We start from the raw sequence: 40,571 nt of genomic DNA on the forward strand, positions 1-40,571 counted from the left end.
GCCGTGCCGGGTACCCGGTTCGCCGCCGCCCTCGCCCACCTCGGGGTGCTGCGATGACCACGTTCGACGTCGGGCTCAGCGGCACGGAGTGCCGGCTGGAGCTGGCCGGCGGCGACCACGTGTCGCTGCCGGTCGAGCGGTGGCACGAGGATGCGAACGACGCCGACCACGTGCTGCTCGACGCGTGTCATGGGCCGACTATCGACCTTGGTTGCGGTCCCGGTCGGTTGGTGGCGGCGCTGGTGCGGCGTGGGGTTGTGGCGTTGGGCGTGGACAACTCGCCGCTGGCCGTTGCGCTCACCCGTACCCGTGGTGGTATGGCGCTGCACCGTGATGTGTTCGCGCGGCTCCCTGGGGTGGGTCGGTGGGCGCATGTGCTGCTCGCTGACGGCAACATCGGTATCGGCGGTGACCCCGTCGTGCTGCTTCGCCGTGCACGAGCGCTGCTGCATCGGCGCGGGAGTGTGCTGGTGGAGGTTGAGGCGCCCGGTTGCGGGCTGCGTCGGGAGCGGGCGCGGGTTGGTGATGGGGCGTGGTTCGACTGGGCGCGGGTGGACGCGCGGGCCATCGGACCCACTGCGGCGCGGGCCGGTCTCAAGCGGCTCTGGTTGGCTGAACTCGACGGCCGCTGGTTCACCGAGTTGGTGCGGTCGTGAAAGTCTTCCGGCTTCCGGTGGTGCGGCTTCCGGTGGTGAAGGTGAGCCGGGAGTCCAGCCCGCACACGGCCACCCGGATCGGCCTGTGGCTGGGCATCGCGTTCGGCCTGTGCTTCGTCACCGGGCTGCTCAGCCACTACATCCAGCACCCGCCGGGGTGGTTCGCCTGGCCGACCCGCCCGGTCGGCCTCTACCGGATCACGCAGGGCGTGCACGTCACCTCGGGTGTGGCCGCGATCCCGTTGCTGCTGGCGAAGCTGTGGACGGTCTACCCGAAGCTGTTCGAACGCCCGCTGGTCAAGTCCGTGCCGCACGCGCTGGAACGCGGCTCGATCCTGGTGCTGCTCGGCGCGTCGTTCTTCGAGCTGGTCACCGGCTTGTTCAACGCCACGCAGAACTACCCGTGGCAGTTCTTCTTCCCGCCCGCGCACTACGCGGTGGCGTGGATCGCGGTGGGCGCGCTGCTGGTGCACATCGCGGTCAAGCTGCCGCTCATGCGCACGCCCGCCGAGGAAGTGCGTCGGGGCACGCTCAGCCGACGCGGTTTCCTGCTCACCACGGGTGGTGCGGCGGCGGTCGCGGTGCTGGCCACGGCGGGCGGCACGGTGCCGTGGCTGCGCTCCGTCTCGGTGCTGGGCACGCGTTCGGCCGAACTCCCGGTCAACCGCACCGCCACCGCCGCCGGTGTGTCCACTGTGGACTCCGACTGGCGGCTGACAGTCGGTGCTCGGCAGTTCTCCCGGGCCGAACTCGAAGCGCTGCCGCAGACCACGGCCGAGTTGCCGATCGCGTGCGTCGAAGGGTGGAGCGCGTCGGCGAGGTGGACCGGGGTGCCGGTGCGGGACCTGCTGGCGTTGGCCGGCGTCGAGCCGGGGGACGTCCGGGTGGAGTCGCTGGAACGCGACGGCCTCTACCGCGCCGGCACGTTGCCCGCCGCGCACGCCCGCGACCCGTTGACCCTGCTGGCGCTGAAGGTCGACGGCGAGACCCTGCCCCTGGACCACGGCTACCCGTGCCGGTTGATCGCACCGAGCCGACCGGGCGTGACGCAGACCAAGTGGGTCACCCGCTTGGACGTCATCCGATGAGGTGGGTGATCGGTGCGCTCGGTATCGCCATCAGCGCTTGGGGCGCGTACCTCCTGCTGCCGCTGATCGACGTGAACCTGGCGTTGTGGTTCATCGGAGGCCCGGTCGTACACGATGTGTTGCTCGCGCCCCTCTTCGGCGGACTGGGCCTGCTCATCTCCCGGTGGGTGCCGGAGCCCTGGCGCGCACCCGTGCAGGTCGGCGGAGTCCTCACCGGAGTGCTCGTCCTACTGGCCGTCCCACTCCTGTGGCGGCCGTTCGCGGGCCCTGCCAACCCGGGCTTGAACGACCGGGACCACCTGGTCGGCCTGCTGGTGGCGGTAGTCGTGAGCTGGCTCGGCGTACTGACCGCGAACCTGATCGGTCGGGCCCTTCGCCGGAGACACCCGAGGGTCTAGCGGTTTACCGTGGCGCCATGGTGTCCGCGAAGGTCATTTCGGTCGTGGTTGTCGGGGTGCTGGTCACCGGCTGTGGGACATCGTTCGGCACGGCGCCGTCGTCCACCACGGCGCCGTCGTCCACCACGGTCAGGGTGGTGAACCTGAACGCCGCGATGGGGTTCCACCGGGAAGCAGGCGACCCGGCGGGCACGGACGCCAACCAGGACGACCTGAACCTGCTCGCCGACGACCTGCTCAAGCAGAGCGCGGACATCGCGAACCTCCAGGAGATGGCCGAACCCGCCGCCGAGTACCTGCGCGACCGCCTCATCTCGCAGACCGGTGGCACATGGGAGCTGAACTGGGCGCACGTCGTCAACGAGACGTACTACCCCGGCAAGGACGAGAACGAGGCGCCGACCTACGACACCGTGTCGTCGGGCAACGCGCAGCTCATCCGAATCGGTGACGGCGTCCTCGGCCAGCAGCCGATCACGCTCGACCAGGAGCACGACGACCAGGGCATCCTGCTGCCCTCGGACAAAGGCGACGGGAACCGCCGGTCCTTCCAGGGCACGCAGATCACCACCGCGCACGGCGTGATCGACGTCTACAACACCCACCTGTCGTTGGAACAGCACTTCCCCGACGAGGTGCGGGCCCGGGACGTGCGGCGCATCCAGGAGACCACCGAGTCCCGCGCCAACCCCGTGGTCGTGACCGGTGACTTCAACCAGGCGATCGACCACGTCACCACCAATCGCCACACGGTCGACGCGGTGACGGCGTTCATGACGGACTACGGCTACACCGACATCACACGCGACGAGGGACCGACGATCGACTGGCCGCCGGCGGACTCGGACGACGAGCCCCGCCGGATCGACTACATCTTCGCCCGCGCTGTCCGGACCCATGACACGGTGAAGTTCGAGAGCCACGAATCCGACCACTGGGGCCTGGCCACGACGGTCGAGATCGACGGCGGCGGCCCGTGAGAACCGACCGGGCACGACAAGAGGCCGCACGCCCGACAGGTGAGGGGAGCCTGTCGGGCGTGCGGCCTCTACAACCGGCTCGGGGCACGTGAGCCGGGGGTCTTCGGGGAGCTAGCGGGGCTCGACGGTCTGGCTGCCGAGCGTGACCTCGACCGTGCGGTCCGTACCGATGGTGAGCTGCACCTTCTCGCCCGGAGCCCGGGAGCGGACGGCGGCCACCAGGGTGTCCGAGCGTTCCACGACGCGGTCGCCGAACTTGGTGATCACGTCACCGGTCTTGATGCCGGCCGCCTCGGCGGCGCCACCGGCGGTCACGTCGCGGACCAGCGCGCCGCCGTCCGGCGCGTCGCCCACCTGGACGCCGAGCACGGTCTGGGTGGCCTTGCCGGTCTCGGACAGCTCCTTGGCCGTGCGGCGGGCCTGGTCGATCGGGATGGCGAAGCCGATGCCGACCGAGCCGCCCTGCGTGGACTGGCTGGAGTTCGGGCTGTAGATCGCGGAGTTGATGCCGACGACCTGGCCGCGCATGTTCACCAGCGGGCCGCCCGAGTTGCCGGGGTTGATCGCGGCGTCGGTCTGGACGGCGTTGAGCACGGTGTCCGGGGCGCCCTGCTCGCCACCGGCCCGCACCGGGCGGTTCAGCGAGCTCACGATGCCGGACGTGACCGTGCCGTTGAGGTCGAACGGGGAGCCGACGGCGACGACCTGCTGGCCGATCTTGAGGTCGGCGGAGTTGCCGAGTTCGGCGGTGGGCAGGCCGGAGACGTCCTCCATCTTGATCACGGCGAGGTCGGAGGACGGGTCGCGGCCGACGATCTTCGCGTCGAACGAGCGGCCGTCCTGGAGCTGCACCTTGATCGGGCCGCCGTCCGCGGCTGACTCGACCACGTGGTTGTTGGTCAGCACCAGGCCGTCGGAGCTGAGCGTGAACCCGGACCCGGCACCGCCGCTGACCTGCACCTGAACCACGGTCGGCAGCACCTTCTGGGCCACCTGCTCGATCGAGCCCTCCGGCGCGTCGGACGTCTGCTGGGCGGGTGGGGCCTGGTTGAGCGCGTTGGTCACCGGCCCGGCCTCGTCGGCCGCCTGGTAGCCGACGTAGCCGCCGACCCCGCCCGCGATGCCGCCGACGGCGAGCACGAGCGCGGCGACACCCGCGACGATCTTGCCCTTCCCGCGCTGTCGCCCGGGGACGGCGGCCGATCCCGGCTCGGCGTAGTAGAGGCCCGGCATACCCGGCCGCGCCGACCCCGAAGGGGGTGGGGTCGGCGAGCCGGGGTGGTCCTGCGCGGCGCTGGTCTGCGGTGCGCCGAACGGACCGGTGTGCTCCGGGCGCTGGAAGCCTCCCTGCCAGGCTTCCGGCCCGGTTCCCGACAGCCGGCCGCCGCCCTGCACGGCGCCGAACCCGCCGGTTCCGGTGTGGCCGGCGCCGCCCTGCACGGCGCCCGCCACACCTGTTCCGGCCTGACCGGCGCCGCCCTGCACAGCGCCGGTCGGACCGGTTCCCGACTGGCCGGCGGCACCCTGCGTGGCGGCCGGCGAGCCGAAGTCGGCCGGGCGGCCGGTGCTCCCCTGCGGAGCACCCGCCGACCCGGCGTCCGACCGACCGGCCCCTGCCGCCGATCCGTCGGTGTCCTCCGGTCGCGCCGGGCCTCCCTGCCAGGCACCCCGCGCTCCGGTGGACTCCGGCGCGTCGGTGCCGCCCTGCACAGCACCCGCCGCGTCGGCTTCCGGCTGTCCAGCACCCTGTTGCTGGAAACCGGCGTCACCATGACCGGGACCGGCGCCACGTGCCCACGGGCTCTGCTGCTGAGGCTGCGGAGACTGCTGTGGCCGCTTCGGCTGCTCGTTCTCGGTCATGTCCACAACTGTGCGGTGCCCGCCTGAGAGGAGCCTTAAACGAAACTGGGCATCTGTTGTGAGAGTGTCTGCGTCGTAGGCGATCTGTTAAGCACCCTGTTCGACACCAACCCGTGGCTCACTACCGCCGTCGCGGCCATCGGCCTCTTCGGGTCGGTGGTGTTCGCCTGGCTCGGCCGCCTGAGCGAACATGTGGGCGAACGTCTGGGCAGACGTCTCGTGCGGCGCCGTCCGCACGTGCCGGACCCGGCCGTGTCACCGCTGGCCGACCGCATCGAGCTGCTCCGCGAGAACCTCCGCGCCTCCGACGAGATCATGCGGGAGATCCACGCCGAGCTGAACCTCCAGACCGCCGCGCTGGACCGCATTCGCGCGGAAGCCGAGCGCAACCGGGCGCTGGCGGCTCTGCACAAGGACGAGGCCGAGGCGGTGAAACAGCTCGTGGAGGCCACCATCCACAGCGCTCAGGGCACCACTGTGAAGCAGAGCAGGCGTCAGCAGTGGCTGTTCTTCCTGTCCGGCCTGTTCCTCGGGGTGCCGCTGAGCATCGGCGCCAACTTCCTCTACGACCTGATGAAGTGACCGCTCAGCCGGGGACCGAAGCGCGCAACCTCTCCGCGATCTGCTCGGGCGTCGCGTCGTTCACCCACACGCCCATGCCGGACTCGGAGCCGGCCAGGTACTTGAGCTTGTCGGGGGCGCGCAGCACGGAGAACACCTCCAGGTGCAGCCAGGCCAGGTCACGGCCGGTGCGCACGGGGGCCTGGTGCCAGGCCGCGATGTAGGGCAGCGGGCGGTCGTAGAGGGCGTCCAGGCGCTTCAGCACGGTCAGGTAGAGGACCGCGAAGTCGTCCCGTTCGGCGTCCGTCAGCGCGGGCAGGTCCGGCACCTGGCGGTGCGGGACGACGTGCACCTCGACCGGCCAGCGGGCCGCAGCGGGCACGAACGCCGTCCAGTGCTCGCTCTCCGCGATGACTCGGGTGCCGACCGCCCGCTCGGCGGCCAGGATGTCACCCATCAGCGGACGACCGTGTGACGCCTGGTAGTCCGCCGCGACGGCCAGCATCCGCTCGGTCTTCGGGGTCACGAAGGGGTACCCGTAGATCTGCCCGTGCGGGTGGGACAGCGTCACGCCGATCTCTTCGCCCCGGTTCTCGAACGGGAAGACCTGCTCGACGCCCGGCGTCGCGTTCAACGCCGCGGTGCGGTCCGCCCACGCGTCCACGACCGTGCGCACCCGCGACGCGGGCAGCGAGCCGAACGACGTGTCGTGGTCGGACGTGAAGCACATGACCTCGCACCGACCGCGCCCGGCCGCCCGCGCCACCATCGGCATACCGTCCACAGTGGACGGCAGTTCCGGCACGCCCTGGGCGAACGACGGGAACCGGTTCTCGAACACCACGACGTCGTACGACGACTCGGGCACCTCGGTCGGCATGTCCGGCGTTGACGGGCACAGCGGGCACAGGTTGGCCGGCGGCTTGTAGGTGCGGGTCTGCCGGTGCGCGGCCATCGCCACCCACTCGCCGGTCAACGGGTCCCGCCGCACCTCGGACAACGGCTGCGTGCGCGGCAGGTCGCGGGTGTCCACCGCGTCCCGCGGCGGCGGGTCCGGGGTGTCGTCGAAGTAGATGATCTCCCGACCATCGGCAAGTTTCCCCGCCGTACGCCTCACGCCAGTTCCTCTCCGCGTCCCGGCACGTGCGCCAGGACCAGTTCCCCTACTTGCTCGCCGAGCACCGTCCGTGCGGGCTCGGTCAACCCCTCGTCGGTCACCAGCACGTGCGCCTCGTTCAGCGCGGCGATGGTGGAGATGCCGACGGTGCCCCATTTGGTGTGGTCCGCGACCACGACGACCCGACCGGCCGCGTCGACCAGCGCGCGATCGGTCTCGCTCTCGTTCAGGTTCGGCGTGGTGAAGCCGGAGCGCTCGGCCATGCCGTGCACGCCCAGGAACACCACGTCCAGGTGCAGCGACCGCAGCGCCTGCACTGCCACCGGCCCGACCAGCGCGTCCGACGGGGTCCGCACGCCGCCGGTGAGCACCACGGTGCGGTCGGTGCGCCCGCTCTGCTGGAGCACGTCGGCGACCCGGATCGAGTTGGTCACCACGGTCAGGTCCGGGATGTCGTCGAGGAACCGGGCCAGCGTCCACGTGGTGGTGCCCGCGGACAGGCCGATGGCGGTGCCGGGGCGCACCAGACCCGCGGCGAACGCGGCGATGGCCTCCTTCTCCGGCAGCTGGCGCACCGACTTGGCCTCGAAGCCCGGCTCGTCGGTGCTGCGGCCGACCACGGACGTGGCCCCGCCGTACACCTTCTCCACCAGGCCGCGGGCGGCCAGCACGTCCAGGTCACGGCGCACGGTCATGTCCGACACGCCCAGCCGGACGACCAGGTCGCTCACCCGCACCGCGCCGGTGCGGCGGACCTCTTCCAGGATCACCGCTTGTCGTTGACGCGCCAGCACGTCACACCTCTTCTTCCCTGACCACAACCACGCCGCCGGCGGGCACGACCACGCTGCCGGACGCACGCGCGCCGGACAGCAGTTCGACACCCACCGCGGACAGCTCCGCGTCGCCGCCCCCGTGGTTGACCGCGACCAGCCACGATACGGCGGAGCCGGCCACCTCACCGCGACGACGCACCACCTCGACGTCCCCTGATCCGGTGGGCGCGTGGTCGACACCCGAGTCGTGCAACGCGGTCCGCACCAACCGGTCCAGCCCGTCTCCGGTCAAACCGCAGGCCAGGTACCAGGCGACGCCGTCGCCGTGGTCGTTGCGGGTGACGGCGGGGACGCCGGGCAGCGGGCCGTCGGCGTAGGAGGAGACCACCTTCGCGCCGGCGGTGTGCAGGTGCTCGGTCCAGATCGCGGCCGACGAGCCGTCGTCCAGCGTCACCGCCTCCCCCGCCTTGAGCGGGTAGAACTCCTCTGTCCGCACGCCGAGCAGGTCGCGGAACGCGCCGGGGTAGCCGCCGAGGTGCACGTGGCCGCGCGTGTCCGTGATGCCGGACAGGTAGGTGACCAGCAGGTGGCCGCCGCCCGCGACGTACTCCTCGTACGGCGTCGCGTCGTCCACCGTGTACAGCGCCGGCACCACGACCAGCCGGTACCCGGACAGGTCCGCGGCCGGCGGCACGAAGTCCACCGTCACCCCGGCCCGCCACAACGCGCGGTAGAGCGCGAAAACCTGCTCCTGGTAACGGAAATCAGAGGTCGGGTGCGCGGGCTGGTCCAGCGCCCACCACGACTGCCAGTCGTAGACGACCGCCACCGACGCGTCCACGGTCGAGCCGACGATCTCCGCGATCCGCTGGTACTCCGCACCGACCTGCTCGACCTCGCGGAACACCTTCGTGTCCGGTCCGGCGTGCGGCACCATCGCCGAGTGGTAGCGCTCCGCGCCCGCCCGCGACTGCCGCCACTGGAAGAACAGCGTGCCGTCCGCGCCGTGGGCGACGTGCGCGTACGAGTTGCGCCGCAGCTCACCGGGCAGCTTGGCGATGTTGCGCGGCTGCCAGTTCACCGCCGAGGTGGAGTGCTCCATCAGCAGCCACGGCTTGCCGCCGGCCAGGCCGCGCATGACGTCGGCGGAGAACGACAGGTCGATGTGCCGCTCGTCGTGCTCGGCGCGGGTGTAGTGGTCGTTGGAGAGGAAGTCGACCTCGGCGGCCCACTTCCAGTAGTCCAACCCGGAGAAGTTCCAGGTGACCATGAAGTTCGTGGTCACCGGCACGCCGGGGGTCACCTCGCGCAGCACGTCCCGCTCGGCCTTGTACAGCTCCAGCAGGGCGTCGGAGGAGAACCGGTCGAAGTCCAGCAGCTGACCGGGGTTGTTCTGCGCCGGCGTCACGCGCGGCGGCAGGATCTGCTCCCACGCGGTGTAGTGCTGGCTCCAGAACGCCGTGCCCCAGGCCTCGTTCAGCTCCTCCAGGCCACCGTGGCGGGCCTGCAACCAGGTCCGGAACGCTGCCGCGCACCGGTCGCAGTAGCAGCGCGGGACGTGGCAGCCGTACTCGTTGCCGACGTGCCACGCCGACAGCGCCGGGTGGTCGCGGTACCGCTCGGCCAACGCGCGGGCGAGCGCGACGGCCTTGGTCCGGTAGATCGGCGAGCTGGGGCAGTAGGACTGGCGCGAGCCGTGCGCGAGCCGGACGCCTTCGGCGGTCTCCGGCAGCACCTCGGGGTGGGCGGTGGTCAGCCACGGCGGCGGCGCGGCGGTCGCGGTGGCCAGGTCCACCCGGATACCGCCGGCGTGGAGCCGGTCGAGCACCCGGTCGAGCCAGCCGAACTCGTAGCGGCCCTCCTCGACCTCCAACAACGCCCACGAGAAGATCCCCACGCTGACCAGGTTCACCCCGGCCCGGCGCATCAGCTCCACGTCGTCGGACCAGACCTGCTCCGGCCACTGCTCAGGGTTGTAGTCGGCGCCCCAGGCAAGCCCGCGCACGTCGGTGGGCCAAGTCGTCATGGCGCAAGGGTGACCCACGGTGAACCCTAACGTCAACACAGTCCAACAAAATCGATCGTCTACCGCTGTTCGGCGGTACAAGATCGAAACTTGCCGCACTCCCGCTGTTCACGTCGATCCAGCCGAAGTCACCTGGGTTAACGGCTCAATAACGGCCCTTGACAGGGGGTGTGCCGCAGACCACATTGTGCGCAATCTTGTTTGACTCCGTGTTCGGTGTTCGGTTGATTCCGGTTGAGTGTCACCCGTAGGAGCGACGATGACGAGCTTCTCCGCCAGCCCCCACCACCCGCTCATGGGCCGCCGCGCCCTGTTGAAGGCGATCATCGCGGGAGCGGGCATCGCGGCCGTCCCCGGTCTGGCCGCCTGCGGCTCCGACAGCGGTGGCGCCGCCACCGACACCGTGACGTTCGGCAACAACCTGTCCGACCAGGTGCCCAAGGACGCGATCACGGCGGTGATGAAGGCCTTCGAGACCGAGTCGGGTCTCAAGGTCACGATCAACACCAAGCAGCACGAGCAGTACCAGGAGCAGATCAACAACTACCTCCAGGGCAAGCCGGACGACGTGCTGGCCTGGTTCGCCGGCTACCGGATGCGGTTCTTCGCCGAGAAGGGCCTGACCGGCGACCTGAGCGAGGTGTGGTCGAAGGTCTCCGGCGGCTACGAGCCCGCGTTGAAGGAGGCGTCCACCGCCTCGGACGGCAAGCAGTACCTGATCCCGTTCACCCAGTACCCGTGGGGCATGTTCTACCGCAAGAGCATCTGGCAGCAGCGCGGCTACACGGTGCCGAAGACGCTGGACGAGCTCGTCGCGCTGTCCACGAAGATGCAGGCCGACGGCCTGGCGCCGATCGCGTTCGCGCAGAAGCAGGGCTGGCCCGGCATGGGCACGTTCGACCAGCTCAACTTCCGCATCAACGGCTACCAGTTCCACGTCGACCTGATGGCCGGCAAGGAGGACTGGCAGAGCGCGAAGGTGAAGGAGGTGTTCGACACCTGGAAGCGGCTGCTGCCGTTCCACCAGGAGAACGCGCTGGGCCGGGACTGGCAGGAGGCCGCGCAGTCCCTCCAGCAGGGCAAGGCGGGCATGTACCTGCTCGGCTCGTTCGTCGCCCAGCAGTTCAAGGAGGACGAGCGGGAGGACCTGGACTTCTTCCCGTACCCGGAGATCAACCCGGAGCACGGCCAGGACACCGTGGAAGCCCCGATCGACGGCTACATGCTGTCCAAGAAGCCCTCCAACGCCGAGGGCGCGGCCAAGCTGATGGAGTTCCTGTCCACGCCCGCCGCGCAGGCCACGTACCTCAAGTCGGACCCGACCGCGGTGGCGACGTCGAACAAGGCCGACACCTCCGGCTACAACTCGCTGCAGAAGAAGGCCGCGCAGGTCATCAAGGAAGCCGCGCACATCACCCAGTTCCTGGACCGCGACACCGACCCGCGCTTCGCCAGCGACGCGGCGACCAACGGGCTCAACGCGTTCGTCCAGAACCCCGACGACATCGATTCGATCCTCAAGGGGATGGCCGACCAGGCGAAGACGATCTTCACGGAGTGACGGCGTGACCGCGTTGCAGTCTCCCCCCGAACCCGCCGGGACGACGGGCCCCACCTCACCGTCGCCCCGGCGGGGCAGGCGCCGCGCCACCGCGCTCGCGCCCCGCGACAAGCTCATCCTCGGCCTGATGCTCGGCATCCCGGCACTGGTGCACATCGCGCTGGTGTGGGTGCCGGCGTTCGGCTCCGTCGTCCTGTCCTTCAGCTCGTGGGACGGCATCGGCGGGTTCGAGGACATCGAGTGGGTCGGCATCCAGAACTACGTCGACATCTTCACCCGGTACCCGCGGTTCTGGCCCGCGTTCCAGCACAACGTGATCTGGCTGCTGTTCCTGCTCGTGATCCCGACCATCGCCGGGCTGCTGCTGGCCGTGCTGCTGGACCGGCAACTGCGGTTCGGGCGGCTCTACCAGAGCGCGCTGTACCTGCCGATGGTGCTGTCGCTGGCACTGGTCGGGTTCATCTGGCAGCTGATCTACCAGCCCGAACAGGGTCTGCTGAACAGCGTGCTCGGCACCGCTTCGACCGATCCGGTGAACTGGCTGGGCGATCCGGACATCAACCTGTACGCGGTGCTGGTGGCCGCCGGGTGGCGGCACACCGGCTACATCATGCTGCTGTACTTGGCCGGCCTGAAATCGGTGGACCCGGCGTTGAAGGAAGCCGCCGCGCTGGACGGCGCGAACGCGTGGCAAACGTTCTTCCGGGTCACGTTCCCGGTGCTCAAGCCGGTGAACGTGGTGGTGCTCGTGGTCACCGTGATCGAGGGCCTGCGGGCGTTCGACATCGTCTACGTGATCAACAAGGGCCGCAACGGACTGGAGCTGCTGTCCGTGCTGGTGACCGACAACATCATCGGTGAGTCGAGCCGGATCGGGTGGGGTTCCGCGCTGGCGGTGATCCTGCTGCTGATCGCGCTCGGGGTCATCATCCCCCGCCTGGTCCAGGTGTTCCGCGAGGAGGAACGGTCATGACGTTCCGGCCTGGTCGCATCTTCCTGCACGTGTTCCTGGTCCTGACGTGCCTGGCGACTTTGGCGCCGTTGCTGTGGGCGCTGTACGCGTCGCTGCGCACGTACGACGACACCTCGCGCAACGGCTACTTCTCGCTCGCCGAGAGCCTGACGTTCGACAACTTCAGCACCGCGTGGACGCAGGCGGACCTGCCGCACTACTACATGAACACGCTGATCGTGACGCTGCCCGCGTTGGTGCTCGTGCTGCTGCTCAGCTCGATGGTGGCGTTCGGGGTGTCGCGGTTCAGCTTCAAGTTCAACTTGGCGCTGTTGATGCTGTTCACCGCGGGCAACTTGCTGCCGCAGCAGGTGATCGTGACGCCGCTGTACCGGCTGTTCCTGCTCACGCCGGTGCCCGCGTGGTTGAGCGACAGCGAGGTGCTGCTGGACTCGCAGCTCGGCCTGGTGCTGATCCACGTGGCGTTCCAGTCCGGGTTCTGCGTGTTCGTGCTGAGCAACTACATGAAGACCATCCCGCACGAGCTCAGCGAGGCGGCCCGGGTGGACGGCGCGGGTGTGTTCCGGCAGTACTGGCAGGTCATCCTGCCGCTGTGCCGGCCCGCGCTGGCGGCGTTGGCGACGCTGGAGTTCACCTGGATCTACAACGACTTCCTGTGGGCGCTGGTGCTGATCCAGACCGGCGACAAGATGCCGATCACGTCGGCGTTGCAGAACCTCAGGGGCACGTTCTTCGTGGACAACAACTTGGTCGCGGCCGGGTCGCTGCTCGTGGCACTGCCCACCCTCGTGGTGTTCTTCGTGCTGCAACGCCAGTTCATCGGCGGCCTCACGTTGGGTTCGACGAAGGGCTAGCGCGTTCGGTGGGTAGGCGGCCCGACCGGCCGCCTACTCACCGGGACGATCGGTCGTCGCGGGGGATCAACGCGCTGAGTGCGGCGGCACCGTCGAGGAGGGCTCTCGACCGCACGTCGATGCTCGCGCGTCGGGCGGCCAGGGTGGTCATCACTTCTTCCCACCGGCGGGTGCGCCGCAGTTCCGGCATCAAGGCCCGGAGTGGGGCGATGCGGTAGCCGGCCAGGCGCAGTTGGTGGACGATCCGGGCGTCCCGGACGTCGTCGGGGAAGTACCGCCGCGGTCCTCGCGGGGCGGCTCGACGGGGCACGACCAGGCCTTCCGCGTCCCAGTGCCGCAACGTCGAGGTGCGCACACCGAGCGCGACCGCCAGCTCGGAGATGCTCATGGCGTCCGATGGGCGCACGTCGTCGATCGGTTCCCCGGAGATCGTCGCGGCGGCTTCCTGGGCCAGTTCGAGCTCTCGCCGCTCTGTGGCGAGTCGGGCGTGTGCCGCGTCGAGCAGGGCGAACAGGCCCGAACCGGGATGTGCGTGCGCCGCGTTCATGATCCTCTTGGCCTCGACCGGCCCGGTGCCCTCCGCAAGAGCCCGATAGGCCAGCGCGGACAGCACGTGCGCCTCGCCGTAGATCCGATACCCCGTGCCGGTGCGCGTCGCCGGAGGCAACACGCCGTCGCGTTCGAGGTTGCGCACCTGTTGGACGGAGTACCCGGCACGTCGTGCGACATCGCTCGTCCGCGTGGTGGCCGACTTGCGACTTGTCACCGGCCCACCTCGACATATGCGGGCCGAAGTCTCCACAACCACATGAATGAAACGCTAGAACACATGGGCATCGACGAAATCACCGAGTTCCTCGACGGCCTCGGCGGGGTGCTGATCCTCAGGCCGGCGCCCGGCGACGGTTCACCGGAGATCAGTTGGGGCGACACGTTCTTCTACTACGCGCCCGATGGCGAGGTCCCGAAGACGGGCCAGCCCTTCGCGACGATCGTGACGAAGGACTACCCGGGCGACGAGCTGTCACGGCTGAACCGCCCCGACACCTTCCGGCTGAACCTCTTCGCCGGGAAGGAGGCCTTCACCAGCTGGACCGGTCGACGGCCGCGCGACGCGGCCACGGGCGACGTCCACTCCAACGAGGTCCACTCCAACGAGATCGAACACAGCGTGATCGACTCCGTGATGGCGCACCCCGTCTACGGCACTCTTGGCTGGCTGGCCGTGGTGAACCCGGGGCCGCGCACGGAGTCGGCGGTGCGGGAGCTGCTCCGCGCCGCCCACGAGCTGGCCCGCTCGCGCTACCAGCGGCGGGCCGGATCGCCGGACTAGTTCGAGGCGTGGTCGGGGATGGACGAGTGGTTCGGCACCGGGGTGGGGCGGCCGGGCAGGCGGAGGGTGAACTGGGCGCCGCCCTCCGGGGCGCGGCCGACGTAGGCCATGCCGCCGTGGCGTTCCGCGACCTGCTTGACGATCGCCAGGCCCAGGCCCGAGCCGGGCAGGGTGCGGGCCTCCGAGGAGCGGTAGAAGCGTTCGAAGACGTGCGGCAGGTCGGCGTCGGCGATGCCCGGACCGGAGTCGGCCACCTCGACCACCGCGCTGCCGTCACCCAGCTGCTTGAGGGTCAGCCGGACCACGCCGCCCGTCGGGCTGAACTTCACGGCGTTGTCCAGCAGGTTGAGCACCGCGCGTTCCAGCGCGCTCGAATCACCCAGAAGAGACCACTGCTCGACCTCGACCACGAACTGCACGTCGGTCGCCCGCCGCTTCGCCCGGTCCAGGGCCCGTTCCACCACCTCGACCAGGTCGACCGGCTCGTGCACGACCTGCGGCGCGTCCTCGCGGGCCAGCTCCACCAGGTCGCCGATCAACGTGGTCAGCTCGTCCAGCTGGGCCCGCACGTCGGCGTTGATCTCCGCCTTGTCCTCGTCGGACAGCGTCGGCGAACCCGGCCGCTCGGAGGCCAGCAGCAGCTCCAGGTTGGTGCGCATGGACGTCAGCGGCGTGCGCAGCTCGTGGCCCGCGTCGGCGACCAGCCGGCGTTGCCGCTCCTGCGACTCCGCCACCGCGCCCAGCATCGCGTTGAACCGCTGCGACAACAGGGCCAGCTCGTCGTCACCGGACACCGGGATGGGCCGCAGGTCACCGGTCATCGCGACCCGTTCGGTGGCCTCGGTCAACCGCTGCACGGGCCGCAGCCCGGTGCGCGCGACCGCCGTGCCCGCCACCGCCGCGACCAGCACACCCAGCCCGCTGATCACGAACAACACCACGGACAGCTTGCCCAGGGTGATGTTGAGCGGCTTGGTGGACTGGGCGATCACCATCGCCTGGCCGTCACCGTAGGGGACCGCGATCACCCGGAAGTCGGTGCGCACGTCGGTCCAGATGTTCTCCAGCCGGTTCCCGCGCGCCACGTCCAGGTCGGCGGGCTGGGTCGGCGGCGCGACCGTGCCCTTCGGGTACTGGATCAGCCCGCTCACGTCGAGCACGCCGATCCGGATGTCACCGGCGGCCAGGAAGGCGCCGGGGATCTCGTTGACGTTGTTGTTGACCTTCGGCGCGTTGACCGCGGCGTCCGCGCGCTGCCGCAGGTTCTCGTCCATCTGGTCGTGCAGGTTCTGGCTCACCGTCATGTACGCGCCGAGCGACACGACGGCGACGGCCCCGGCGACGCAGAACGCGGCGAGCAGCGTCACCCGGGCCCGCAGCGACACCCGTTGGAGTCGCCCGTTGGCGGCACCGATCACGGAGGGGTCTCCCGCAGCACGTAGCCGACGCCGCGCACCGTGTGCAGCAGCCGGGGCTCGCCGTCGAGTTCGGTCTTGCGGCGCAGGTAGCCGACGTAGACCTCCAGCGCGTTGCCCGAGGTCGGGAAGTCGTAGCCCCAGACGTCCTCCAGGATGCGACCGCGGGTCAGCACCTGCTTGGGGTGCGCCAGGAACAGCTCCAACAGGGCGAACTCGGTCCGGGTGAGGCTGATCGGCCGGTCACCCCGCCGCACGTCCCGGGTGCTCGGGTCGAGCTCCAGATCGGCGAACCGCAGCACCGCGCCGGCAGGCTCCTCGGCATCCGACACAGCCCGCCGCAGCAGCGCGCGGAGCCGGGCCAGCAGCTCCTCCAGCGCGAACGGCTTGGGCAGGTAGTCGTCCGCGCCGGCGTCCAGCCCGGACACCCGGTCGGACACCGCGTCACGGGCGGTGAGCACGAGGATCGGCAGGTCGTCACCGGTGCTGCGCAACCGGCGGCACACCTCCAACCCGTCGAGGCGAGGCATCATCACGTCCAACACCATGGCGTCGGGACGCTGGGAGACGACGGACTCTAGAGCCTGCTGGCCGTCACCGGCCAGGTCGACCTGGTAGCCGTTGAATTGCAGTGAGCGACGAAGCGACTCACGCACGGCCCTGTCGTCGTCGACAACGAGGATGCGCATGGGAGTCAGTCTTGCTCGTGGTCCTGAGAGTCGCCTGAGAAGCTCGTGTGAGCTACCCGTCAAATTTTGAGGTGTTGAATTGCGCCGCCTCCGGCGTCGCGGGCTCGGTCGCCTGGAAGTCGATCGTTCGCGTCCTCGCGTGGTGGTCCTGCAGGCGGCGAAGCAGTGAGGGCGGTTGGGTTAAAAGAAATCAGCCAGACGGGGGATGCCAGGGGCACCGACCAGGTGATCGAGCAGTGCCGCGTCGCCGTCGAGCAGGCCGGCGCGGCGTAGGGCGTGGGTGTCCTGCATGCCGCTGAACCACGGTCCGAGGGCACGGGCGTGCAGTCGCACGGCACCGGTGCCGCCGGGCTCTACGTGCACCTGGCCGTCCTCGACCACCAGCCGTTGCCGGCCCGCGTGCCACGGCGCGTGCTCGTCGATGATGTCCAGGTCGACGGACGCGGGCTTCAGCCACTCCGCCGCAGGCCAGCCCCGTGCCGTGACCGCCGCAGGCAGGTCCACCACGCGCAGCAGCCACGCGGACGTGGTGATGGTGTACTCGATCGCCTGGTTGGTCAGCAGGCCCGTGACGGCGGGATCGGTGACCCGGAGCAACGCCCGGTCCAGCACACCGGCCCAGCTGCCGAGTTCGCGCAGCAGCCCGAGTTGCGTCACGACATCCCGTCCGACCAGGTCGAACACCCGCAGCTCGTCGGGACGGCGTTGGGCCGTGAGGTAGCCGCGCACCTCCCCGTCGTGACCGGGCACCACGGACACGACGTCGAGGTCGAGCGCCCGGGTCAGGTCGATGGCGGGCGCACTGCGGTCGATCAGCCCGTTCACCGTGGACGCGACGTCGGTGTAGCAGGCGTGCAGGGCCTGGAGGTCGCCCTCCTCGGCTGGTCGGGTGACGACCCGCTCGCCCACGGGCATCCGGTCCAGCGGGAAGTCCAGCCACTCGAACACCCCCGCCCGCTCCCACCCGCGCGACCGGTAGAGCGCGGGCACGGTCGCGTAGAGCACGGACAGCGGCCGGCCGTGCTCCCTCATGTCCCGCAACGCGGCGTCGAGCAGCGCGCTCGCCACCCCACGCCCCCGCGCGGACGGGTCGACGGCCACGCCCCCGATGCCGCCCATGGGCACGGTGGAGCCGCCGTAGAACTGGTGTAACTCGTTGATCGTGAGCACCGCCGCCAGCCGCCCGTCCAGCTCGACGCCGAGTCCCCGGATACCGGGGCGCAACGGCGCCGGCTCGCCCCGGCCGAAGGCCACCCGGCGCAGCCTGGCGGCGTTCTCGACATCGTCGTCGGTCAATTCGCGAATCCGCACGCCACCCTGCTTACCAGGTGAAGAAGCCCTGACCGGTCTTCCGGCCGAGATGACCAGCCGCGACCTTGTCCCGCAGCAGCCCCGGCGGTTCGAAGCGCGGGCCCAGCTCGGCCGCCAGGTGCTCGGCGATGGCCAGCCGGACGTCCAGCCCGACCAGGTCGGTCAGCCGCAACGGGCCCATCGGCCACCCGTAGCCGAGCCGCATCCCGGTGTCGATGTCCTCCGCACTCGCGACGCCCTCTTCGAGCATCCGGATCGCCTCCATGCCGACCGCGACCCCGAGCCGTGACGTGGCGAAGCCGGGCACGTCCCGCACCTCGATGACGGTCTTGCCCAGCTCCTCGGCCCAACCGCGGACCCGGGCGACGACGTCGGCGGACACCCCGGCGTGGTGGACCAGCTCGACCAGCTGCTGGACCGGCACGGGGTTGAAGAAGTGCATGCCCAGCACCCGCTCGCCGGGCAGGCCCTCGGCGAGCGCCGAGATCGACAACGACGACGTGTTGGACGCCAGCACGGCGTCCGGGCAAGCGTTTGCGGCGGCCTTGAGCACCTGCCGCTTCAGCTCGACGTCCTCCGGCACCGCCTCCACCACCAGCGAGGCGCCCGCGGCCACATCGTCCAGGCGTTCGACCACGGTGAGGTGCTTCAGCAGCTCGTGCGGCACCGCGTCGAGCTTGCCCCGGTCGGCGGCCTTGGCCAGCGACGCCTCGACGGCCCGCCGTGCGGCCGACGCCCGCTCGGCGCCCGCCTCGACCAGCACCACCTCGTGCCCGCCGGCCAGGAACAGGTGGGCGACACCGGCGCCCATCGTGCCGCCGCCGATCACCACGGAGATCATCAGGCGCCGACCCCGGTGGCCTCGGTGACGTCATCGGCGACGACCTCCGCGGCGAACATGGCGACCAGCTCCACGCCGCCGATCTCGGTCAGGTTCGCGCCCGCGGCCTGCCACTCGGGCGACCCGAAGGCGGCCTTCATCGCCTCGGCGGACTCGAAGTACATCTCGGCCACGATGTGCGGCTCGTGCTCGCCGAGGAATCCGGGCACGAAGACCCGGGAGACCTTCGCCACCTCGGCCCGCAGCAGTCCCGGCGTCCGTTCGACCAACGGCAGGTGGGACGCGAAGTAGGCCTCGTCGAACGCCTCGACGTCGGTCGGTTTCCGGTACAGGGCGACGTACTTGATCATGTGACACCTTCCGTCCGGTTTCGCCTGCGAATGTAACACCGGCACCATGGACCGGTGCGGATCATCCTGCTGCGTCACGGACAGAGCCTGGGCAACGTCGACGAACTGGCGTACTGCCGCGTCCCCGACCACGCCCTCCCGTTGACCGAACAGGGCGAGCAGGAGGCCAAGGCCGCCGGCCCGCGGATCAAGGAACTGCTCAACGGCGACCCGGCGGCCGTCTACGTCAGCCCGTACGTGCGGACCAGGGCCACCCTGCGCAACCTCGACCTCGGTGACCAGGTGGAACGCACGGTGGCCGAGCCGCGGCTGCGGGAACAGGACTGGGGCAACCTCCAGGACCCGGTCCGGCAGGAGGTGCTCAAGCACCAGCGCCACGCGTTCGGCCACTTCTTCTTCCGGCTGCCCAACGGCGAGTCCGGCGCGGACGTGGACGACCGGCTGGCCGCGTTCCTGACCGACCTGGAGACCCGGATGCGCGACCCGGCCCACCCGACCACCGCGCTGGTGGTGTCGCACGGCCTCACCATCCGCCTGCTGTGCCGGCGGCTGTTCGGCTGGAGCATCGAGCTGTTCGAGTCGCTGTCGAACCTGGAGACGTGCGAGGACCGGGTCCTCACCCACGACGGCAAGGCGTGGCACCTGGACCGGCCGTTCGACCAGTGGCGACCGTCCCCGGACGGCGAGACCCAGGGACCGCTCGCACCGGCGTCCGGGAGCTAGGCCGGGATCACGTCCGCGACCACGCACACCACGTTGTCCGGGCCGCCACTGGCGTTGGCCAGCTCGATCAGCCGCCGCGTCGCCTCGTCCGGGTCCGCCGCGGACTCCAGCACCTCCAGCAGGTCCGCCTGCGGCACCACGGTGTGCAGGCCGTCCGAGCACAGCAGGTACCGGTCGCCCGGCCGGGCGTCGTGCAGGGCCAGGTCCGGCTGCACCGCCTTGCCGTGCAGGGCCCGCACGAGCATCGACCGCTGCGGGTGGCTGACCGCCTCCTCCTCGGTCAGCCGGCCCTCGTCGATCAGCGACCGCACCACCGTGTGGTCGTGGGTGATGCGGAACAGCTCGCCGCCGCGCAGCAGGTACACCCGCGCGTCGCCGACGTGGACCAGGCCCAGCCGCGACCCGGACAGCACCAGCGCGGTCAACGTGGTCCCGCTGCACTCCTCGGCGGGATGGGCCGACAGGTAGTCGCCGACCGCCGCACCGGCCCGGTGAACCGCGTCCGCCAGGGTGTTGAGCAGTTCCCCGGCCGGGATGGCGGTGTCCAGCGGGGCGAGCGCGTCGATGGCCATCGAGCTGACCGACTCGCCGCGGGCGCCGAACCCGTCGGCCACCGCGAGCAGCCGTTCGCCCGCGTAGCCGGAGTCCTGGTTCGAGTCCCTGACGAGCCCGCGGTCGGTGCGCAGGGCGTACCGGAGTGCGACGGTCATGGTGGTGTCCTTCCCGGACAGTTGCTCCACGAGGAAGGTGGCCAGGCTGCGCCGGGCCGCGGTGTCCGCCTCGACCTGCGCCCAGTAGGCGCGCACCTCGTCGGCGGCGTCCGCCGGGTCGAGCGCGCACACCCGTCGGATGCGGGCCAACGGCATGCCGAGCCTGCGCAGCCACGCCACCAGTCGGGCCCGGTCGAGCTGCTCCGGCGCGTAGAGCCGGTAACCCGACAGCGGATCGACCCGGGCGGGCGTGAGCAGACCCAGCTCGTCGTAGAGCCGCAGCGCCTTCGGCGACAGCCTGCAGGCCCGCGCGAACGCCCCGATGGTCAGCAGCTCCACGACCCACCCCTTCCCCGTCCGGGCACCTCGCCCGGCTGAGTCAACCGTGCTGCCTCACCCAGGGTGAAGGTCAAACACAGCACCCAGGGTGAAGGCCGACCACGGGGTGTCAGGGCAACAGGCCACGCCGGTAAGCGGCCACCACCCGTCGGGGCACCATCAGCCGTCGCCCGTCCAACGTCACCACCGGCACCGGATCCGGCACGGTCGCCTTCCACTGCGCCCGCCGCGACCGCGTGTTGCTCCGCGACATCTTCCGCTTCGGGACGGCCATCAGCCCGACCTCCGCCCGTAGCGGCGGTTGAACTTCTCGACCCGCCCGGCGGTGTCCGTGACCCGCTGCGCGCCGGTCCAGAACGGGTGCGAGTCCGAGGTCACGTCCACCGCGATCAGCGGGTACACCTGCCCTTCCCACTCGATCGTCCGCGAGGACGTGGCGGTCGACCGGGTCGGGAACGTCCGCGCCGACGCTCAACCCGCCGCCGGCCGACTCCAGCCACATGACGCGGGGACGGCTGGCTGATCGCCCACACCCGTCCGCGCGCCCGCACCACGCCGTCCAGCAGCACGTCCAGCGCGTCGTGCAGCCGCATCGGGTGGAACGGGCGCCGTGCGGCGAACCGCACCACCGACACACCGGCGGCGGGCTCCAACGGCACACCGCGCAGCAACGGCCCGAACGCCGGGGTGAACCGCCGTCCGACCGGCACCGCCAACAACCGTGGGACGTCCAAAGTAGACAGTTCGAACCGGGGCGTGCCACAAGCGACCCGGTCCAGCACCGCGGTCAGCACGTCGTCGCCGGCGGGTCCGGTCAGCACGAGCGCGTCGGCGAACTCCACCTGACCGACCACGACCTGCGCCACGGTTCATCTCCGACCGGGCAAGATCCGCTCCCGCCGGGTCACCGGCCTGACGCCGCAGCAGCAGCGCCAGGTCGCCACCGCGATCAAGAACGCGCGGGAGAAGGCGCTGCTGCCCTATCCCTCACAAGGCCGCTGAGCGACGCGGTGCTGGCCACGGCCAGCACCGCCAACGCGGGCCAGTCCGGCACCAGGTGCCCCTCGTCGCCGACGACGAAGCTCGCGTACAGGCCCCAGCACTGCACCGCGGTCAGCACCGCGCCGAGCACGGTCGTCCACCACGAGACGACCACCACGACCACCACCAGCAGGAGCAGGGCGAACACCGGCCAGCTCGCGGCGAGGGCGGTCACCCCGACGCCGCCCGCGAAGCCGAGCGCGGACCCGTGCACTGTTCCGACCATGACCGGCCATTCAACGTCCCAGTTGAGACGCACGCCACCGTCCCCCAGGCCGGTTCACTGGATCGTGTGAGGCACGATCGTCCGAATGAGCTTCTACGACGTCCTGCACCGCCGGAGGGACACCAGGGGTGAGTTCACCGGCGCCCCGATCCCGCCCGAGGTGCTGCGCCGGGTGCTCACCGCCGCGCACGCCGCGCCCAGTGTGGGCCTGTCCCAGCCGTGGGACTTCATCGTCGTGCGCGACGAGCACACCCGCCGCGCGTTCCGCGACCACGTCCAGGCCGAGCGCAGTGTCTTCGCCGCCGAATTGGACCCGCAGCAGGCCGAGCTGTTCGCCAAGATCAAGGTCGAGGGCATTCTGGAGTCGACGGTCGGCGTCGTCGTCACCTACGACCCCGACCGCGGCTCGCCGGCCGTGCTGGGCAGGCACGCGATCGCCGACGCCGGCCTGTACTCGGTGTGCCTGGCCATCCAGAACCTGTGGCTGGCCGCGACCGCCGAAGGTCTGGGCGTCGGTTGGGTGAGCTTCTACCGCGAGGATGCGCTGCGCAGGATGCTGGACATCCCGCAGCCGCTGCGGCCGGTGGCGTGGCTGTGCGTCGGACCCGTGGACCGCCTTCCGGACACACCGGACCTGGAACGGCACGGCTGGCGCAACCGAATGCCTCTCGACGACGTAGTTCACCAGGAGCGGTACACACGGCGTTCGGGCCGGTAGCCTGTGGTAGCCGTGCCGTCGGCGAGCGGGTCCGCGTACCCGGCTCGCCGAGTCGGAATGGAGTGTCAGCACGAGTGGAGCAGCAAGATCCGCTGGTAGCGGGGCAGGTGCCGCAACTCGACCCTGAGGTCAAGGCGTTGCTGAACGCTGGCCGCCTACCGGAGGCCAACACCCTGTTCGACCAGGTGGTGAGCCGGGTGCCGCCGGGCGCGGACCGCTGGCAGCGTTCCGCCGTGCTGGTCAACCGGGCCAAGCTGGCGTGGCGGCTGGGCCGCATCCCGCTGGCGTTGGAGCTGGCCGCGGAGGGCTGGACCGATCTGGACGGCGAGCACCACGACAACCTCGCCGCCGCCCAGGCGATGCACGCGCTGGCCTACCTGCTGGAGGGCATCGGCAACCGCCGTGCGGCCATCGACATGGTGCGGTTATCCGCACAGGTCGCCCGCCGCGCGATGGCGAGGTCCGAAGCCGCGGCCGAAGTGTTGGGCCACAGTCTCCAGGGCCTCGGCGGACTGTTGAACTTCCGCGCCATCTCGGCGCCGCCGGACGAGGCGCGGGAGATCTTCGAAGAGGCGCGTGTGTGCCTCAAGGAGGGCTTGGAACTGGCCGAGGAAGAGCAGATGCGGCGGGCACTGATGGCCGCGTACAGCCGTGCGCTGGCCGGTGTCGGCGAGTTGGAGCAGGCCGAGGAGACCGCCGCGGAGACGTTGCGGCAGGCGCGCGACGCCGACGACAAGTGGTCGTTGGCGGGGGCCAATTGGGTGTTGGCCGGGGTCCGGCGCATGCAGGGCAGGCTGGTGGAGGCGCGCACGTTGGCCAGCCGGGCGGTCGCCGCGGCGGAGGCCATCAACGACGCGTCGCTGCTGCTGCGGTACTCGCTGGATCTCGCGGACATCTGCGCGGAGATGGACGACCACGTCGGCGAGGCGGCGGCGTTGCGCTGTTCGGTCGCGGCGAACAAGACCGCGACGGTGACCCTCCAAGAAGGACTGGGGCAGGCGTTGGAGCAGCGCCGGGTGGCCGTGCAGGCGCAGCGGTTGGCCGTGGCGGCGCAGGAGGCGGCGGCCCGCGACCCGTTGACAGGGCTGGCGAACCGGCTCGGGCTGGAACGCGCGGCGGCCGGTCTGCTGGAGGGCACGTCGGCGCGCGGCCGGGTGCCGTGGCTGGTGCTGGTGGACGTGGATCAGTTCAAGGGTGTGAACGACGACGCCGGCCACGCGGCGGGTGACGCGACGTTGCGCGAGATCGCGCAGTTGCTGCGGCGCGAGTGCCGTGCCGCCGACTTGGTCGCGAGGTGGGCCGGTGACGAGTTCGTGGTGCTGCTCGGCGACTCGGGCGGCAACTCGTTCGACGTCGGCCCGACGGTCGCCGAACGCATCCGTGCCGCCGTGGACGGCCATGACTGGACCATGGTCCTGGGCACCGCCCAGCGCCCCACGGTGAGCATCGGCGTAGCCGCCGGACCCGCCAAACTGGACCAACTGTTCGCCGCCGCCGACATGGCCCTCTACCGCGCCAAACGCCACGGCCGCAACCGCGTAGAGGTAGAACCCCACGTAGCAGTCCCCGAAATCGTCTCCGGCAACTAGCTCTCCGCTCCCACCCCGACCACCACGCGAGGTCGCGTCTTCCAGGCGACCGAGCCGCTGTCTCCGGAGGAGCGGCAATCAAACACTCCTAGGCGATCAGGCCGCCGCGGAAGGCGACCAGGGCGGCTTGGACGCGGTTGACGGCGCCGATCTTGCCCAGGACCGAAGAGACGTAGCCCTTCACGGTGGCCTCGGACAGGTGCAGTGTGCCGCCGATCTCGGCGTTGGACATGCCCTGTCCGATCAGGACCAGGACCTCGCGCTCGCGTTCGGACAGCGAGGCCAGCAGTCGGCGCGCGGGCTCGGCGGCACGCTCGCCGTCGGCGACCGCGGCCAGCACGCGGGCCGCCACGCCGGGGTCGAGCACGGCGCCGCCCAGCGCGAGGTCGCGCACCGCCCGGACCAACTGCTCGGGCTCGGTGTCCTTGAGCAGGAAGCCGGACGCGCCCAGCCGCAGCGCCTCCGACACGTACTCGTCCACGTCGAACGTGGTGAGCATGGCGATCTTCGGCGGGTCGGGAATGGCGCGCAGCCTGCGCAGCGCCATCAGCCCGTCGGACGACCGCATCCGGATGTCCAGCAGCACGACGTGCGGGCGGTGCCGGCGGGCCAGGTCGGCCACCAGGTGCCCGTCGTCACATTCGGCCACGACTTCGATGTCGCCGGCGCTGCTGAGGATCATGCGAAGGCCGGACCGGACGAGGTCTTCGTCATCGGCCAGCATCACCTTGATCACGACGCCTCCCCGCGTTGGCGTTTCGTGTTCGTACTCGCCCAGCATCGCGCACGAACACGCAAGCTGCCGTTAATTCACCGTTATCTCACCACGGAAAGACGCCGTCGCCGCCTGTTCACAGTTGCCAGGAAATACCCGAGCCCAACTCACGACCCACGCGACTTCCTGACGCGGACGCGGCAACCGGCCGCAGGGCTTGTGACCCGGACAGGGGAGCTCGCAGTGGTGCCGATGGCCCTGGATCGCGGACGGCGGCCGCGTCACGCCAGGAGGCCCGTGCCGCTGGTGGGGCCAGGTGGCCGAATCAAACATGAAGGTCTTTCGCGATCCTTTACCAGCCAGTAACGTGCGTCACACGATCCCTGCCTGGAAGGAGCTTCGCGTCATGCGGAGAGCCACCCGATCGTTCGCCGTGGTCGCCCTCCTGGTGGCGACCGCACTGACCGTCCCGACGACTTCCCAAGCCGAGGTCAGGACCACCGCGTTCACCCCGGACGACTACTGCCTGGGCCAGTGCAACGACGTGCTGCCACCCGGCCAGAACGGCAACGCCACGCTCGCCGAGATCCTCGGCCACCAAGCGTTCGGCACCCGTCCGGCGCACTCCGCCGACCAACTCGGCCGCTACGACTCCCTCGTCTCCGGCTACGGCGGTCTGACCAACGAGCAGCTGGGCGCGTTCTTCAACGACGCCTCGTTCGGCGTCCCGGCCGACCAGGTCGAGAGCACCATCAAACCGCGCGCGGACGTCACCATCGTGCGCGACAAGACCATTGGGATGCCGCACATCTACGGCACCACCCGGTCGGGCACGGAGTTCGGCGCGGGCTACGCCGCCGCGCAGGACCGGCTGTGGCTGATGGACCTGTTCCGCCACCTCGGCCGCGGCCAGCTGTCCGGGTTCGCGGGCGGCGCCGAGGGCAACCGGGTGCTGGAGCAGAGCTTCTACAACCAGATCCCGTACACCGAGGCCGACCTCCAGGCGCAGATCGACCAGGTGGCGTCACAGGGGCCGCGCGGCGCGCAGGCGTTCCAGGACGTGAAGGACTACATCGCGGGTATCAACGCCTACATCACCGCGTCGGTGAACGGCCGGTACTTCCCCGGCGAGTACGTGCTGACCGGGCACGCCGACTCGGTCACCAACTGGAACGACATCCAGCCGTTCCAGCCGACCGACCTGGTCGCGATCGCGGCCGTGGTGGGCGGGCTGTTCGGCGCGGGCGGCGGCGGCGAGGTGCAGAACGCGCTGGTGAAGCTGGCCGCCCAGAACAAGTACGGCGCAACGGTCGGCGACCAGGTGTGGCGGTCGTTCCGCGAGCAGAACGACCCGGAGTCGGTGCTCACCCTGCACAACGGCCAGCGCTTCCCGTACGGGACGACGCCCGCCAACCCGCAGGGCGTGGCGCTGCCCGACGGCGGCGTGGTGACGCCCGAGCCGATGGTCTACGACCAGACCTCCGCCGCCGCGTCCACTGTGGACCTCCCGGCGAACCTCAAGGCGGCGGAAGGGATTTTCGCCGACGGCGTGCTGCCCCGCGACCTGCTGAACAAGAAGCAGGGCATGTCCAACGCGCTGGCCGTGTCCGGCGCGCACACCGACACCGGCAACCCGATCGCCGTGTGGGGGCCGCAGACCGGCTACTTCGCGCCGCAGCTGCTGATGCTGCAGGAGCTGAACGGTCCGGGTCTGCGGTCGCGCGGCGTGTCGTTCGCGGGTGTGTCGATGTACGTGCAGCTCGGGCGTGGCGTCGACTACTCGTGGAGCGCGACGTCCGCCGGGCAGGACATCACCGACACGTACGCCGTGGAGCTGTGCGAGCCCGGTGGCACGCCGACCGCGTCGTCACTGCACTACCGGTTCCACGGGCAGTGCCTGCCGATGGAGCGGCTGGAGCGCAAGAACGCCTGGAAGTCGACAGTGGCCGACCCGACGCCCGCCGGCTCGTACACGCTGGTCATGTACCGCACGAAGTACGGGCTGGTGCAGAGCCGGGCGCGGGTGGACGGGAAGTTCGTCGCCTACACGTCGTTGCGCTCGACCTACCTGCACGAGGTGGACTCGATCATCGGGTTCCAGGAGTTCAACGACCCGGGCGTGATCAAGTCCGCAGCGGACTTCCAGCGGGCGGCCGAGGACGTCGGCTACGCGTTCAACTGGTTCTACGTGGACTCAAAGGACACCGCGTACTTCAACTCCGGCGCGAACCCGGTGCGCAAGGCGTCGGTGGACCCGAACCTGCCGGTGAAGGCCGAGGCCGCGTACGAGTGGGAGGGCTGGAACGCCGACCGCAACACGGCGACGTACACGCCGTTCGCGCAGCACCCGAACTCGATCAACCAGGACTACTACATCAGCTGGAACAACAAGCAGGCGCTGGACTACTCGGCGTCGGGCTACGGCAACGGCTCCGTGCACCGCGGTGACCTGCTGGACGACCGGGTGCGGGCGTTGATCGCACGCGGTCCTGTCACGCGGGCGTCGCTGACGAAGGCGATGGCCGAGGCGGGTGTGGCCGATCTGCGTGCCGAACAGGTGCTGCCGGACATGCTGCGGGTGATCGACACGGCCGCGGTCACCGATCCGACGTTGTCGGCGGCGGTCACGAAGCTGCGCGACTGGCTGCGGTCCGGGTCGCTGCGCAAGGAGACGTCACGCGGCAGCAAGGCGTACGGGCACGCCGAGGCGATCCGGCTGCTCGACGCGTGGTGGCCGCTGCTGGTGGAGGCGCAGTTCAAGCCGGGGCTCGGTGACGGGCTGTACGGGCAGCTGACGCGTGCCCTCCAGGTCGACGAAGCGCCGTCGGACACGCACGGCGCCGCGCCGCACAAGGGCTCGTCGTTCCAGTACGGCTGGTGGAGCTACGTCGACAAGGATCTGCGGGCCGTGCTCGGCGACCGCGTGGACGGCGCTCTGGGCGCCCGTTACTGCGGTGGTGGCGCGGTGGTGGCGTGCCGGCAGGTGCTGCTGGACAGCCTGCGTGCGGCGGCGGCGAAGCCCGCGACGGCGGTGTACCCCGGCGACGACTCGTGCGCGGCGGGCGACCAGTGGTGCGCCGACACCATCATCCACCGGGCCATGGGCGGTATCACGCAGGACAAGGTGAACTGGCAGAACCGGCCCACCTACCAGCAGGTCGTGCAGTTCCCGTCCCGCCGCGGTGCGAACGTGGCCAACCTGGCGGCCGGCACCACGGCCACCTCCAGCAGCCACGAAACCGGCTGGTACAACTCGCCGCCCTCCAACGCCGTCGACGGCAAGCCCGACACCCGGTGGGCCAGCGACTGGTCCGACCAGCAGTGGGTGCAGGTGGACCTGGGTGCGACGCGCACCGTCGGCCGGGTCGTGCTGTCGTGGGAAGCGTCCTATGCCAAGGGATATCGCATAGAGCTGTCGACCGATGGCGCCGCGTGGCGCACGGTGTACACGACATCTTTGGGCGATGGCGGCCAGGATGTTGCGTCGTTCCCACCCGGTGCGGCACGATTCGTACGAATGACGGGTACCCAACGGGCCACGACTTACGGATACTCGATTTACGAACTTGAGGTCTACGCAACGTAGACCGGCCCACAGGAAGACCCCGGTCCACCCCCAGGGACCGGGGTCTTCCGCTGTTCGGGGCCCTGATCAGGGTTTGAACAAGGGTTTGAACAGGTAGTTCCGCACCCGGTCGTCGATCCGGTCGACCTGCCGCCAGGCGTTGCGGTGCCAGGCGTGCATGCGGTAGCCGCGTTCGGCGAGCCAGTCCTGGACGTCACGGGCCCGGTAGCCGAAGCGCAGCACGTGCCGTTCCTCGATCTCCAGGAGAAGTTTCGGTCGAAACTTCTCGATGGTCTCCGAACCGCCTTGCAGCACGCGCAGTTCCGCGCCCTCGACGTCGGCCTTGACGAAGTCCAGCCGGTCGATGGCGTTGGCGGCGCAGAACCGGTCCAGGGTGTCCGTGCGGACGAGGATTTCGAGGTGGTCGGTGAACTCGGCGTTGGAGCCGAGCCCGTCCGCGCCGGCGGTGAGGAACGAGCGGCCGGTGACCGGTGTGCCGTGGCGCACTGGGACGCTCATCACATCACGGCCCTCGCTGACGCCCAGCGCTACGGAGTGCCGCACGACGTTGCGGCCCTCCCGGGGGCGGAGGATGTAGGACAGCGCGGGGTGCGCGAACACCAGCGGCTCGATGCTGTGCACTGTCCCTTGTGGACCGACCAGGCGGGACAGCGAGACGGTGTAGAGGCCGAGCGCGGCACCGATGTCGACGCACACGTCACCGGGCCGCACCACGTCGCGCAGGCCGACCAGTTCGGGTTCGACGAACGGCGTCAGCCGGGCGAGGACGCGCAACGCGCCCGCCACGGCCGCACCGCGCACCTCGGTCAGGTTCTGGGTCACAGTCACCAGATTAGAGACTTTGTCGGATTATTTGGCTACGTCAGGGGCTTGGCGCCGTTCTGGTGGTAGGGCAGGCCGACCTGCTCGGCGAACTCCGCGGCGACGCCCGAGCCGCCGTAGATGCCGAGGGCTTTGGCCAGGTGGAGGCGGACGTCGGCGCGGTGCCCGTCTTCCAGGCGCGGGAGAGCGCTTTCGAAGGAGGTGACCAGCGTGTCGGCCCAGTGCTGGTCACGGCGCTGGGAGGCGATGCCGACGAGTTCGGCCAGGTGCCGGCTGAGGGCGACGGCCTGCTCGACCTCGTAGCCGTTGCGGACCAGCCACCAGATCGTGGCGGTGGACAGGTCGGTCAGGACCTCGTCGCGGAGGTACTTGATCTCGGCACGTTCGGCGTCCCGTTCGGCCTGGCGCATGGTGGTGGTCTGGAGCAGTTCGATGTGCTTGCGCGCCATCTCCAGCTCCTGCTCGTCAACGGTCAACTCGATCCCGTCTGCCCGTGCCCACACGTGCGTGCCCTCCACCTGCCGTTCGGCGGCGAGCTCCGCCCCCAGCTGGTGCTGGAGCGGCGCGTGGTGGACCAGCATGGCCCGTTCGGTCAACGCCTTGGCCCGGTGGATGATGTCGTTGACGGCGGCGCTGCGCGGCGCGTTGTGCCGTACGCCGGTGGTCAGGTCGACGCGCCAGTGGATCGTCATCCGGGCGTGGAAGTCCAGCCCGTAGACGGCGCTGGGGAGCGGCGACTCGAACGGGTGCTGGTGCGAGGTCGACGCCGGGACGAACGTGTACTGCTCGGCGTTCGGGCGGGCACGAAGCCGACGCCACCAGGCGCCGACCGAACCGAGGGGGCCGGGACGGAAGTCAGGCCAGGGTCTACTGCTCATGGGATGGCTTTCGTCGGAGGGCGATATGCCCCCTCTGTACCTCACTGGACCGATGCGGAACAGATGAGGTGGCCCACTTCCCCCAGACAGCCGATGGCCCGGACCCCGTCCCCTAACCCAAGGTGCACACTCCTAGGCCCACCGAGTGACAACCCCACCCCCCGAACGCTCCCCCACCACCCGGTAGGCTGCCCCACGCGCCCTCGTAGCTCAGGGGATAGAGCATCGGTTTCCTAAACCGTGTGTCGCAGGTTCGAATCCTGCCGGGGGCACTCACCTTTCGCCGGGTGAATCAGGCCCTGAGCAGCGGAAACGCGCTCGGGGCCTGATCTTTGTCGTCAGTCGCCGTCGGCTGGGATCTACCCCCGTCTGCCGGGGTTCACGGACTCACCACGGACTGGTTCTGCCCGATGCGTGCCCAAGCGGAAGGCCCCTCGGACAGCTGGCCGAGGGGCCTTCGCAGGCTTGGTACGGGCGCGAACGGCGGGAAGTCCCGGTGGCCGTCGCCCGATCGCCCGTCTTTGCAGCACCGGGATTGCAGCCGAAGCCAGGGTAACCCGGCAGAGGAAGGCCCCTCACTCGTCGAACAGACCATCGAATCCGGGGCCGCTCAGCCCGTCGTCACGGCGCTCGGCGGCCCCGGCATGGCCGACACCTGACCGAGGTCAGGACCTCCACTGCTGGTTGGCCTGGCCCGTGCAGGACCACAGGATCAGCCGGGTGCCGTTGGCGGTGCCGAAGCCGGAGGCGTCCAGGCACAGGTTGGACAGCGCGTTGGTGATCGTGCCGTCGGCGTTGACGTTCCACTGCTGGTTGCCGCCGCCGTGGCAGTCCCAAATCGCCACTTGGGTGCCGTTGGCGGAACCCCAGCCGGAGGCTTCCAGGCACTTCGTGCCGTAGACGACCAGTTGCCTGTCGGAGGTGTAGGTCCAGCTCTGGTTGGTGCCGCCGTGGCAGTCCCACAGCTGGACCTGCGTGCCGTTGGTGGTGGTCGCCCCCGGAACGTCCGTGCAACGGCCCGAGGGCACGCCGACGATCCGCCTCGTGGGATCGCCGATGCTGCCGGGCACGGCGCGCAGCGCGTTGTACCAGGTCGTGGCCATCTTGTCGTAGCCGGTGGCGGTCGGGTGGACCCCGTCGATCAGGTCGGCGGCGGTGAGTGCGGCGTGCATGTCGACCAGGCGCACGCGCTTGCCCGCGTTGGCCTTGCTCTGCACCATGCCGGGGATCGTGGCGTTGTACGCGCGCACGGCGGACTCCCGCGCCTCGCCGGCCAACGGGATGATCGTCGCGACGAACACGTCGGCGTTGGGCACGGTCGCGGTGATGCGGTCGACCAGGGCCGACAGGCGCGCGGGCGCGTTGGCCAGGTCGAAGTCCTGGAGCACGTCGTTGGTGCCGATGTGCAGCAGCACGGTACGTGGGTTGGTGTTGCGGAGCCAGGTGACGACGTTCGCGTCGATCTGGTCGATGCGCCAGCCCGGATGACCCTCGTGGTCGTGGTCGCCCAACGACGCCGGGCCGTTGAACTCCGCGCCGACGAAGTCCACGCGGTAGTTCCCACCCCCGAACCGCTGCCACAGCCCGATGCGGTATCCGCCCGGCACCTGCGTCCCTTCGGTGATCGAGTCGCCCAGCGGCATGACCCGTGTTCCACCGTTGGATTCCGCGACCGCCGGTGCGGCGGGCTGCAGCGTGGCGGCGATCAAAGCGGCGGCGCAGGCGATGAGCCACCGTGATCTTGCCTGCATTTATGTCTCCCTGGCTGCGTGATGATGTGCGTCAGCGCCACATTGGACGGTGGGCGGCGACGTCATGTCAAGCAACCAATCCACTTGAGACGATCACTGCCGTACCAGTGGCTTGTCACGCCGCCCAGGTCACGCCGGATCCGAGCGTCGCGGCCCGATAATCGCCAATGTTTGCGTTAACATTCCGCACCGCCCCTGACGCTCGCATCTGATACGTTTCAGCAGGTTTAGCAAGTTTAAAAGCCTTGCGGTCACGCTCCCACGCTGTTAGCGTTCACATCCACTGCCGCGAGTCACGAAGCCGAAGTGGCGCTCGACCGCACGAGGTTGAAGGTTCCATGGCTGTGTCCTGTTCGAGCGGACAGGCGCATGCCGTCAACGGTGACGGAGACCCATGTCAGCCACGTGCGCAGCGGAATTCTTAGCCGGCTCAGCGGTTTGAGCGCGTCCGTCACGCGCGCGGCGTGACGGAGGACCATCCCCTCGCCTGCGACGGGGATGCGTCGCGCTGACCGGGCTCGCCCGTACAGGGCGCCCGGCAGGCGGCACGCATCGTGCAGTGGAGTCATCCCGGACTACCGCAACCAGCGGTTCCGACTCGGGCGCGTCCAGCGCCGGGCCCACTCAGCCGGTGAAAGAGAAGATGGTGAACATGGGCAGTCGAACAACGGTGATCGGCACGGTCACCGCCCTGCTGGCCGGTTTCCTGGCCGCGACCGGTGCGCCGGCCGCATAGGCGGCCACTGTGGACACAAACGCGTGGTACGTCGTGGCACGGCATCGACGTTCGATGCCGTGCCGCGCCGTCCCGGCCTACACCGGTATCCGGGGTTCGAGCCGGACCGAAGGCCGTCGTTCGCCTGCTGGGCAAGGGCGTTCGGTCGCTGTTGGACACGTCGGGCTTCCTCGAATCGAATCCCCCGCGTGTCCGCACGCCCGAGGTCGCACGGCAGGGAGCGAGGTCCGAAAAAACTTTGGACCGGGCGGCAACCTTTTCGGGAGCAGCGGCAACTTGCGGGCAGATCCGAAGAGGATCGAACGCTGGGTTGCCCGGTCCTGACTGCTGCGAGTCGCGCAGCGTGCTCGGGAGGCGTGGCACCGCCCTGAGCCGTGTGTGAGACACGGCAGACTCAAGGAGTGCTGCTATGAGTGAGACCGAGTCCGCAGGCGGCCGGCGCGTGCGCCGGAGCGGCGGCGCAGTGCCGCGGAGACGCAGGCGCCACCGCGGGCGTTGGACGGTGATCGCCCTGGCAGTGGGCGTGGCGACGTTTGTCAGTCCCTATCTGCTGTTCATGCAGGACGACCCGGAGGCGGTGACGGTGGACGCCGCCGCCTACTACCAGTTCGTCTCCGTGCACAACGGCAACGCGCTGGACGTGGCCGGGGCGGACAACGCGGACGGCGTCCGGATCCAGCAGGAGAAGCTCGCCGCCAGTGCCGCGAGCCAGCAGTGGCGGTTGAAGCCCGTGGACGGCGGCTACTACCAGCTGGTCAACCACAACAGCGGGAAGGTGCTGGGGGTACCGAGCGCCTCCACGGCGCCGGCCAACGTCGAACAGCAGTCGGACACCGGCGCCGACACCCAGCAGTGGAAGCTCACCGATGTCGGCGGTGGTGCGGTGAAGATCGTCTCGCGCAGCAGTGGCATGGTCCTGCGCGCGAACGACGGCTCCGGCTCCGACGGCCAGGCGGTCGTCCAATCCACCGACCAGGGCGGCGCCGACCAGCAGTGGAAGCTGGCAAGGGCGGACAAGGTCGCCACTCCCTCGGCCCCCGCGGTGGCGGCCGTCGCGCCGAGGCCTTCCCACAGTGCGTCCGCCACGCCGTCCGCACCGTCCACGCCGTCCAAGCCGGGGACCGGTTCGGGCGGTTACACCTGGCGCAACGTCCAGATCGCGGGTGGCGGCTTCGTCACCGGCTTCGTCTTCAACCCCAACCGCAAGGGCCTGCTGTACGCGCGTACCGACATGGGCGGCGCGTACCGCTGGGACGGCAAGGCCGGCCAGTGGGTGCCGCTGACCGACTGGGTCGCGGACTGGAACATGCTGGGCATCGAGAGCGTGGCGACCGACCCGGTCGACCCCGAGCGCCTGTACCTCGCGACCGGCACCTACACCAACCACTGGGCGGGCAACGGCGCGATCCTGCGCTCCACCGACCAGGGCAAGACGTTCCAGCGCACCGACCTGCCGTTCAAACTGGGCGGCAACGAGGACGGCCGATCCATGGGTGAGCGGCTCGCGATCGACCCCGCCGACAACCGCACCCTCTACCTGGGCACCCGCAAGAACGGGCTGTGGCGCAGCACCGACCACGGCGCGACGTGGAGCCAGGTCGCCGGTTTCCCCGTCAAGGACGGCGGCAGCAGCGGAGTCGGCCTGTCCTTCGTGACCTTCGGACCCGCCGGCAGCAAGACGATCTACGTGGGTGCCGCCGACAAGACCACCTCGCTGTACCGCTCCACCGACGGCGGCAGCACCTGGCAGGCCGTGCCCGGCCAGCCCACCGGGCAGTTGCCGCACCACGGTGTCCTGTCCGGTGACGGTTCGCTGTACGTGACGTACACCGACGCCCCCGGCCCGAACGGGGTGAAGGCCGGTTCGGTGTGGAAGCACACGCCGTCCAGCGGAGTCTGGAAGGACATCTCGCCGATCCCCGGCACCGGTTTCGGCTACGCCGGGCTGGCGGTGGACCCGCAGCGCCCGTCCACGGTGATGGTCACCACCCTCGACCGCTGGTGGCCTTCGGACGAGCTGTACCGCTCCACCGACGGCGGCGCCACCTGGAAGGCACTCGGGGACACGTCCGTCCGGGACGCCTCCGCGGCGCCCTACGTCGGCACCGGCATCGGCCACTGGATGGGCGCGCTGGCCATCGACCCCTTCGACTCCGGGCACGTCCTGTACGGCACCGGAGCGGGTCTGTGGGCCAGCCAGGACGTGACCGCGGCGGACAGCGGTGGCGCCACGCACTGGACGGTCCCCGTCAAGGGACTTGAGGAGACCGCGGTCCTCGGCCTGGTCGCGCCGCCCAGCGGCAAGCTGGTCAGCGCACTCGGCGACATCGGCGGATTCCGCCACGACGACCTGGACAAGGTGCCGGCCGCGGCCTCGTCCGGGCCACGCTTCAGCAACACCACCGGCATCGACTTCGCGCAGGCCAAGCCGAACACCGTGGTGCGCGTCGGTTACAGCCACGAAGAGCGCGGCGCCTACTCCACCGACGGCGGCGCCACCTGGACGCCGTTCGCCGGGGCTCCGGTGAGCGCCGCGGGCGGCGGCACCGTGGCGATCTCGGCCGACGGCGGCACCGTGGTGTGGACCGCATCGGGGCAGGTGCCTTACGTCTCCACCGACCGGGGCAAGACCTGGACGGCGTCCTCCGGCCTGCCCACGGGCACAGCCGTGGTGGCCGACCGCTCCACGGCGGGCACCTTCTACGCGCTCAGCGGCGGCACCTTGTTCGCCAGCACCGACGGCGGCAGGAACTTCACCGCCCGCGCCGGTGGTCTCACCGGGGGACGCCTCAAGGCGGCTCCCGACAACGCCGGCGACCTGTGGATCGCGGACGGCAGCGGGCTCTCGCACTCCACCGACGGCGGAGTGAGCTTCAAGAAGCTGGGCAGCGTGCAGGGAGCCGACGCCGTCGGGTTCGGCAAGGCCGCCCCCGGTGCCGGCTACCACGCCCTCTACCTCATCGGCACGGTGAACGGCGTCACCGGGATCTTCCGCTCCACCGACGGCGGCGCCGCCTGGGTGAGGATCAACGACGACCGGAACCAGTTCGGCGGAACCGTCGGCGGTGTCATCACCGGAGACCCCGAGGTGTACGGCCGGGTCTACGTGGGCACCAACGGCCGCGGCGTGTTGTACGGCGACCCGTCCTGACCACCGGGCGCGTCGTGTTCGTCGGGCCGGCGCTTGCGCCGGCCCGACCGGCGGTCACGGCCGGGCCGTCGGGGCACCCGGCATCCGGGTCCGGTGACCGGCCATTGGTACGTTGCCGCCCTGGACCTGGAGGGGCGCATGGGTAGGGAGAGGGCAGCCGAGAGACATGCTCCCTGATGACACGTCGGCGGAGTTCCACGCCTTCTTCCAACGGCACTACGCCGAGCTGTCACGTCTCTCCTATCTGCTGACCGGCGAGACGGATGCCGCCGACGACCTGGCCGCGGACGCCCTGGTCGCCCTGTGGCAGCGCTGGGACCGGCTGCGCCAGGCCGAGCACCCGCTGGCGTACGCCCGCGGCGTGGTCGCGAACCTGGCGCGGGAACGAATCCGCGGCGCGACGCGCGAGCGCCGCCGGGTCGCGCTGTTCTGGTCACATCGTCCACAGCAGGTGCAGGACCCGGATGTGGCCGCCGTGGTGGACGTGCGGGCGGCCTTGGACCGGTTGCCGTTCCGCAAGCGGGCCTGCGTCGTCCTCCGCCACGCCTTCGACCTGTCCGAGAAGGACACCGCGCTGGCGCTGGGAATATCGGTCGGTGCGGTGAAGAGCCAGACCTCGAAAGGGCTGGCCGAGTTGGAACGCATGCTCGGCGTGCAAGCGGCCGGGGACGTGGTGTCGGGGAGGAGGAGTCGTTGAACGAGGAGATCAGCAGGCAACTGCGGGAGGCCGCAGAGGCGCACCAGCCCGACCACTGCCGGATGCTGGCACGCGTGGAACGCGGCATGGCCGGCGCCACCGTCCGCCCCCGGACCCCGGGCATCGCGAGTTCCTGGCCCAAGGTGGCACTCGCCGGCTTCGCCGCGGCCGGAGTCCTGGCGATCGCCGGCCTCACCATCGCCGGCATCGTCCAGACCCCGCCGGCGCACCCGGACAGCGCGACCAGTGCCACCGTCACGTCCCCGAGCGGAACTCCCAGCTCCACGCACTCCGCTCGTACCACCGACAGCTCGGCCCCGCCGCCCGGACAGGGTCAACCGGACCGGACGACCGCCGGCCGGCCGACGGCAGGCGATCCGAACTCGGCTTCGCCCGCCGACAACCAGCTCTCGGACGGGCCGCTGTCGTCGGAAGGCTCGATCGATCCGAACAGCCACGTCTACTGGACCCAGAGCAGACTCACCCTCACCACCACCCAGCCGCTCACCGCGCTCACCGTGGAACTGCGCATCACGCAGACCGGCAGCGTGCAGACCACCGGCCAGTGGCAGACCGGGCCCGGCGACGACTTCACCATCACCGTGCAGGAGATCGACGGCACACTGGTCCACCGCTGGGACCTCAAGCCCGGCCGCACCGTGCCGGCCGGACAGCACGCCTTCGCCGCCCAGTACAACCACCCCAACGGCACGCGCGACGCCCACGCCGACAGCTACGGCGCGCAAGCCACGGCCCCCGACGGCCCCCACGCGGTTTGGGGCGGCTTCACCCCCGCGGGATGAGGACACACCCCGGCATATTCCGAAGCGAGCCTTGCCCCCGGAGGTCGGACGGGTCGTGCGGCGTGCTGCGTGTTCACTGCCCACAGCCAGGCGCCTTGCAGGGGTCAAGACGCTCGACTCGCGGACGGTCGTCACTCGCGTGCGGACAGCTCGAAACCGCGCTCAACCACGACCCCGTGATCCACGGCCCGCACGTGCGCGGCTACCAGGTGATGACCGACGGGACCCTGCTCGACGTGACGCGCTGGAACCAGTCGTTCGGCTGGGCGGCCAGTGCGATCGTCTCCACCACGCGGGACCTCGACGTCTTCACCGCGGCACTGCTCGGTGGACGGCTACGGCCGCCCGCCGAGCAGCGTGAACTGTTCGCCGCGCCGCCGGTCGAGGACACCAACGGCAAGGCGGCGAGCTACGGCGTCGGCCTCCAGCGGTTCACGCTGCCGGGTGTCGGTGCGGTCTGGGGCACGAGCGGCGGCGGCCGGTACGGCTACTTGGCGGGCCTCGGCGGGACCGCGGACGGGCAGCGCCGGCTCGTCTACGGCGTGACCGCCAACGACGCCAAGAACGGCGACCACCCCACGCCGATCACCCAGCGGATCGTCGTCGCCGGGATGCCCCTGTCGGCGCGTGACTGATCCGCTATCGACAGGTCTTGGTCTCGACGGCGCAGAACTTGAGTTCCGGGTAGCGCGGCGACGGTGCGTCCAGCAGGGGTTGGGGCTGGTTGCGCAGGTGCAGGTCGAAGAACGCTCTGGTGTACCTGCGGGTGATCTCTGCGGTTCTGGCGGCGGGGAGGACGGCGCCGATGTCGAGGCCCAGTTGCTCCGCCAGCAGGCCGACGTCGGTGAAGGACGCGTGCTCGGCGCCGGACACCACGAGCCAGCGCTTCCAGCCGGTCAGGTGCTGCCAGTCGCGTTCCCAGGAGCGGGCGTTCCCGATCCCCGGGCTGTACGCGGACTCCCGGCCCAGGAACAGCAACGGCCGCGACAGCCCGGTGTCGGGGATCGGCGTGTTCGTGACGCCGTCGATGTCGATCCCGGCGCGCAACCGGGAGTCGGCCAGCATGGCGAGGATGGTGCTCGCGCCGCCGACGGAGTGGCCCGCCATCGCGATCCGGGACGGGTCGATCAGACGGGAACCCGACCACGCCTGGTGCGCGCCGGTCAGTTCGTCGAGGACGAACGAGACGTCGGCCGCACGGCCCGCACCCAGCTTGTCCCAGAACACCGGGTCGTGCGGGACGTCGCAGGAGGCGCAGGTGGAGACCCGCCCATCGGGGAAGGTCGTGGCGACGTTCTCGTAGGTGTGGTCGATCGCGGCCACCACGTAGCCGTGGCTCGCCAGGTCCTCGGCCAGGGTGCTGAGCGTGGCACGGGGCCTGGTGTAGCCGGGCGACAGCACGACGAGAGGGAGGCGGCGGCCGATCGGTGTGGCGTCCTTGACCGCATTGGTCCGCGTCGTGCTGAGCACGTCGTACGGCAGCCCGGTGATGCCCCCGTCCCTCAGCAGGAGTTCCGACTCCGTCGGCGTCATGTATTGCGCCCGCGGGCCGCTCCGCGGGCCGCTCCGCGGGATCGCCGGGTACCAGAGGGACACCATGAGCTCTCTCGCGCCCACCGAAGGAACCCACGGGTCGGGGCGGGAGGTGTCCGTCAGGTGCAGGGACGTGGTTCCGATCGAGTGCGGACCGGTCGGTTTGGACAGAGCCAACGGGGGCGGGGAGGCGGCGGCGGACGCCGGCACGCAGAAGGCGGACGCCGCCAAGGCGAGGAGCACGGCCGTCAGGCGGCGGGCGGCGCGCGGTGTGGTGGTCATGGCTCTCCCTTGATCGATCGCAACCGGCAAGGAAGACGCTAGAAGCGCTCACGGTCCGGGCGCGTCGGTCGACGGAGGCATTTCCGGTACCGCACAAGGATGACGCCGGCCGGTGTCATCCTTGTTATGTAGGCGACAGGTGTACCCGAAGGGGCGGTCAACGGTCGCCGCGGTGCTCGACGACCCACGCGGCGATCTGGGCGCGTGAGCTGAAGCCGAACTTCGTCAGCACGTTCTCGACGTGGGTCTCCGCCGTCCGCTGGGCGATCACCAGCCGGGCCGCGATCTCCTTGTTGCTCAGGCCCTCGGCCACCAGGTCGGCGATCTCCACCTCCCGGCGGGTCAGGCCGGGGCCCGTGTCACGTGGTCCGGCGGCCGGCTTCGCGGTCTTCTCCTCCAGCGCGAACGTGATCGCGCCGTGCAGGTCGAGCGCCTTGCCCGCCTCGAACGCCGTGCTGAACGCCGCCGCGCCGATCTCGCCAACGGCCTGTGTCGCGACCTGCTCGTCGACGGCCTGGTAGGGCGGTGCCTCGTAGGTCTTCGCCCCGCTCAGCCGCCACACCGCGTTGGCGGCGCCGAGCAACCGCGCCGACCGCTCCGGCCGGCCCTCTCCCGCCGTGCACCAGGCCAGTGCCTCCAGCAGGTAGGCCAGCCCGGTCCAGTCCCGGGCCACCCGCTGCAACCGGATGCCTTCCCGGCTCAGCCGCTCGCTCTCACGGTGCTCACCGGCACGCCACTTGTGCACCGCGACGGCCCATAACGCGTAGGCCTTCGACCGCATGGCGTTGTGGGCCTCGCACAGCTCCAAGGACTCCGCCGCAGCAGCAGCACCACGGGGATCGTCGCTGAACAGCGTCGCCGCGGCCAGCAGGATCAACGAGTCCGTGAGGCCCGCCAGATCCCCGGCTGCCCGGTGTCCGGCGACCGCGTCCGCCAACAGCGCGACCCCGTCAGCCACCTCGCCGCGGTGCAGTGCGGCCAGACCGGCGGCCTCGGCGTGGTAGGCACGCAGCGAGTCGTCGTCCAGCCGCTCGACGAGGGCCTCGCACTCGGCGAGCAGCTGTCGGGCCGCGTCCGCCTCGCCGAGGTGGACGCCGAGGAAGGCGCCCGTCCACAGCGCCTCGGCCCGTGACCGGGTCGGCTCGGGGTCGGCCGCCAAGGCCCTGGTCAGCCAGCGGTGGCCTTCCCGCAGGAACCCGCCGCCGAACCAGAAGTTCCACAGGTTCGAGGCGATGTCCATGGCGGCGCGGACGTGCCCGGCTCCGGTGAGGGCGAACTCCACCGCGATCCGCAGGTTCGGGTGCTCGCGGATCAGCCGCTGGATCCAGTCGACCTGCCGCGGACCGAAGCACTCCGCCCGGTACCGCTGCGAGAGGCGCACGTAATGCTCCAGGTGACGGGTCCGCACGGCGTCCTCCGCGCCCGAGCCCGACGACGTGAGCCGCGCGCGGCCGTACTGGCGGATGGTCTCCAGCATCCGGT

At 70.3% G+C, this 40,571-nt stretch carries 38 protein-coding genes, 1 tRNA gene and 2 pseudogenes (1 of these 41 running past the window's edge); 20 read left to right on the plus strand and 21 right to left on the minus strand.

Features of this window, described 5'->3' with window-relative positions:
* The 5 genes in view from ALI22I_RS26625 to ALI22I_RS26645 are tightly spaced (at most 20 nt apart) and all read left to right on the plus strand, a layout consistent with a single transcriptional unit that may run on beyond the window.
* Positions 1-57, plus strand: partial view of a TIGR04282 family arsenosugar biosynthesis glycosyltransferase gene (locus ALI22I_RS26625; protein WP_077008249.1) — the end only. The gene continues 633 nt to the left of window position 1, outside the view; 57 of the gene's 690 nt are visible here — the last part of the coding sequence; its start codon lies beyond the left edge, outside the window; its stop codon occupies positions 55-57.
* Complete coding sequence (locus tag ALI22I_RS26630) at positions 54-656, plus strand: class I SAM-dependent methyltransferase (protein ID WP_077008250.1); 603 nt, start codon at positions 54-56, stop codon at positions 654-656. Before ALI22I_RS26625 ends, ALI22I_RS26630 begins: the two co-directional genes overlap by 4 nt.
* Before the next feature lie 20 nt (positions 657-676).
* A complete protein-coding gene (locus ALI22I_RS26635; protein ID WP_083752030.1) occupies positions 677-1,744 on the plus strand; it encodes a molybdopterin-dependent oxidoreductase in 1,068 nt (355 codons plus the stop codon).
* Positions 1,741-2,142, plus strand: coding sequence for a hypothetical protein (locus ALI22I_RS26640; protein ID WP_077008251.1), 402 nt, complete (start codon positions 1,741-1,743; stop codon positions 2,140-2,142). The genes ALI22I_RS26635 and ALI22I_RS26640 overlap by 4 nt, the downstream gene beginning before the upstream one ends.
* Before the next feature lie 17 nt (positions 2,143-2,159).
* Positions 2,160-3,122 (plus strand): endonuclease/exonuclease/phosphatase family protein, encoded by a 963-nt coding sequence (locus ALI22I_RS26645; RefSeq protein WP_077008252.1) that lies wholly within the window; start codon positions 2,160-2,162, stop codon positions 3,120-3,122.
* 111 nt (positions 3,123-3,233) lie between these two features.
* Here ALI22I_RS26645 and ALI22I_RS51205 read toward each other — a convergent pair whose 3' ends face one another.
* Positions 3,234-4,982, minus strand: a complete 1,749-nt coding sequence (locus ALI22I_RS51205) for a trypsin-like peptidase domain-containing protein (protein WP_179118370.1) — start codon at positions 4,980-4,982, stop codon at positions 3,234-3,236.
* Positions 4,983-5,201: 219 nt separating this feature from the next.
* On the opposite strand from ALI22I_RS51205, the gene ALI22I_RS26660 reads away from it, so the two are divergent.
* The gene (locus ALI22I_RS26660; RefSeq protein ID WP_179118371.1) at positions 5,202-5,564 is read left to right on the plus strand and encodes a hypothetical protein; all 363 of its coding nucleotides are present in this window, start codon (positions 5,202-5,204) and stop codon (positions 5,562-5,564) included.
* 4 nt (positions 5,565-5,568) lie between these two features.
* Here ALI22I_RS26660 and galT read toward each other — a convergent pair whose 3' ends face one another.
* Genes galT through ALI22I_RS26675 form a run of 3 tightly spaced genes read right to left on the minus strand, consistent with a single transcriptional unit; the run spans position 5,569 to position 9,462 of the window.
* Entirely contained in the window at positions 5,569-6,660 is a 1,092-nt protein-coding gene (gene galT / locus ALI22I_RS26665) for a galactose-1-phosphate uridylyltransferase (RefSeq protein WP_077008255.1), read from the minus strand.
* Entirely contained in the window at positions 6,657-7,454 is a 798-nt protein-coding gene (locus ALI22I_RS26670) for a DeoR/GlpR family DNA-binding transcription regulator (RefSeq protein WP_077008256.1), read from the minus strand. The genes galT and ALI22I_RS26670 overlap by 4 nt, the downstream gene beginning before the upstream one ends.
* A gap of 1 nt (position 7,455) precedes the next feature.
* Entirely contained in the window at positions 7,456-9,462 is a 2,007-nt protein-coding gene (locus tag ALI22I_RS26675; RefSeq protein WP_077008257.1) for a beta-galactosidase, read from the minus strand.
* 259 nt (positions 9,463-9,721) lie between these two features.
* Between ALI22I_RS26675 and ALI22I_RS26680 the strand changes: the two genes are divergently transcribed.
* The 3 genes from ALI22I_RS26680 to ALI22I_RS26690 are packed head-to-tail and all read left to right on the plus strand — an operon-like array spanning position 9,722 to position 12,850.
* A complete protein-coding gene (locus ALI22I_RS26680) occupies positions 9,722-11,023 on the plus strand; it encodes an ABC transporter substrate-binding protein (RefSeq protein ID WP_077008258.1) in 1,302 nt (433 codons plus the stop codon).
* Positions 11,024-11,027: 4 nt separating this feature from the next.
* Positions 11,028-11,996, plus strand: coding sequence for a carbohydrate ABC transporter permease (locus ALI22I_RS26685; protein WP_077008259.1), 969 nt, complete (start codon positions 11,028-11,030; stop codon positions 11,994-11,996).
* Positions 11,993-12,850 carry a carbohydrate ABC transporter permease gene (locus ALI22I_RS26690; RefSeq protein WP_077008260.1) on the plus strand — a complete coding sequence of 286 codons (858 nt, stop codon included), beginning with the start codon at positions 11,993-11,995 and terminating at the stop codon, positions 12,848-12,850. The genes ALI22I_RS26685 and ALI22I_RS26690 overlap by 4 nt, the downstream gene beginning before the upstream one ends.
* A 37-nt stretch (positions 12,851-12,887) precedes the next feature.
* On the opposite strand, the gene ALI22I_RS26695 is transcribed toward ALI22I_RS26690, so the two are convergent.
* Positions 12,888-13,616, minus strand: a complete 729-nt coding sequence (locus ALI22I_RS26695) for a MerR family transcriptional regulator (RefSeq protein WP_077008261.1) — start codon at positions 13,614-13,616, stop codon at positions 12,888-12,890.
* A 63-nt stretch (positions 13,617-13,679) separates the two neighbouring features.
* Here ALI22I_RS26695 and ALI22I_RS26700 point away from each other — a divergent pair, with 63 nt between their 5' ends.
* Positions 13,680-14,183, plus strand: coding sequence for a DUF6194 family protein (locus ALI22I_RS26700; RefSeq protein ID WP_077008262.1), 504 nt, complete (start codon positions 13,680-13,682; stop codon positions 14,181-14,183).
* Here the strand turns inward: ALI22I_RS26700 and ALI22I_RS26705 are convergent.
* From ALI22I_RS26705 to ALI22I_RS26725, 5 genes are all read right to left on the minus strand, one after another.
* A complete protein-coding gene (locus ALI22I_RS26705; protein ID WP_077008263.1) occupies positions 14,180-15,601 on the minus strand; it encodes a sensor histidine kinase in 1,422 nt (473 codons plus the stop codon). The genes ALI22I_RS26700 and ALI22I_RS26705 overlap by 4 nt on opposite strands.
* On the minus strand, positions 15,598-16,287 hold the full coding sequence (locus tag ALI22I_RS26710; protein ID WP_077008264.1) for a response regulator transcription factor: 690 nt from the start codon (positions 16,285-16,287) through the stop codon (positions 15,598-15,600). The genes ALI22I_RS26705 and ALI22I_RS26710 overlap by 4 nt, the downstream gene beginning before the upstream one ends.
* 180 nt (positions 16,288-16,467) lie before the next feature.
* Positions 16,468-17,598 carry a GNAT family N-acetyltransferase gene (locus tag ALI22I_RS26715; protein WP_077008265.1) on the minus strand — a complete coding sequence of 377 codons (1,131 nt, stop codon included), beginning with the start codon at positions 17,596-17,598 and terminating at the stop codon, positions 16,468-16,470.
* Positions 17,599-17,608: 10 nt separating this feature from the next.
* Positions 17,609-18,439, minus strand: coding sequence for a 3-hydroxyacyl-CoA dehydrogenase family protein (locus tag ALI22I_RS26720; protein ID WP_077008266.1), 831 nt, complete (start codon positions 18,437-18,439; stop codon positions 17,609-17,611).
* Positions 18,439-18,789, minus strand: coding sequence for an EthD family reductase (locus tag ALI22I_RS26725; RefSeq protein WP_077008267.1), 351 nt, complete (start codon positions 18,787-18,789; stop codon positions 18,439-18,441). Before ALI22I_RS26725 ends, ALI22I_RS26720 begins: the two co-directional genes overlap by 1 nt.
* A gap of 54 nt (positions 18,790-18,843) precedes the next feature.
* Here ALI22I_RS26725 and ALI22I_RS26730 point away from each other — a divergent pair, with 54 nt between their 5' ends.
* Positions 18,844-19,512, plus strand: coding sequence for a histidine phosphatase family protein (locus ALI22I_RS26730; RefSeq protein ID WP_077008268.1), 669 nt, complete (start codon positions 18,844-18,846; stop codon positions 19,510-19,512).
* Here ALI22I_RS26730 and ALI22I_RS26735 read toward each other — a convergent pair.
* The 4 genes and pseudogenes from ALI22I_RS26735 to ALI22I_RS53955 all read right to left on the minus strand — a co-directional run bounded on the left by ALI22I_RS26735 (position 19,509) and on the right by ALI22I_RS53955 (position 21,154).
* A complete protein-coding gene (locus ALI22I_RS26735) occupies positions 19,509-20,561 on the minus strand; it encodes a MerR family transcriptional regulator (protein WP_077008269.1) in 1,053 nt (350 codons plus the stop codon). The two genes, ALI22I_RS26730 and ALI22I_RS26735, sit on opposite strands and share 4 nt — an antisense overlap.
* Positions 20,562-20,670: 109 nt before the next feature.
* Positions 20,671-20,835 carry a 50S ribosomal protein L32 gene (gene rpmF, locus ALI22I_RS26740; RefSeq protein ID WP_077008270.1) on the minus strand — a complete coding sequence of 55 codons (165 nt, stop codon included), beginning with the start codon at positions 20,833-20,835 and terminating at the stop codon, positions 20,671-20,673.
* Positions 20,835-21,017 (minus strand): annotated as a pseudogene (locus tag ALI22I_RS26745) (type B 50S ribosomal protein L31); the annotation flags it as partial. The pseudogene ALI22I_RS26745 and the gene rpmF, both read right to left, overlap by 1 nt.
* A complete protein-coding gene (locus tag ALI22I_RS53955; RefSeq protein WP_238598585.1) occupies positions 20,951-21,154 on the minus strand; it encodes a hypothetical protein in 204 nt (67 codons plus the stop codon). The pseudogene ALI22I_RS26745 and the gene ALI22I_RS53955, both read right to left, overlap by 67 nt.
* Positions 21,155-21,443: 289 nt before the next feature.
* Here ALI22I_RS53955 and rpsR point away from each other — a divergent pair.
* Positions 21,444-21,563, plus strand: a pseudogene (rpsR, locus tag ALI22I_RS26755) (30S ribosomal protein S18); the annotation flags it as partial.
* On the opposite strand, the gene ALI22I_RS26760 reads toward rpsR, so the two are convergent.
* A complete protein-coding gene (locus ALI22I_RS26760) occupies positions 21,511-21,828 on the minus strand; it encodes a hypothetical protein (RefSeq protein ID WP_077008272.1) in 318 nt (105 codons plus the stop codon). The pseudogene rpsR and the gene ALI22I_RS26760 sit on opposite strands and share 53 nt — an antisense overlap.
* 85 nt (positions 21,829-21,913) lie before the next feature.
* Between ALI22I_RS26760 and bluB the strand changes: the two genes are divergently transcribed.
* The gene (gene bluB / locus ALI22I_RS26765; protein ID WP_077008273.1) at positions 21,914-22,546 is read left to right on the plus strand and encodes a 5,6-dimethylbenzimidazole synthase; all 633 of its coding nucleotides are present in this window, start codon (positions 21,914-21,916) and stop codon (positions 22,544-22,546) included.
* 74 nt (positions 22,547-22,620) lie between these two features.
* Positions 22,621-24,135, plus strand: a complete 1,515-nt coding sequence (locus ALI22I_RS26770; RefSeq protein ID WP_077008274.1) for a GGDEF domain-containing protein — start codon at positions 22,621-22,623, stop codon at positions 24,133-24,135.
* 88 nt (positions 24,136-24,223) lie between these two features.
* On the opposite strand, the gene ALI22I_RS26775 is transcribed toward ALI22I_RS26770, so the two are convergent.
* Complete coding sequence (locus ALI22I_RS26775; RefSeq protein WP_077008338.1) at positions 24,224-24,871, minus strand: response regulator; 648 nt, start codon at positions 24,869-24,871, stop codon at positions 24,224-24,226.
* A 385-nt stretch (positions 24,872-25,256) separates the two neighbouring features.
* Between ALI22I_RS26775 and ALI22I_RS26780 the strand changes: the two genes are divergently transcribed.
* Positions 25,257-28,436, plus strand: coding sequence for a penicillin acylase family protein (locus tag ALI22I_RS26780; protein WP_083752019.1), 3,180 nt, complete (start codon positions 25,257-25,259; stop codon positions 28,434-28,436).
* Between the two features lie 66 nt (positions 28,437-28,502).
* Here the strand turns inward: ALI22I_RS26780 and ALI22I_RS26785 are convergent, their stop codons facing one another.
* Both ALI22I_RS26785 and ALI22I_RS26790 read right to left on the minus strand, forming a co-directional pair.
* Positions 28,503-29,258, minus strand: a complete 756-nt coding sequence (locus ALI22I_RS26785) for an FkbM family methyltransferase (protein ID WP_077008275.1) — start codon at positions 29,256-29,258, stop codon at positions 28,503-28,505.
* 35 nt (positions 29,259-29,293) lie between these two features.
* Positions 29,294-30,136 (minus strand): hypothetical protein, encoded by an 843-nt coding sequence (locus ALI22I_RS26790; RefSeq protein WP_077008276.1) that lies wholly within the window; start codon positions 30,134-30,136, stop codon positions 29,294-29,296.
* 199 nt (positions 30,137-30,335) lie between these two features.
* On the opposite strand from ALI22I_RS26790, the gene ALI22I_RS26795 reads away from it, so the two are divergent.
* Positions 30,336-30,408, plus strand: a tRNA-Arg gene (locus ALI22I_RS26795).
* 393 nt (positions 30,409-30,801) lie between these two features.
* On the opposite strand, the gene ALI22I_RS26800 is transcribed toward ALI22I_RS26795, so the two are convergent.
* Positions 30,802-31,887 (minus strand): RICIN domain-containing protein, encoded by a 1,086-nt coding sequence (locus ALI22I_RS26800; protein ID WP_077008277.1) that lies wholly within the window; start codon positions 31,885-31,887, stop codon positions 30,802-30,804.
* A gap of 1,145 nt (positions 31,888-33,032) precedes the next feature.
* Between ALI22I_RS26800 and ALI22I_RS26805 the strand changes: the two genes are divergently transcribed.
* From ALI22I_RS26805 to ALI22I_RS26820, 4 genes are all read left to right on the plus strand, one after another.
* The gene (locus ALI22I_RS26805) at positions 33,033-35,774 is read left to right on the plus strand and encodes an RICIN domain-containing protein (protein WP_083752020.1); all 2,742 of its coding nucleotides are present in this window, start codon (positions 33,033-33,035) and stop codon (positions 35,772-35,774) included.
* Between the two features lie 166 nt (positions 35,775-35,940).
* Positions 35,941-36,471, plus strand: coding sequence for a SigE family RNA polymerase sigma factor (locus tag ALI22I_RS26810; protein ID WP_077008278.1), 531 nt, complete (start codon positions 35,941-35,943; stop codon positions 36,469-36,471).
* Positions 36,468-37,274, plus strand: coding sequence for a hypothetical protein (locus ALI22I_RS26815; RefSeq protein WP_077008279.1), 807 nt, complete (start codon positions 36,468-36,470; stop codon positions 37,272-37,274). The genes ALI22I_RS26810 and ALI22I_RS26815 overlap by 4 nt, the downstream gene beginning before the upstream one ends.
* 176 nt (positions 37,275-37,450) lie before the next feature.
* Entirely contained in the window at positions 37,451-37,909 is a 459-nt protein-coding gene (locus tag ALI22I_RS26820) for a serine hydrolase (RefSeq protein WP_077008280.1), read from the plus strand.
* Between the two features lie 4 nt (positions 37,910-37,913).
* On the opposite strand, the gene ALI22I_RS26825 is transcribed toward ALI22I_RS26820, so the two are convergent.
* Positions 37,914-39,089, minus strand: coding sequence for an alpha/beta hydrolase family protein (locus tag ALI22I_RS26825; protein WP_077008281.1), 1,176 nt, complete (start codon positions 39,087-39,089; stop codon positions 37,914-37,916).
* Positions 39,090-39,246: 157 nt separating this feature from the next.
* Positions 39,247-40,571 (minus strand): LuxR C-terminal-related transcriptional regulator (locus ALI22I_RS26830; RefSeq protein ID WP_143532441.1); only part of this gene is annotated, 1,325 nt, incomplete at its 5' end.

The sequence above is a fragment of the Saccharothrix sp. ALI-22-I genome (genome assembly GCF_001984175.1).
Lineage (GTDB): Bacteria > Actinomycetota > Actinomycetes > Mycobacteriales > Pseudonocardiaceae > Actinosynnema.

Coding starts and splice junctions, on each gene's coding strand:
- ALI22I_RS26630 (WP_077008250.1), top strand. CDS start 54: ATGACCACGTTCGACGTCGGGCTCAGCGGCACGGAGTGCCGGCTGGAG.
- ALI22I_RS26640 (WP_077008251.1), top strand. CDS start 1,741: ATGAGGTGGGTGATCGGTGCGCTCGGTATCGCCATCAGCGCTTGGGGC.
- ALI22I_RS26645 (WP_077008252.1), top strand. CDS start 2,160: ATGGTGTCCGCGAAGGTCATTTCGGTCGTGGTTGTCGGGGTGCTGGTC.
- ALI22I_RS51205 (WP_179118370.1), bottom strand. CDS start 4,982: ATGACCGAGAACGAGCAGCCGAAGCGGCCACAGCAGTCTCCGCAGCCT.
- ALI22I_RS26675 (WP_077008257.1), bottom strand. CDS start 9,462: ATGACGACTTGGCCCACCGACGTGCGCGGGCTTGCCTGGGGCGCCGAC.
- ALI22I_RS26680 (WP_077008258.1), top strand. CDS start 9,722: ATGACGAGCTTCTCCGCCAGCCCCCACCACCCGCTCATGGGCCGCCGC.
- ALI22I_RS26690 (WP_077008260.1), top strand. CDS start 11,993: ATGACGTTCCGGCCTGGTCGCATCTTCCTGCACGTGTTCCTGGTCCTG.
- ALI22I_RS26700 (WP_077008262.1), top strand. CDS start 13,680: ATGGGCATCGACGAAATCACCGAGTTCCTCGACGGCCTCGGCGGGGTG.
- ALI22I_RS26710 (WP_077008264.1), bottom strand. CDS start 16,287: ATGCGCATCCTCGTTGTCGACGACGACAGGGCCGTGCGTGAGTCGCTT.
- ALI22I_RS26720 (WP_077008266.1), bottom strand. CDS start 18,439: ATGATCTCCGTGGTGATCGGCGGCGGCACGATGGGCGCCGGTGTCGCC.
- ALI22I_RS26725 (WP_077008267.1), bottom strand. CDS start 18,789: ATGATCAAGTACGTCGCCCTGTACCGGAAACCGACCGACGTCGAGGCG.
- rpmF (WP_077008270.1), bottom strand. CDS start 20,835: ATGGCCGTCCCGAAGCGGAAGATGTCGCGGAGCAACACGCGGTCGCGG.
- ALI22I_RS53955 (WP_238598585.1), bottom strand. CDS start 21,154: ATGCGGCTGCACGACGCGCTGGACGTGCTGCTGGACGGCGTGGTGCGG.
- ALI22I_RS26760 (WP_077008272.1), bottom strand. CDS start 21,828: ATGGTCGGAACAGTGCACGGGTCCGCGCTCGGCTTCGCGGGCGGCGTC.
- bluB (WP_077008273.1), top strand. CDS start 21,914: ATGAGCTTCTACGACGTCCTGCACCGCCGGAGGGACACCAGGGGTGAG.
- ALI22I_RS26780 (WP_083752019.1), top strand. CDS start 25,257: ATGCGGAGAGCCACCCGATCGTTCGCCGTGGTCGCCCTCCTGGTGGCG.
- ALI22I_RS26790 (WP_077008276.1), bottom strand. CDS start 30,136: ATGAGCAGTAGACCCTGGCCTGACTTCCGTCCCGGCCCCCTCGGTTCG.
- ALI22I_RS26800 (WP_077008277.1), bottom strand. CDS start 31,887: ATGCAGGCAAGATCACGGTGGCTCATCGCCTGCGCCGCCGCTTTGATC.
- ALI22I_RS26805 (WP_083752020.1), top strand. CDS start 33,033: ATGAGTGAGACCGAGTCCGCAGGCGGCCGGCGCGTGCGCCGGAGCGGC.
- ALI22I_RS26810 (WP_077008278.1), top strand. CDS start 35,941: ATGCTCCCTGATGACACGTCGGCGGAGTTCCACGCCTTCTTCCAACGG.
- ALI22I_RS26825 (WP_077008281.1), bottom strand. CDS start 39,089: ATGACCACCACACCGCGCGCCGCCCGCCGCCTGACGGCCGTGCTCCTC.